38 protein-coding genes, 1 pseudogene, 1 CRISPR repeat array and 1 other annotated feature are annotated in these 57,244 nt (G+C 47.9%); of the genes and pseudogenes, 29 read left to right on the top strand and 10 right to left on the bottom strand.

Features of this window, described 5'->3' with window-relative positions; all coding sequences use genetic code 11:
• Positions 1–250 precede the first annotated feature (250 nt).
• The 9 genes from Q6A92_RS12395 (at position 251) to Q6A92_RS12355 (ending at position 13,457) form a co-directional block, all read left to right on the top strand.
• A complete protein-coding gene (locus tag Q6A92_RS12395; RefSeq protein WP_332238310.1) occupies positions 251–2,248 on the top strand; it encodes a beta-galactosidase in 1,998 nt (665 codons plus the stop codon).
• Positions 2,249–3,028: 780 nt separating this feature from the next.
• Positions 3,029–4,405, top strand: coding sequence for a sugar phosphate nucleotidyltransferase (locus Q6A92_RS12390; RefSeq protein WP_332238309.1), 1,377 nt, complete (start codon positions 3,029–3,031; stop codon positions 4,403–4,405).
• A 770-nt stretch (positions 4,406–5,175) separates the two neighbouring features.
• On the top strand, positions 5,176–6,588 hold the full coding sequence (gene pepV, locus Q6A92_RS12385) for a dipeptidase PepV (protein WP_332238308.1): 1,413 nt from the start codon (positions 5,176–5,178) through the stop codon (positions 6,586–6,588).
• Positions 6,589–6,711: 123 nt separating this feature from the next.
• Positions 6,712–7,452 (top strand): gamma-glutamyl-gamma-aminobutyrate hydrolase family protein, encoded by a 741-nt coding sequence (locus tag Q6A92_RS12380; RefSeq protein ID WP_274398387.1) that lies wholly within the window; start codon positions 6,712–6,714, stop codon positions 7,450–7,452.
• Positions 7,453–7,912: 460 nt separating this feature from the next.
• Entirely contained in the window at positions 7,913–8,587 is a 675-nt protein-coding gene (locus Q6A92_RS12375; RefSeq protein ID WP_274398389.1) for a YczE/YyaS/YitT family protein, read from the top strand.
• 115 nt (positions 8,588–8,702) lie between these two features.
• Positions 8,703–8,979: a binding site (T-box leader), on the top strand.
• Between the two features lie 120 nt (positions 8,980–9,099).
• Complete coding sequence (locus tag Q6A92_RS12370; RefSeq protein ID WP_274398391.1) at positions 9,100–9,951, top strand: SAM hydrolase/SAM-dependent halogenase family protein; 852 nt, start codon at positions 9,100–9,102, stop codon at positions 9,949–9,951.
• 355 nt (positions 9,952–10,306) lie between these two features.
• Positions 10,307–10,879 carry an ECF-type riboflavin transporter substrate-binding protein gene (locus Q6A92_RS12365; protein WP_274398393.1) on the top strand — a complete coding sequence of 191 codons (573 nt, stop codon included), beginning with the start codon at positions 10,307–10,309 and terminating at the stop codon, positions 10,877–10,879.
• Positions 10,880–10,921: 42 nt separating this feature from the next.
• Positions 10,922–12,655, top strand: a complete 1,734-nt coding sequence (locus Q6A92_RS12360) for an ABC transporter ATP-binding protein (RefSeq protein ID WP_332238307.1) — start codon at positions 10,922–10,924, stop codon at positions 12,653–12,655.
• Positions 12,627–13,457 (top strand): energy-coupling factor transporter transmembrane component T family protein, encoded by an 831-nt coding sequence (locus tag Q6A92_RS12355; RefSeq protein WP_332238306.1) that lies wholly within the window; start codon positions 12,627–12,629, stop codon positions 13,455–13,457. Before Q6A92_RS12360 ends, Q6A92_RS12355 begins: the two co-directional genes overlap by 29 nt.
• 140 nt (positions 13,458–13,597) lie before the next feature.
• Here the strand turns inward: Q6A92_RS12355 and Q6A92_RS12350 are convergent, their stop codons facing one another.
• Positions 13,598–14,335, bottom strand: coding sequence for a YdcF family protein (locus Q6A92_RS12350; RefSeq protein ID WP_332238305.1), 738 nt, complete (start codon positions 14,333–14,335; stop codon positions 13,598–13,600).
• A gap of 113 nt (positions 14,336–14,448) precedes the next feature.
• A complete protein-coding gene (locus tag Q6A92_RS12345) occupies positions 14,449–15,336 on the bottom strand; it encodes an aldo/keto reductase (protein WP_332238304.1) in 888 nt (295 codons plus the stop codon).
• Positions 15,337–15,623: 287 nt separating this feature from the next.
• On the opposite strand from Q6A92_RS12345, the gene Q6A92_RS12340 reads away from it, so the two are divergent.
• From Q6A92_RS12340 to Q6A92_RS12315, 6 genes are all read left to right on the top strand, one after another.
• Positions 15,624–17,978: a YfhO family protein gene (locus Q6A92_RS12340; protein ID WP_332238303.1), complete on the top strand. Its 2,355-nt coding sequence runs from the start codon at positions 15,624–15,626 to the stop codon at positions 17,976–17,978.
• Between the two features lie 361 nt (positions 17,979–18,339).
• Positions 18,340–18,909, top strand: a complete 570-nt coding sequence (locus Q6A92_RS12335) for a competence protein ComK (protein ID WP_332238302.1) — start codon at positions 18,340–18,342, stop codon at positions 18,907–18,909.
• Between the two features lie 1,100 nt (positions 18,910–20,009).
• Positions 20,010–20,681 (top strand): MtnX-like HAD-IB family phosphatase, encoded by a 672-nt coding sequence (locus Q6A92_RS12330; RefSeq protein ID WP_274398406.1) that lies wholly within the window; start codon positions 20,010–20,012, stop codon positions 20,679–20,681.
• Positions 20,668–21,729 carry an iron-containing alcohol dehydrogenase family protein gene (locus Q6A92_RS12325; RefSeq protein ID WP_274398408.1) on the top strand — a complete coding sequence of 354 codons (1,062 nt, stop codon included), beginning with the start codon at positions 20,668–20,670 and terminating at the stop codon, positions 21,727–21,729. Before Q6A92_RS12330 ends, Q6A92_RS12325 begins: the two co-directional genes overlap by 14 nt.
• A 381-nt stretch (positions 21,730–22,110) precedes the next feature.
• Positions 22,111–23,400, top strand: coding sequence for an MDR family MFS transporter (locus Q6A92_RS12320; RefSeq protein WP_274398410.1), 1,290 nt, complete (start codon positions 22,111–22,113; stop codon positions 23,398–23,400).
• Positions 23,401–23,636: 236 nt separating this feature from the next.
• A complete protein-coding gene (locus Q6A92_RS12315) occupies positions 23,637–24,530 on the top strand; it encodes an ROK family protein (RefSeq protein WP_332238301.1) in 894 nt (297 codons plus the stop codon).
• A gap of 561 nt (positions 24,531–25,091) precedes the next feature.
• Here the strand turns inward: Q6A92_RS12315 and Q6A92_RS12310 are convergent.
• Positions 25,092–26,267 (bottom strand): M20 peptidase aminoacylase family protein, encoded by a 1,176-nt coding sequence (locus Q6A92_RS12310; protein WP_443029729.1) that lies wholly within the window; start codon positions 26,265–26,267, stop codon positions 25,092–25,094.
• A gap of 285 nt (positions 26,268–26,552) precedes the next feature.
• On the opposite strand from Q6A92_RS12310, the gene manA reads away from it, so the two are divergent.
• The 3 genes from manA (at position 26,553) to Q6A92_RS12295 (ending at position 28,547) form a co-directional block, all read left to right on the top strand.
• Positions 26,553–27,509, top strand: coding sequence for a mannose-6-phosphate isomerase, class I (gene manA, locus Q6A92_RS12305; protein ID WP_332238299.1), 957 nt, complete (start codon positions 26,553–26,555; stop codon positions 27,507–27,509).
• 2 nt (positions 27,510–27,511) lie between these two features.
• Positions 27,512–27,991 carry a hypothetical protein gene (locus Q6A92_RS12300; RefSeq protein WP_332238298.1) on the top strand — a complete coding sequence of 160 codons (480 nt, stop codon included), beginning with the start codon at positions 27,512–27,514 and terminating at the stop codon, positions 27,989–27,991.
• A 310-nt stretch (positions 27,992–28,301) separates the two neighbouring features.
• Positions 28,302–28,547, top strand: coding sequence for a hypothetical protein (locus Q6A92_RS12295; protein ID WP_332238297.1), 246 nt, complete (start codon positions 28,302–28,304; stop codon positions 28,545–28,547).
• 233 nt (positions 28,548–28,780) lie between these two features.
• Here the strand turns inward: Q6A92_RS12295 and Q6A92_RS12290 are convergent, their stop codons facing one another.
• The 5 genes from Q6A92_RS12290 to Q6A92_RS12270 all read right to left on the bottom strand — a co-directional run bounded on the left by Q6A92_RS12290 (position 28,781) and on the right by Q6A92_RS12270 (position 35,808).
• Positions 28,781–30,118 (bottom strand): GntT/GntP/DsdX family permease, encoded by a 1,338-nt coding sequence (locus Q6A92_RS12290; protein ID WP_332238296.1) that lies wholly within the window; start codon positions 30,116–30,118, stop codon positions 28,781–28,783.
• 143 nt (positions 30,119–30,261) lie between these two features.
• Complete coding sequence (locus tag Q6A92_RS12285; protein WP_332238295.1) at positions 30,262–30,900, bottom strand: bifunctional 2-keto-4-hydroxyglutarate aldolase/2-keto-3-deoxy-6-phosphogluconate aldolase; 639 nt, start codon at positions 30,898–30,900, stop codon at positions 30,262–30,264.
• Positions 30,901–30,917: 17 nt separating this feature from the next.
• On the bottom strand, positions 30,918–32,555 hold the full coding sequence (gene ilvD / locus Q6A92_RS12280; protein WP_274398423.1) for a dihydroxy-acid dehydratase: 1,638 nt from the start codon (positions 32,553–32,555) through the stop codon (positions 30,918–30,920).
• Positions 32,556–32,625: 70 nt separating this feature from the next.
• Complete coding sequence (gntK, locus tag Q6A92_RS12275; protein ID WP_332238294.1) at positions 32,626–34,170, bottom strand: gluconokinase; 1,545 nt, start codon at positions 34,168–34,170, stop codon at positions 32,626–32,628.
• A gap of 765 nt (positions 34,171–34,935) precedes the next feature.
• Complete coding sequence (locus tag Q6A92_RS12270; RefSeq protein WP_332238293.1) at positions 34,936–35,808, bottom strand: NAD(P)-dependent oxidoreductase; 873 nt, start codon at positions 35,806–35,808, stop codon at positions 34,936–34,938.
• Positions 35,809–35,982: 174 nt separating this feature from the next.
• On the opposite strand from Q6A92_RS12270, the gene Q6A92_RS12265 reads away from it, so the two are divergent.
• The 11 genes and pseudogenes from Q6A92_RS12265 to cas2 all read left to right on the top strand — a co-directional run bounded on the left by Q6A92_RS12265 (position 35,983) and on the right by cas2 (position 48,561).
• Positions 35,983–36,891 (top strand): peptidase U32 family protein, encoded by a 909-nt coding sequence (locus Q6A92_RS12265; protein ID WP_332238311.1) that lies wholly within the window; start codon positions 35,983–35,985, stop codon positions 36,889–36,891.
• 86 nt (positions 36,892–36,977) lie between these two features.
• A complete protein-coding gene (locus tag Q6A92_RS12260; protein WP_332238292.1) occupies positions 36,978–38,201 on the top strand; it encodes a peptidase U32 family protein in 1,224 nt (407 codons plus the stop codon).
• Between the two features lie 333 nt (positions 38,202–38,534).
• Positions 38,535–39,737, top strand: coding sequence for a glycosyltransferase family 4 protein (locus Q6A92_RS12255; RefSeq protein WP_274398428.1), 1,203 nt, complete (start codon positions 38,535–38,537; stop codon positions 39,735–39,737).
• Positions 39,718–40,854, top strand: coding sequence for a glycosyltransferase (locus tag Q6A92_RS12250; protein ID WP_332238291.1), 1,137 nt, complete (start codon positions 39,718–39,720; stop codon positions 40,852–40,854). The genes Q6A92_RS12255 and Q6A92_RS12250 overlap by 20 nt, the downstream gene beginning before the upstream one ends.
• Before the next feature lie 1,239 nt (positions 40,855–42,093).
• Positions 42,094–42,939: a DUF1672 family protein gene (locus Q6A92_RS12245; RefSeq protein ID WP_332238290.1), complete on the top strand. Its 846-nt coding sequence runs from the start codon at positions 42,094–42,096 to the stop codon at positions 42,937–42,939.
• Between the two features lie 9 nt (positions 42,940–42,948).
• A complete protein-coding gene (locus Q6A92_RS12240; protein ID WP_332238289.1) occupies positions 42,949–44,400 on the top strand; it encodes an SA1320 family protein in 1,452 nt (483 codons plus the stop codon).
• Positions 44,401–44,432: 32 nt separating this feature from the next.
• The gene (locus Q6A92_RS12235) at positions 44,433–45,020 is read left to right on the top strand and encodes a hypothetical protein (RefSeq protein ID WP_332238288.1); all 588 of its coding nucleotides are present in this window, start codon (positions 44,433–44,435) and stop codon (positions 45,018–45,020) included.
• Positions 45,021–45,585: 565 nt separating this feature from the next.
• Positions 45,586–46,289: pseudogene (locus Q6A92_RS20320) on the top strand (aldo/keto reductase).
• 487 nt (positions 46,290–46,776) lie between these two features.
• Complete coding sequence (gene cas4 / locus Q6A92_RS12220) at positions 46,777–47,271, top strand: CRISPR-associated protein Cas4 (protein ID WP_332238285.1); 495 nt, start codon at positions 46,777–46,779, stop codon at positions 47,269–47,271.
• 3 nt (positions 47,272–47,274) lie between these two features.
• Complete coding sequence (gene cas1b, locus Q6A92_RS12215; RefSeq protein ID WP_332238284.1) at positions 47,275–48,261, top strand: type I-B CRISPR-associated endonuclease Cas1b; 987 nt, start codon at positions 47,275–47,277, stop codon at positions 48,259–48,261.
• Positions 48,262–48,297: 36 nt separating this feature from the next.
• On the top strand, positions 48,298–48,561 hold the full coding sequence (gene cas2, locus Q6A92_RS12210) for a CRISPR-associated endonuclease Cas2 (RefSeq protein ID WP_332238283.1): 264 nt from the start codon (positions 48,298–48,300) through the stop codon (positions 48,559–48,561).
• A 201-nt stretch (positions 48,562–48,762) separates the two neighbouring features.
• Positions 48,763–55,736: a CRISPR direct-repeat array (repeat unit 29 nt; unit sequence CTTTTATCTGAACGAAGTGGGATATAAAG).
• A 238-nt stretch (positions 55,737–55,974) separates the two neighbouring features.
• On the opposite strand, the gene Q6A92_RS12205 is transcribed toward cas2, so the two are convergent.
• The gene (locus tag Q6A92_RS12205; protein ID WP_332238282.1) at positions 55,975–56,292 is read right to left on the bottom strand and encodes a hypothetical protein; all 318 of its coding nucleotides are present in this window, start codon (positions 56,290–56,292) and stop codon (positions 55,975–55,977) included.
• Positions 56,293–56,325: 33 nt separating this feature from the next.
• Complete coding sequence (gene istB / locus Q6A92_RS12200) at positions 56,326–57,099, bottom strand: IS21-like element helper ATPase IstB (protein ID WP_332238281.1); 774 nt, start codon at positions 57,097–57,099, stop codon at positions 56,326–56,328.
• Between the last annotated feature and the right edge of the window lie 145 nt (positions 57,100–57,244).

Raw genomic sequence — 57,244 nt, 5'->3', positions numbered from 1 at the left:
TTCATGCTTTTATTTTTTGTGTTACCCCCTTATCGGATAAGGCTTAAACACTGTTTTTGGTGTTTCAAGTTTTAGTTGTAAAATGATTCGGGACCATGTACATGAATGACAATAACATCTTCCGTATCCTAGAAGCCAAATTGAGATTGCGGCCTATTTTAATGCTGTTTATGAAAAAATCTGCCGGTCGGAAGTTTCATTGCATTGATCAATATAATGTTCGACGATTTGTATCGGGGAGGGGAGTCGTATGAAAAAACAGCTCAACTTTTATTACGGCGGGGATTATAATCCGGAGCAGTGGGATGAATCGGTATGGCGGGAAGATATGCGCCTGATGAAGAAAGCCGGTGTCAATTACGTCAGCGTGAATATTTTCAGCTGGGCGCTTTTGCAGCCGGATGAGGACATCTATGACTTCAGCACGCTGGATAAAATCATGGATATGCTGGCAGACAATCATATCGCCGCCGATCTGGCTACCGCTACAGCAGCGCCGCCGGCATGGCTGGCCCGGAAATATCCGCAGTCGCTTCCGGTTGACATCAACGGTGTGCATCTGCTGCCGGGGTCGCGCCAGCATTATTGCCCGAACAGCCGCGATTACAGGCGGCTGGCCCGGGCACTCGTCGATCAGATTGCGCGTCGCTACCGCGACCATCCCGCACTTGCGATGTGGCACGTTAATAATGAGTTCGGCTGCCATGTTTTTGAATGCTACTGCGGCACATGCCGTGCGGCCTTTCGGACCTGGCTGCGGGAAAAGTATCGGTCGATTGCTGCCTTAAACAGAAGCTGGTCGACCGATTTCTGGAGCCAGCGCTATTATGACTGGGAAGAGATTAACCTTCCCGGGAAAATGCCGACGCATCATAATCCCAACCAGCAGCTGGATTACAGACGTTTTATGAATGATTCTATCTTAAGTCTCTTCAAGGCAGAGCGCGATGTCATCAGACAATATACACCGCAAATTCCGGTGATGACGAATCTGATGGGGCTGCACAAACCGATTAACGGATTTAAATGGGCGAAGGAAATGGATCTGGTGACGTGGGATGCTTATCCCGATCCTTATGAAGAGACTCCCTACCTGCATTTCATGGCCCACGACCTGACAAGAAGCTTGAAAAAGCAGCCCTTCCTGCTGATGGAGCAGGCACCGGGCGCGGTCAACTGGCGCGGGCAGAACGCGGTCAAGACGCCGGGACAGATGCGTCTCTGGAGCTATGAAGCGGTTGCTCACGGAGCGGACGGGATCATGTTCTTTCAATGGCGCGCTTCTCAGGGCGGCGCGGAAAAGTTTCACAGCGGCATGGTGCCGCACTCCAATGATCAGAACAGCCGTGTTTTCCGGGAAATTGCTGAACTGGGCCAGGAATTGAAAAAATGCAGAGAACTTGTGGGAACGAAATTCCGCGCCGAAGCGGCCATTGTTTTTGACTGGGAAAACTGGTGGGCACTTGAACTGGATTCTAAACCTTCTAATCTGGTAAAATACCCCGATCAGCTGATCGATTACTACCACGTGCTGCATCAGCTGAATATCGCCGTTGACTTTATTTCTCCGGATGAAGACCTGAAACACTATAAAATTGTCTTCGCACCGGCAAGTTATCAGGTCTCCCGGACTTTTGGCGATCGTGTCAGGGATTTTGTGCAGAGCGGCGGGACCTTTGTGACTAATTTCTTCAGCGGTATCGTCGATAAAGAGGACCGGATTTATCTCGGCGGCTATCCGGGTGCCTATAAAGATGCACTGGGTATCTACGTGGAGGAGTTTGCTCCGATGAAGAAAGGGCAGAGCCATCGGATCGCGACACCGTGGGGCGACGCGGCGATTCGGATCTGGGAAGAAGTGATTCATTTAAAAGGGGCCCAGGTGCTTGCCCGTTTTAAAGAAGGCTATCTGGCGGGGATGCCGGCCGTGACGGAACATGTCTACGGCAACGGACGTGCTTTTTATGTCGGCACCGATCCCGAAGAAGCCTATTTAAAAAAGCTGATCCGCGGCATTGTTGCAGATGTCCGGCTGGCGCCGCCGATGGCTGTTCCCGAAGGCGTGGAAGTAACAGTCAGGGAAAGTAAAACAGCAGGATATTATTTTATTCTTAACCATACGGATCAGGAAAAGCGGTTTGTGCTTGAAGGAGAATATGAAGATCTGCTGACAGGAACTCGCGAAAAACAGCTGATAACGCTGGCCGCGAGAGACGTAAAAGTTTTAAAAGAAACGTTCAATCCGTAATCTGCGGGACCGGCGTATCCCGCCGTTTATGCGGATCTGAAACAAACGAGTCATGAATCCGCTGAAATAGCTGTTATAAAGTTTGCCTAAATAGTGGACACGTCAAAATGGGATATGGGATTTCGTATGATTAATCGATCTAAACAAGGGCGTGTTCAAACATAGCATACAATCGGGAGTATGCCGAAAAACCGGTGGCGGAAGACGGGTCCCAATGTTCTTCTGTAAAACGGGTATGAATACGACAAAAATGCGGCATTTTATAAGGCCGACTGAATGTGTGCGCGCAGGCTCTAATGCCTGCACACACCCTGTACAGTGTTCCCGCTCCCTGCCTGATTTTTGACTGGGCCAATCCAAAAGCAGCCCTTTTCAGGCCGGATTCCCGAAAAATTATAACAAGGTGACCCGCATCAACAAGGTCTCCGAGCTAAACTCCTCCTGCTTTGTTGGTACAGTACAGTTGCTATTGCTTAAAAAATGCCTCAACATCAGGATTTTTCATGACTTTGGTATAAAAACACAGAAATGCAGGTTTCAGGCCTTTTAAGACGTAAAAAATGATCGCGCAGCCATGTGAAAACATTTTCCGATGATCATTAAAAAAATCCTGTATCATTTTTACATAATTTTTCCAGGGGCTTCTGACACTGAATCTCTTCGGGGCGTTGTCACGGGATACCATATTGATTATCCTCCGGCCTCCATGTCATAATAGGACTAATAGGGTACTGCCTGTATAATGGTATAGGTATTGGATAGGGAGAGGAAGAGGTCAATATGCGTTTGGTACTTTTATCCGGCGGATCGGGAAAACGGCTGTGGCCATTGTCCAACGATGCGCGTTCTAAACAATTTCTAAGGGTACTTGAAAATCATCAGGAGCGTTTGTCGTCCATGGTTCAGCGGGTCTACGGACAGCTTTGCGAAGTCGGACTTGCCGGTTCAACCGTGATTGCAACGGGCCGGAGCCAGGTGGAGATGCTTCAGAATCAGCTTGGCCGGGATGTACCGCTGATTGTCGAGCCTGAGAGGCGGGATACGTTCCCGGCCATCGCCCTCGCTGCTTCATATCTGTATACACGTACGGGAGCAAGCCTTGACGATGTGGTGGCGGTACTGCCGGTCGATCCTTATGTGGATACGGCGTTTTTCAGACGGATTCAGGATCTGGAAAAGCTGCTTGACCGTACAAATGCCGATTTGGCGCTGATGGGGGTTAAACCGACCTACCCATCGGAAAAGTACGGATACATCGTGCCTGTAAAGAAGGAAAATCACGACTATATACAGGTTGATCATTTTACGGAAAAGCCGGAAGAAGAACAGGCCCGAAAGCTGATCGCCGAGTCTGCTCTGTGGAACTGCGGTGTATTTGCCTTCAAACTCGATTATATGATCTCAAAATTTGCAGCCCTGAACCTGCCCGTTCACTATGATGAGCTGCTGAAACAATTTAACAGGCTGCCGAAAATCAGCTTCGATTATGCCGTCGTGGAAAAAGCGAAGAATATTGTTGCCCTGCCGTATGACGGATTCTGGAAAGACCTGGGTACCTGGAGTACGCTGACCGAAGAGATGGCGACGAATCAGATCGGCAAGGGGATTATCAGCCAAGATTCGGAGAACACGCACCTGATCAATGAACTGGATCTTCCGGTCACGGTACTCGGCATTTCCAATGCGGTTGTCGCCGTCAGCCCGGACGGGATTCTTGTTTCGGACAAAGAGCAGAGCCCGAGGATCAAAGAGGTTATGAAAGGATTCGACCAGCGGCCGATGTATGAGGAACGGCACTGGGGTTCATACAGGGTGCTGGATTATACAAGCTATGAAAAAGACGAAGAGGAAGTACTGACGAAAAAAATCAAGATCAAGCCAGGGGAAAACATCAGTTATCACTGCCATCACATGCGCCAGGAAGTCTGGACGGTTGTGAAAGGGTGCGGGCAGTATGCGGCGAACGGCGTTATTCGTCCGATCAAGCCGGGGGATGTTGTGATCGTCCCCGCTGAAACGATGCACGCGATCAAAGCGGATGATCCGATGGAGCTGATCGAGGTTCAGATAGGCAGTCAGCTGATCGAAGAAGATATCAAGCGAAAATATATGAAATGGGAAGAAATTGTGGAAAACTGTTCCTTCATCAGAAGCTGAGCCGGCGGACGATTGGAAGGAACAATGATCGAGAAGAGAGAAAGCGCTGCATGATCCGGTTGCAGCGTTTTTTGTTTTACGCGCCCGGGATTGACGGCCGCTTTGTCTGACGGCGAAAATTTGCTGCGGGCCGTGCAGCAGAGACTGTAAGCCGTGCTGCCCAGGGTAACTGCCGGCGGGTCTAAAACGGCGGGTTGCGCGGATCAATTGCCGCTCAGCGGGAAAAGTCCATCTGCCGGGGCGATAGCACTTTTGGGAGGATGATCGGCCGCCGGCAGAGAGTAAAGGAGAACTTTTACTTTAAAAAAGCGCTTTCGCTTGGAGCGATGCGGTCACGGCGGGCGATCGTTCGGTAAAACAACGCCCCCCGGTCGAATCTACTGCTGAACGACATTTCTCGCGGCTTTATCGGCCGTTGCCGGAATTCAAAGTTAGGGCTTCTACCGGCGGGATTCGCGGGTCTACCGGCCGAATATGGGCTTTTACCGGCGGGATTCGCGGGTCTATCGGCCAAGTTCGCTTTAACGGTCGTCGGGCCAAGTTTATCGGTCGTCGCCGCGCTTTATCGGCTGTTAAGCTGTTGATCGTTGCCGTGGGTCCTGGATAAATCGGCACGGTTTCATTCACTTTTGCCCAGGGGTGTCGGCTGACGCTTCACATATCTTTCACAGGCTTTACCGGGATCGGCGCTTTCCTCTGATAAAATTTTTGTGCTAGAATGTTTCTATATCAGGAAATATCGTAAATTTTTGCTAAAGGATGCGTTAATCATGAGCGGTACTGTCAAAGCTACATTTGATAAAAAAGATTTTCTCGATGATCTTGGGTCGCTGCTGGCGATTAAAAGTACAAAGGATGCCGCGGCAGCCAAGGAAGGTGCACCATTCGGGCCCGGGCCGCTTGAAGCTCTGGAAAAAATGCTGGAGCTTGGAAAGCGCGACGGTTTCAGAACAAAGAACCTGCAGGGCTACGCGGGGTTCATTGAATACGGTCCTGAAGACGCGGAGGATTATATTGCCGTCCTCGGGCATGTCGATGTGGTTCCGGCGACCGGCAAATGGGCGCATGATCCTTTTTCGGGCTACGTGGAAAACGGCACGCTTTACGCCCGCGGCGCGATTGATGATAAAGGACCGACAATGGCGGCGTATTACGCGCTAAAATCCTTGAGAGATTCGGGGCTGCCGATTAAAAACAGGATCCGCCTGGTGATTGGTACCGATGAAGAGAGCGGCTGTGCATGCATGGTTAAATACAATGAACTTGAACCGATGTCTCTGTTCGGTTTTGCGCCGGATGCCGAGTTTCCGCTGATTTTTGCCGAGAAGGGCCGGATCCACATACGCATTGATCTGGCGGCGAAGGAAGAGGCGGCGCCGGTGCATCTGTCCGCTTTTTATTCCGGCGAGCGGGTCAACATGGTTCCGGATTACGCCTATGCCGTGCTGACCGGGGCGGAAGCCGAAAAATGGCTGGCTGCCGCTCAAAATTATTTGAAAGAAAAACAAATTGCTTTTTCAGTCGAAACACAGGCGAACGGCCTGAAGCTGACGGTCAAGGGGAAATCGGCGCACGGATCGGAGCCGGCGAACGGTGTGAACGCGGCTTTTCTGCTTGCCGGAGCGCTTGCTGATCTTCCGTTTTCCCATTCTGAAAGAGCGTTTATCGCTTTTCTTGCCGAAACGCTGAGCGGCGATTTTGCCGGCAAACGGCTGGGCATTGCCTTCCGAGACGATATTTCCGGTGAGCTGACGGTCAATGCAGGTCTTGTGCGGTACAATCAGGCAGGCGGCGGCACCGTCTCACTGGATATCCGCTGCCCGATCAAGGCTCCGCTTGATCAGATTGCCGGGACACTGACGGCGTCCGTTGAGAAACTGGGCCTGTCTGTCGGCGAACTTGGGACAGAAAAACCGCTGTATGTGGATCCGAAGCATCGCGGCGTGCAGATCCTGAAGCAAGTATATGAAGATCATACCGGGGAAAAGAATGTTAAACTGCTGACTTCGGGAGGCGGGACCTACGCCCAGTATCTTGACGCGGGAGTGGCTTTCGGCGCCTGCATGCCGAATTATCCGTATACCGGCCATCAGGTTGATGAACATGTGAGAGTAGACGATCTGCTGCTGGCTGCAGCCATCTATGCAGATGCGATGTATGAGCTTGGCAATCTCGATAAATGATTTTGAATGAATCCCGAAAAGCTCAGTATTCTAATGGGATAAATATGTTTCCTAATTGACGCTGCATAAAAAGTCCACTATATTGTTGCTAAAAGCTTTTTATGGAAGTGGGAGAGATGGACTATGAGTGACCGGCCGATCGTCGGTGTTACCTGTGGATTTATGAAGAAAAATGATTTTGTTCAGGGCCCCTATACTCATGAGGATTATGTAAAGTCGCTGATTTCGGCAGGAGCTGTTCCGATCATTCTGCCGATTGCTCCGGATAACGTGACTGAGAACTATGAGGGCCTGTGCGACGGATTCCTTTTCAGCGGCGGCAGCGACGTCGATCCGAGATTTTATGGGGAGTCGCCGTCTCCGCAGATCTATGCATTTGATACGGAACGGGATGCATCCGAACTGCTTCTTATGAGAAGGGTGATCGCAGCAGGCAAACCGGTATTCGGGATTTGCCGCGGCCTCCAGGTCATGAATGTCGCATTCGGCGGGACACTGATTCAGGATCTCCCTTCCGAAATGAAACAGGCTTTGCAGCATACTCAGAAAGTGCCGCGGACGAAAACGAGCCACAGCGTGCGGGTGCTGGAAGACAGCCGCCTTTTTACTCTGCTGAACGGCAGGAAGACGCTGTATGTCAACAGTCTGCATCACCAGGCGATCAAAACGCTGGCTGCCGAGCTTCGGGCAGTTGCTTTCGCCCCCGACGGGATCATTGAGGCGGCCGAACATGTAAATAATGACCGGATTCTGGGCATTCAATGGCATCCGGAATCGATGGCGGCAGGCGGAGATGCGTTAATGAATCACTTATTCCGCTGCTTTGTTGAAAAATGTGCCCGGATTAAAGAAAAAACGGTCTGAGATGGGCGTCCGGCAGACATCGGGGCCAGTCGGGATCCCCTGCCTAGAATTTTGATCTTTTTTCAATTTTACGGCGGTGCACTTTTTTTCACGATTGCAGGAATACTCGGCGTTTTCCCCCGAAGAGAGCATAGACGGGCGGTAATCCGCAGGGATGGGCGGCCAAGTGCAGGCTGCTGAAAAAAATTTATAAAAAAGTCGTGACTTTTTCCGGCAGGCTGATAGAATGATTGTTGCATGAAAAGAAAATGATTTTCCTTGCCAATTGGTCAGATCCGTGCTCTTTGAGGAATCGAATCAGAGCAGAAATTGTGCAATCCGGGTGCGGGTGATGTATAACGAATGGAGGAAAACCGCCGTACGCAGCCTTCCTGCTGAGGGGGCAGATACCGGTAACCGTCTCTTTGTCCGCTCATACAATGGAAAAAAGTTTAATAAATTTTGGGGGCTTATCGATTAGATGGCAAAAGGAATTGTTCTGCTGTGCCTGTCGGTGTTGCTGAATGCTTTTGGGAATGCCCTGACCGTCAAGGCCGCCCTGGGTTCCGCACCCTGGACAGCCGCGGGGCTTAATCTGTCCGACATGCTTGGAATAACGGTCGGCAATGCACTGATTATTATCGGTTTTATCGCTCTGATTGCGGACGATTTGCTGCGCCGGCGCTGGAATCGGATGAAGGACGTATATAATTTTCTTTATGTCCTTTCGTTCGGCTATGTGATCGACGGCTGGCTGTTTGTTATGCAGTCTATCGCTATCAACGGCCTTTTTCTCCGGATCGCCGTTTGCGTCATCGGCGTGATGTGCATCGCTGCCGCGCTGTCGATCTATTTTCGGGTTAATCTTGTCCTCCATCCGTTTGATGACCTGCTGAAGATTTTGCGTGATAAATATCTTCACGGAAATGTCGTGCTCGCGCAGCGGATCTCGCTTGGCGTCCCGCTTTTATTCGGGCTGGCAGCAGGCATCATCCGCCATCGTCTGATCGGAATCAGTCTCGGAACAGCCATCAGTTTTCTTTGCATGGGCTACTTCATTCTTTTATTTGATAAGACGATCCGTTTCAATCTGGATCGGAAAAGGACATTCAGCTTCCACAGATTGGGCCGAGTGCACAGTGTACGACATCCGTGATCTCATTGAGGCCATGTTCCGCGCTCGGTGGGGAACGTCATTTTTAGAGCGATTTTATATCTTGATTTTTGGGAAGAATAGGATTATAACTGAAATAAGTTTTAAGAACGCATAAATAAAAGCGATGAAGAGAAGAAGTAGAGAGTCCGGCTTTTCTGCAGAGAGCTCCGTTCGGTGCAAGGGAGCAAAAGACGGCTTTCGAACATGGCCTCCGAGCTGCGCTGCCGAACAGTGTATTTCCAGACGAAGTAAGCCGCGACAAGTTAAGGTTCTTGTTATCAAAACCGGAGTATACGAATGCGCCTCGGGCTGCTTCCGTACTCGCTGAGGCCGGCGATGTGAATAGCCGGTGAATAAAGGTGGTACCACGTGAATAAAACCTCGTCCTTTCATAATAAGTTAAGGACGGGGTTTTTTGTGCGGGCAGAAACGGAGCGGAAGGATCGCACGGCATGCTGCAGAACATTCCGGCGGTCGTTCGGCACGAAAACTCATAAAGAAAGGTGAACGGAATGAGCAAAGCACTGGTTTTTCAAACGGATTTCGGATTAGTCGACGGGGCTGTCTGTGCGATGTACGGGGTAGCGAATACGGTGGATCCGACGCTGAAGATTTTTGATCTGACACATGATATCCCTCAGTACAACGTGTGGGAAGCGTCGTACCGGCTGCGGCAGGCGGTGGACTATTGGCCTGGAGGAACGGTGTTTGTTTCGGTCGTCGACCCGGGCGTCGGATCAACGCGGCGGAGCGTTATTGCCAGAACGCGGCGCGGCCAGTATATCATCACGCCGGACAACGGGACTCTGACACACATCAAAAAAATGGACGGGATCGAAAGCGCGCGTGTCTTTGATGAAAAGGCTAACAAACTGCCGAATACCGGAGAATCCTATACATTTTTCGGCCGCGACATTTACGCCTATACGGGGGCGCGTCTGGCGTCCGGTCTCATTGACTTCGATCATTTCGGAAAACGTGTTCCGGCCGATTCGGTTGTCGAACTGCCAATCGTTCCGCCTTTCAAAAAAGAAAACCGTGTCGCCGGAATGATTGATGTGCTGGACGTGCGTTTCGGCAATCTCTGGACCAACATCGGCCACGGCCTGTTTCATCAGCTCAACGTGCGTCAAGGCGAGCGGCTTGAAGTCAGCATCAGAAACGATACCCGGAATATTTATGAAAATACGATGGCGTTCGCCCGTTCATTTGCCGCCGTCGCGATCGGCGAGCCGCTGATCTACGTCAATTCTCTTCAAAACATGGGAATCGCCATCAATCAGGGATCATTTGCCAAAGCTTACAGCATCGGAACGGGATCGAACTGGCACATTTCATTCAGGAAAATACAAGGGCAGTTTTAGGCCCCCAATTTCCGTTGATCCGTTTATTTGAAAAACAGCCTTTAAGGAGGTGATGCTGCGGAAACGGGATAAACAGCTTTTTTAACAGTTTTCCGGAATAACTTTTAGGAGGTGGTACTGCAACAATAAAGAAAATCGCGATCGCCTGCCGTTCCCAGGCCCGCTGCTGAGTAAAGTTATCGGGGGAACACATGATTCGGAATAATCAAATGACCGGCAGGAACGGATGATTTAGGAATGGCCGGTTTTCCCCGGCTGAAAGAGTCCCCGTGCTCCGCATTAAAACAGCTGTATCCCGCAAATGGCCTTTTTAGAACTTATTCATTCATTTTAAGAGAAGGAAGTGCTGACAAAAATGGTAAAAGCTAAAAGCAGTAAGGAACTGTTATCCATCCGAACGATTGTCGCGATCGGCATCGGGGCTGCAATTTTTATTATCCTGCGCTATATTTCAATTCCTGCCGGTATTGTGCCGAACACAACCATTCAGCTTTCATACATTTTTCTTGCATTAATAGCGGTCATTTACGGACCTGTAGCCGGCGGACTGATTGGCCTGATCGGTCATTCGCTGGGTGATGCCCTTCAATATGGATCAGTCTGGTGGAGCTGGGTCATTGTTTCGACGTTAGTCGGCGTAGGGTTCGGTTTAATTAGCAGCCGTTTGAAAATAACCGAAGGCATTTTTGATTGGAAATCGGTTGTGATCTTCAATGCCACTCAGGTAATGACTCAGGCCGTCGGATGGTTTCTGATCGCGCCGGTTCTTGATATCGTTATTTATAGTGAACCGGCAAATAAAGTCTTCCTTCAAGGATTTGTTGCCGGGATCCTTGATATCGTGACTGTCGGAATTTTCGGGACATTGCTTATCTGGATTTATGCAAAAACACAAACGAAAAAGGGGAGCCTTAAGAAAGAAGCGTGATTTCCAACCTGTGAAATCTATGAAAAAACGTCAGGAATTCTTATGAAAAAAGCCATTGTTTCATTTAAAAACTTCAGTTACAAGTACGTCAGTCAGGAAAGTCCTACATTGCATGATCTGAATCTTGACATTTTTGAAGGGGAGATCGCACTGATTGCCGGTCCGTCCGGATGTGGGAAAAGTACGCTTGGAAACTGCATGAATGGACTGATTCCGAATTCTTACAAGGGAGAAATGCAAGGATCGGTTAAAGTAATGGGGCATGAGACAAGAGACCGGAGCCTGTTTGATCTCTCAAAAACAGTGGGGACCGTCCTCCAGGATACGGATGCCCAATTTATCGGGCTGACGGTCGGAGAAGATATTGCATTTGCGCTGGAAAACGATGCCGTCGCTCAAGAAGAGATGAAGGAAAGGGTTCGCACGGCTGCGGTTCGGGTAGGAATGAACGCTTTTCTTGACCGGTCGCCGCATGATCTGTCAGGCGGGCAGAAGCAGAGGGTGTCGCTTGCCGGAGTTTTGGTTGACCCTGTCCGCCTTCTTCTTTTTGATGAACCGCTTGCCAATCTGGATCCCGCGGCCGGAAAACAGACGATGCAGCTGATCGACCGCATTCATCGGGTAAGCGGCATCACGGTTGTTATCATTGAGCATCGTCTCGAAGATGTGCTGGAAATCGATGTTGATCGCGTAATCGTCCTATCGGAAGGAAGAATTGTGGCAGATGCCCCGCCCAATAAACTGCTTGCCTCGGAAGTTCTGAGAAAAAACGGGGTCCGGGAGCCGCTTTATCTTTCCGCTCTGAAAAAGGCAGGCATCGCGGTAACGCCGGATCTGCATCCGGAGCACATTGAGACGCTGGATCTTTCCGTTATCCGGAAACCGCTTGTTTCATGGGCGCAGGCGAAAGGTCGCGATGAAGATAAAGCGGCTGCTGCTTCTGCTTTAAATCTCAGTCAGGTGTCCTTTCAGTATAAAACCGGTCTACCGGTTTTACGTGATGTTTCCTTTTCAATCGGGAAGGGAGAAAGAATCGGTATCGTGGGAAAGAACGGAGCGGGGAAATCGACGCTGACGAAATTGATTTGTGGTTTGGAAAAACCTATGTCCGGCAGTCTTTTCTTTCAGGGCAGCGATATGAAAGACTGGACGATTAAAGAACGGTCCGAACATATCGGTCTTGTCATGCAGAGCCCGAATCAGATGATTTCGCAGCAGATGATCTTCGATGAAGTGGCGTTCGGCCTTAGGATTCGCGGGACGGACCCGCGGAAAATCGAAGAGCGGGTCTATGAGACGTTGAAAATCTGCGGCCTGTATCCATTCAGACACTGGCCGGTCTCCGCACTCAGCTTTGGGCAGAAAAAGCGGGTAACCATTGCTTCTATTCTTGTCCTCCGGCCGGATATCCTGATTCTTGATGAACCGACAGCAGGGCAGGATTACAGACATTACACAGAGATCATGCGATTTCTGGATCAGCTGAACAATCAGGGCATGACCATCGTTATGATTACTCACGACATGCATCTCCTGCTTGAATATACAGATCGGGCCATTGTCATGACGGACGGTGTAAAAATTGCCGACAGATCCCCGGCACAGCTGCTATCCGATCCTGAAACGGCCGCACGGGCCGGCTTAAAGACAACCTCGCTTTTCCGTCTTGCGGAGCGGATAGGTTTCCCTGATCCGCCTGATTTTGTGGAACGGTTCATTGTTGAAGAAAGAGAGGAGCGCTCGCATTATGGACATGCGAATGCTGAGTTTTATTGACCGGCCGTCTCCGATTCACCGGCTGACAGGCGCCGCAAAGCTTGTCTGTTTTATAATTTTGTCCGTCGTCGGAATGAGCACTTATGATACGAGAATTTTGCTCGCTATGCTGATCACAGGTCTCGCGGTTTTTAAACTGTCCGGAATCCGATTTCGCGAAGTTTCGTTTATTCTGACATTTATTCTTCTTTTTCTGTTGCTCAATGATCTGGCTATTTTTGCTTTTGCGCCTCAGCAGGGAGTCGGAATTTACAGTACGAAACATGTGATTTTGCAGCTGCCCGGACACTATTCGCTCACTATGGAACAGCTTTTTTACGAATTCAATATTACGCTGAAGTATTTCAGTGTCATCCCGTTCGCCCTGCTTTTTATTGTGACGACGAATCCAAGCGAATTTGCTGCGTCGGTGAATAAGATCGGCATCAGTTACCGGATCGCCTACGCTATCGCAATCACGCTCCGTTACATTCCCGATATTCAGCGCGACTATCGCGAAATTGCTCTGGCGCAACAGGCAAGGGGGATTGATCTTTCAAAAAAAACGAAGTTCCGGAAAAGAATGAAAAATGGAGCGGCCATTGTTATTCCGTTAATCTTCTCAAGCCTTGACCGTATCGAAGTGATCAGCAACGGCATGATGCTGCGCGGCTTCGGCAAGAAGAAAAAGAGAACCTGGTACAGAGCACAGTCGTTTACTGCACGCGATTATGCGGCCATCGGATTTTGTGCGATGCTGTTTATTCTTTCGCTGATGCTTGCTTTTCAGCAGGGCGGCCGTTTTTATAACCCGTTTAAATAAATGGCACAAAAGAACGTCTTCGAAAGTTTTTCGGAGGCGTCTTTTGCTTCCGCTGAGTGATGAGGCCGGTGCCATAGAATAGCCGTTGACGGGCTTTTTTGTCTGTCAATTTTTACGGATCGCATACAGGCAGACGGACGTCAGAAATACAGGGCCAGGATCCCTATATATTCCTTCACGGCCGTAGAAGTTGCGGAGCCCTCCGAAGGGACAAATTGCATCGGATAGACGGACAGTCTGCGGCTGGTCAGATAGTCCGTCGGATAAGGCTGGACCTGCACGCCTGTTTTATTAAAATTCATCACGGCCCGGCGCATATGAAATGCGGAAGTGACGAGGATAGGGCGATTAAGCCGATGGGCACGCATGACCGCTTTCGTATTTCGGGCATTTTGCGTGGTCGTGATACTTTTGTTTTCCGTCATGATTTTATTTCCGGGGACGCCTAAAACGATCAGCTGCCGTTTGGCGATATCTGCCTCAATGCCGCTGTCCGGGAAGACTTTTCCTCCTGATAAGATAATCGGCAGGCCGGTTAATTTATATAATCGGAAAGTCGTTAAAAGACGATTTGCCGCGTCGCCGGATAATTGTCCCTTTCCGTTGATATCGGGGGTGTCCGGGGTCGCCCCGCCGCCGAGCATGACGATGACGTCTCCACTTGGGTGAGAAGGCGGCTGATAAGCGTTTTCGAGCGGATGAAGGAGCAGATCGCCCGTAATCGGTATGTAGGAGAGATAAAGGAGAACAGCCAGGCTCCCTGTGATAATGGCAACAGGGCGATGCCGCCGGATCCGTATGCTCAAAATAACGAGCAGAGTCACAAACAGCCCGGGCGGCAGAATGAATCCATAAACGAATTTAATGATATATTCCATAAAAGGCTCCTCTTTTCGGGCATGCGGAAAGACTGCGGTAAGTCTCCGATCGCCTTGCCATAATCATGCATCTTGCTGTTTCATTTAAGAGCTGAGCTCAGGGGATATGCCTATTATACAATGTCCAGCGGGACTTTGCGCGATGGGCGGGGGAAGGCCCGATCCAGCGCGGCCTGCTCGGCATCGGAAAGGATGACGGCTGCGGCCCGGGCATTTTCCAGGACATGTTCCGGCTGTCCGGCTTTCGGAATAGCAATGACGCGTTCTGATCCGGCACGGCGGCGGATGCACCAGGCGAGCAGCAGCTGCAGCGGCGTGATCCCGTGAGCAGCCGCGATGCCGGACACTGCCGGATCTGTTAAAAGCCGTTTCTTGAGCGAGCCTGCTTCAGCGAGCGGGCAGTAAGCCATGACCGGCATGTGCTGTTCTTTTTGCCACTGGAGCAGATCCACTTCGATGCCGCGTGATCCCAGATGGTACAGGACCTGATTGGCTGCGCAGTTGGATCCGTTCGTTCTGCTCCACATGTTTTCCATGTCTGCCCTGTCGAAGTTCGACACGCCCCAGCGCAAAATTTTTCCGTTTTTCTTTAATGTTTCCATTCCTTCAATGGTTTCTTCAATCGGGACGGTGCCTTTCCAGTGAAGCAGGTAGAGATCCAGATGGTCGGTCCCGAGCCTGCGGAGGCTGTTCTCGCACGCAGCGGCCAGGCTTTTCGGATCGCCATGGCTGGGCAGAGCTTTACTGACAAGAAAAACCTGATCGCGAAGTCCGCTGATTGCCTCGCCGACGACCCGCTCGGATTTTCCATAGCCGTAAAGCTCGGCAGTATCGATCAGCGTCATTCCGAGCCGGATCCCCAGTCTGAGTGCTTCAATTTCAGTATTCCTTTTGGACGGGACATCGCCCATATGCCATGTTCCCTGGCCAATTGCCGGAACCGTTGTCCCGTCTGTCAGCGTGACGGTGCAGCTCCTTACCTGCTGCCTGACGGTTTCCATTTCCCTGTCGCTTATTTTAATCAGGATGAATCATCTCCGCTAAACTTTATTTCAGAACTTTCCCGTTTATTATCGCATGATATTTTCCCGAAGCCAAAGATTTTGCGGTATTTTGAGATTCATATTCGCTGTGCGCCGTTCGAATGATATGTAACAGACATAGATAACGGGCGCGGATTTTTTGATTCGGGCTGAAATTTGTTTCAAAAAACAGCCCGGTCATGCATAATAAGAATAGAACTTATTTTGAATATTTGCCGCACGGATGAAGGAGGAGCCTGTCGGCCATGGCTGTTTCCGTACTGAAAAAGACCTTTCAATCTGATTACACCAAAGTGTTTTTGCTTTGTCTGCTGACTTCCGGACTGATGTTTCTTCCTTCCATTATCATCAATAAGGGCCTGTTTACGCTTGTGGGCGATTTTAATTATCAGCAGATCCCGTTTAACATGCTCAGCAACAGCTCGATTAAGCACGGAGATATATTTTGGAGCTGGGCAACGGATCTTGGAAGTAATTTTATCGGTTCTTACAGCTTTTATACGCTGGGCAGCCCTTTTTTCTGGCTCAGCCTGCTTTTTCCCGCTTCTTTTTTTCCGTACATTATCGGTCCGATGCTGATGCTGAAATACTGCGTTGCGGGAATGACCGCGTTCGGATATATGAAACGTTATGTATCCGATAAGCATTATGCGGCAATGGGCGCCTTGCTCTACGCCTTTTCCGGCTTTTCCGTCGTCAATCTGATGTTCAATCACTTTCAGGATGTAATTGCGTTTTTTCCTCTGCTGCTGGCAGGCATGGATAAATTAGTAGAGGACCGAAAGCACGGCTGGTTTGCGGCAGCGGTCGCGCTGAACGCCACATTGAATTTTTTCTTTTTCATGGGCGAGCTTGTCTTTCTGATTCTCTATTTCTGTATACGGTTTTTGGCTGAAGATATTCGAAAATACATACGGGCGCTTCCTAAATGTCTGCTCGAGGGGGCTGTCGGTTTAGGCATGGCCTGCTTTCTTTTTCTTCCTGCCGTTCTTTTTACTGTCCAGAACCCGCGCCTGAATGCTTTCCTTTACGGACCAAGCGCTTTAACGTTTGACGGAGCCCGCTATCTGGAAATTATTAAGGCGTTCCTGATGCCGGCCGATCTGATGCCGTACCAGTCCGCCATTTATGATTCGGATTTTACTTCCAGCGGTGCGTACCTGCCGCTGTTCGGGCCGGTTCTGGTGATCACGATGATGATCGGAGAACGGAAAAACTGGATGTCGCGGATTACGCTCCTGTCTTTGATCATGGCCTGCATACCGCTCCTGAACAGCCTGTTCTACGTACTGAACGCCTCCTACTATGCCCGCTGGTTCTATATGCCGGTTCTGATTATGGCACTGATGTCGGCTGTCGTCCTTGAAAAAAGAAACGAGATCAGCATCAGAAGTATCAGAAAGGGGTGGCTGATCACAGCCGGTGCCACGGCTTTGCTTGCCGTTTTTCTGTTCTTTTATCCATGGAGCCCGAGTGAAAAAAGCGCTGTCTTTCGTCCGGATCTTTTCCTTTTCTATCTGAGTGTCACTCTGGCCGGCCTGGCGGGCACCTACTATCTGATCGGGCGCTTTAAAAGCACAAAATACTGGACGCTCGTGACGACGGCGGTGCTCGTTCTATTTTCGGGCGGACTGGGATTATTCAATATTGAAGTCACGAACAGTGTTTACAGCTATCAGTCGGGAAGCGATATCTATAATACGCTGATAAAAACGGCCCGGTTTCTGAACGCGGTTCTGCCGAAAAGCGAGGATTATCGGGTGGGAATCAGCGATGACGGATCGAATCTGCCGATGGTTTCCAATACGCCGACCGTAAATTCATTTACGAGCATGGTCAACGGCTCGATTTTTAATTTTTACAGATCTCTCGACGACCCGCGTGAAGTCAAGACGATTATTCCCGACAGCTATTTCGGCCTTCAGCCGCTGCTCTCCGAACGATTTTACATCGATACGGTCCAGGATAAAAACGGCTATCTCTACGCGCAATTTAATAATGGAACAAATACCGTCTATGTTTATGAAAATAAAAACGTGCTGCCGATCGGATTTACGTACGACTATTACATGACAACCAAACAGTTCAACATGATCCCGGCGGAAGACCGGCATCTGGCACTGCTTAAAGCCGTGGTTCTGTCTCCTTCGGAAGTCAGCCGGGTGAAGAACTTTTTGCTGCCGATTCCCATTTCTCAGCTGAACTCGATTGAAAGCGGAAATTATCTTCAGGATGTGCGGGCACGGGCAAGCGAGGCGTCCACTTATTTTCACCGCGACCAGCACGGCTTCACTTCAAAAATTCGTACCGATTCCGAAAAGTACGCCTTCTTCAGTGTTCCATATGATCAAGGCTGGAGTGCGACCGTCAACGGGCAGCCCGTGAAAATTCTCAACACGGATGGATTTATGATCGTTCCGGTAAATGAAGGGAACAATACGATCCGCTTTACTTATCAGACGCCCGGTCTGACCGCCGGAATTTTCATTTCTCTTCTATCGCTTGTCCTGTGGGCAGGGTGGATTTACGGAGGAAAAAAATTCAGCGAGCGGCTGTCGAATCCGTTTGGTAAGACCCCTCCGGGACGAACATTGAGTTAAAAGGGAAGATTCGTTCATATTTGAATTTTTTTTGAACGGCTGGATTTTTCGGTGATCAACGATTGAAAAGAATTGAAAATTATGGTATTTTCTTTACAATAAAGAGTAAAAACTCTTTGCCCACTCTGAAAGCTTTATTTTTTATCTTCACGACAATCGCCGAATCCAAGCTTTTCCCTCCTGCGGCGGTTCCTTTTTCCAAGCAATTTCTCTGAATGCTCGTCCAAAAATCGACACGTGCGGATCCATGCGGATGAATGCCGCCTGAAACGGGCATGAAGCACGGCAGGCCTCAGGCGTTTACTTCCAGATCCGGTCGAAAGAGCGGATTGACCAACCAAAAATGAAAAGGATGGGTAGAATGGATCAGTATATTATCAGTCAGAAAACGATGGCTTTACTGCCGTACGATAGCCCGGACGGCAGCCTGCAGACATGGGTTATTGAAGAGGAGCGAATCCTTTCGCTTCCGCAGACGCCTTATCAGGTGCTCCATTATTCATGCGGTTATTTCGGCTCTACCTTCAGCGGAAGAAAAAAGGGGGCGGTTTCCATGGGTTACAAAAGCATGCCGCCGATCTGCATCTGCAGCGAGCTCGGCCTCTACTTCTTCTCGTTAATGTCAGAAGCAAGACGGGAATGTGTCTGGCTTTCGCACACACATATCAGGGATTGGAGAAAGTGCGGTGAGAGGCATGTCATGGTCCATCTGATGAACGGCCGCAAGATCCCGGTTCCGGTCCAGCTGAATGTTTTTCAAAGCAAACTGATGAGAGCGGCGCAGTTCCGCTATCAGCTCTGTGAACGGATGGCACCCCGGCGGTCCGCAAATGAGTATCCTGAAATGTTGGAGGTAAGTTCTGCCGAGCATCTGATCATCAATGAACGGGGGACTTATTCGATTTGCGAAAAAGCTCCGGCCGTTGAATAAAGTACTTTTCAAATGGTGACGGGCTCCGAACAGGCCGAATAAACGCATTTGCTGCCGCCGATGGATTCTTCCTTCAAATGGCGCCAAGCTCGAACAGCTCAGAAGAATTCTGCAGCGCCCGGGTTGTTCACCCTTCCGCACGCACAAAATAATGGTCCCGGTATGGGACGTGGCCGTTATCTTAAGGGAGTATTGAGAAGAATTTTTTCAGGTAAAGAAAACCCGCAGGACGGCTTAGTGCCGCCTCATCCAGGCCGGTTCTCGGCGGGAGGGAAAGCGGGCAGCAAAGATCCGTTTGGAGGACCGGGCCGGTATGGGAGCAGATACAAGTATCTTCAATTGCCTGAGGGCATTCGATGTAGCCGATGCTGATTATGAAGGTTGAACATCCGGTTAGGCGACCATGAGGACTGCTTGGAACAGCGGAGCGGAAACAGCCGGGAAGCAGGCGGATTTTCCGTTCGCCCGGCGTGTAAAAAAGTTTTTTAAATTCATACTAAGGATGTCATAACGGCCACGGCCGATCTTTCAAAGATAAGGTTTTCTTTCATTCATCTGGAACACAATTTCTAAAAATGATAAGCCGAGGAAGCGCCCGTGTCTGAACGGTATGGCTTGAACCGCTTCTCCAGGAGCGCCGGATTTGGCCGGAAGGGAGCAGGAAACGGCCGATAGAATGCCGGATTTGGCCGGAAGGGAGCAGGAAACGGCCGATAGAGTGCCGGATTTGGCCGGAAGGGAGTAGAATTTGGCCGATAGAATGCCGGATTCGGCCGGAAGGGAGCAGGAAACGGCCGATAGAATGCCGGAATCGGCCGGAAGGGAGCAGGAAACGGCCGATAGAGTGCCGGATTTGGCCGGAAGGAAATCTGAAATCGGCCGATTTGGGTGTTTCTCCCGCATATTAGCATAATCTTTGAATGCCGCTCCGTTTGGCGATAAAATGCGGCGGCCGAAGAGGGGACCCGGCCTAAAAAAGCGGATCTCATTTGTTTCAGAACTTTGACATATTGGTTGCGTTTGCAGCAGCCGTCGGACACGGAGCATTCTGTTATACTGAATCTGTGATACAACAGAAATGATAAAGGGAGAATTATTGTATGACAAAAGCTTTCCTTTTTCTTTCGGACTTTGACGGGACCCTCACGGGCAAAGATTTTTTTCATGTCATTATTGATCAATATTTTCAAAAGGACAGCGAGCAACTTTACGCGGATTGGGACAGTAAAGTGACGACAGATCTTAATTTTCTGACCCGTTTATTCGGAGCGATCAATCGGGATCAGGCCGGAATCGAGGAAGACATCCTGAAAATTCCGTTCGATCCGGACGCAAAGAAGGTCATTGAACACGTTCAAAGGGCGGGCGGCGACTTTGTCGTAATCAGTGCGGGAACGGATTATTATATAAAGCGGATTTTCAGTCATTATGGCGTCCACGGCGTCAAGATTTATTCTAATCCGGGGATCTACGCAAACCGGGGCATTCAGCTGAAGGTTGACCCGAACGGACGTTACTACTCGGAGATGTACGGTATCGATAAAGCGAAGCTGGCCCGTGATTTAATCAGGGATTACGATACTGTTTATTTTGCGGGAGACAGCAGACCGGATCTGCAGGCGGCCGAACTGGCCGATACGGCGTTTGCTAAAGGAAAACTGCAGGGTCTGCTCGATGCCGGGCATCATCCGTATGTGCCGATCCGCAGCTTTAAGGATGTTGAGGACTATTTACTGGATCATGAGGAGGTTCTGAACAATGGAAGCCGCTAATCATCAGATCGTCGTACCGACCCTTCTGGATGTGAAAAAAGGAAACATGGCCCGCATCGGCGGGCTGCTGAAGCGGCACCGTTTTAAAAAGGCCGTGATTTTTTTCGGGCAGGGTCTGACTGATCTTCTCGGGGATAAAGTGTTCGCCTCTCTTGAAAAAAACGGCATCGAGGTTTTGATGACGACAGAGATCACGGATATTGATATCGACGGCGTCGTTGATCGGGCCTTTCAGCTCCCGTTTCAGACGGAAGCGGTGATCGGCATCGGCGGCGGGAAGGCGCTTGATGCCGCGAAATATACGGCTTTGCTGCGCAAATGGCCGTTCATCAGTGTTCCGACTTCGACGTCGAACGACGGTTTTTCGAGTTCGAACACATCGCTGACCATTCACGGACGGCGCATTTCTGTGCACGCGAAGATGCCCTACGGCATTATTATTGATATCGATGTGATCAAAAGTGCACCGGAGTGTTTCATCTATTCAGGCGTCGGCGATCTCGTTTCAAAGATCACCGCGGCCGAAGACTGGATCTTTGAGGAGAAGAGCGGAAAGACGAGAGTGGACGATTGTGCGCTGATGCTGTCAAAGAAGGCAGTCAACAGTTTTGTCCGGACAGATTTCGGTACGATCAGGGACGATCTGTTTCTGAAGGAACTGGTCGATTCACTGACGATGGCCGGCATTTCGATGGAGATTGCCGGAAACAGCGCGCCGACAAGCGGGAGCGAACACCTGATTTCGCATGCGCTCGACATCTGTTCCGCCCGCCCGCAGCTGCACGGCGTGCAGGTCGGCGTCGCTTCCTACCTCATGAGCAAAGTCCAGAATCATCGTTATGAACGAATAACGAAAGTGCTGAAGGGTACCGGATTTTTCAATTATGCAAAGACACTCGGGATGACTCTGTCCGATTTTGACAGGGCGATCGACAAGGCGCCTGAGATCAAACCGATGCGCTATACGTATCTGCACGTGCCGGAGTACCGGAAACTAGCGCATCAAATCCTGCATGACGATCCGATTCTGCAGGAAGTGCTCAGGTAGGAACAGGGCGGAGAGCAGGGGAAAGCAGGGCCGCTCAAAACGTGGAGCCCTCCCCTCTCGCAAGGCTCATTGCCAAATGTTGAAAAGCGGGATATAATGGAAACCGGAAAAGTGATTTTCATTTAACCGAAGAAAATGAGGTTTTATAAAATGGTCGTAGCTGCTTATGATGGGGTTTTTTACGAATAACGAAATAAACGCATGAAGGGTGCGCTTTTTCGTTTCGACAGCCAATCATCATGGGGCAGTTGCGGCTATGCAATTACGGACTGTAAGCAAAATCTGTAGTGGGCATGCTGTTGCCGTGTTCACTGCAGATTTTTTTTGTGCTCTCGGATGTGCCCGATGATGATTCACGGAAAAAAGGGCGGGTGAATTTTTATGAAATGGAAAGACTGGGACATTAATCTGAAAGTCCGTCTGATTGGAGAAGGCATTTTCAATATCTTATACTGGATGTATTTTCCTTTTATGGCGATCTATTTTTCGGCCACTTTCGGACAGGGAACGGCGGGGCTGCTGCTCGTTCTTTCGCAGGTTTTCGGTACGGTTATCGGCTTGTTCGGCGGTTACTGCGCCGATCATTTCGGGAGAAAGAAGATGATGGTTTTCTCGGCGGTCGGGCAGGCGGTCTGTTTTGCTTTTTTTGCGGCGGCGAACTCGCCCTGGATCGTTTCGCCGCTGATCACGTTTATCAGTTTTTCTCTGCTCGGTCTGTTCGGCCAGCTTTACTGGCCGGCCAGTCATGCGATGATTGCCGATGTTGTGCCCGAGAAATATCGTGCCCATGTATTTGCGATTTTTTATACATCGATCAATGTGGCGGTCGTCATCGGTCCGTTACTGGGCGGTATTTTCTTTTTTAACGACCGGTTCGCCTTTCTTTCGGTTTGTACCGCTGTCAGTGCGGCTCTCGTCTATGTACTTAAACGGTGGATTCATGAGACGGCGCCTGTTTCCGGAGGAAGCACGGCTCAGCTGCAGCATTCCGGGCACTGGACAGAGTATCTCAAGAATCAGTTGGGCGATTATCGAGTGATTTTCAAGGACCGCGTGTTCCTGCTTTACATACTGGCCGGCATTCTGGTTGCCCAGACCTTTATGCAGCTGGATCTGGTCATCGCCGTCTACACAACCGGCAATGTTCCGAAGCAGACATTGATCACGATCGGGGACTGGGTGCTCAGCGTCGACGGGAAAGGCCTTTTCAGCCTGATGGTATCGACGAACGGGCTGTGTGTGGCACTTTTTACCGTCATCGTCACGAAATGGATGACGAAATTCAGGGAAAGCAGCGTGTTCATGGGTTCCTCTTTCTGCTATGGGGCGGCGATCATCCTGATCGGTTCGACAGTAAACGCCTGGCTGCTGCTGCTTGCGATCGTACTGTTTTCATGGGCTGAGCTGATGACAGTCGGCGTACAGGACAGTTTTGTTGCCAGACTTGCTCCTGAGGAACTGCGCGCCCAGTATTTTGCGGCTTCGGCCCTGCGGTTTTCGCTGGGCCGGACCATTGCTCCGCTGGCGATTCCGATGACGGTCTGGCTCGGCTATTCCTGGACTTTTCTCATCCTTGCCGCACTCGCTTTTTCAGGCATGGGCATTTACGGGCTTGTTTTTTCATTGTTTCATCAAAAAAGCGATCAAAACCGGATTGTGGTCGGAAAATAGAAAGAACACGGACGTCGGCGGCCGGGCCGATTTTGGCCGATCAGGAATCCTATGAAACTGTTTTTGCTTTAAATTGTTAAATTATGAAAAGTATGAAAATAAATGTTTTGACTCATGATTTCCATACGAAAAATAACATAAATTATCAAAATTGTCGTTACCCTGTTTCCAATATTTTGTTATAATGAAAGTTAGACAGCGCTTACAAAGATTCTATTAGATTGGATGCGATGATCATGTATTTTGGGGGAATTGAGGCCGGCGGCACAAAATTTGTTTGTGCGATTGGCGATGAGGACGGAAAAATTTATGCGCGGGAAAGGGTCGCGACGGAAGATCCGGATGCGACGATACCTAAAGTGATTCAGTTTTTCCGGAATTTTAAAATCGAATCTTTGGGGATCGGATCTTTCGGGCCGATTGACCTGAATAAAGAAAGCGCGACCTACGGCTGCATTATGTCGACGCCGAAGCTGGCATGGACCGATTACCCGCTTGTCCGAACCGTGAAAGAGGCGCTGCATGTTCCGGTCGGTTTCAGTACCGATGTAAACGGAGCGGCACTCGGTGAATTATATCGGGGAGCGGCCAAGGGGCTGGACGGCTGCCTTTACATCACGGTGGGCACCGGTATCGGAGCCGGACTGGTCACCAATCATCAATTGCTGCAGGGCCTGTCCCATCCGGAAATGGGCCACGTGCTGCTGCGCAGGTCTCCGGAAGATAAGTTTGAAGGCATCTGTCCTTATCACGGCGACTGCCTGGAAGGGCTCGCTTCCGGCCCCGCTCTCGAAGCGAGATGGGGGAAACCTGCGTCCGAATTGAAAAATGATCTGAGAGTCTGGAAATTAGAAGCGGAATACCTGGCACAGGCACTGATGCAGTACATTCTGATTCTTTCACCGGAACGGATTGTCATGGGCGGCGGAGTGATGAAACAGAAACTGCTGTTCCCGATGATCCGCATCAGGCTTCAGGAACTTCTCGGCGGTTATCTTGATCTTCCTGAATTGAAAGAACATCTGGACGAATATGTGGTACCGCCGGCTCTGGGGGATAACGCGGGCATTACGGGTGCGCTCATTCTGGCAAGACAGGCGTTCACGGAGAGCCGGGTTGCCCGGGCGTGAATAAATGCATTGAGAAATCCGGCTGCCCTTCAATCTCAGGCGGCCGGATTTTTGGTTTCATGGGACGATGTAAGCTGGGCGGACGCCTCGTCGGCCGGACATCGATTTTTCACCGCAGTGGCCCGGCTGTTTTAGTTCATAGGCCATGGTTAATCATCGGCTCGGGAATTTTGGATCGGTCTTTTTGCAAGTACATTGCTGGTGAGTTTAGCAGTAAACTGAAACAATACCCATTAACATACAGTTTTTAACCTTTTTAATGGCTGATCAATTAAATAGTGAACTGAATACCTTACACGAACGGCGAGCTGCTGAAAAAATAGAAGCAGGTCCCTGCCCGGATACGGACCGGACCATTTGCCTTTTGATGATTATTCATCCCACCCATCTAAGCCGGTAAAGCGCGCTGTTAACCATTGCCTTCCGATGGACGGCGGATCCAAGCTCTTGGATATGAGGGGACACTCGATGTGTTCTTCAGTATATATTTGCTGGAAAAATCTATGAATCTTAAAACGCTCAATAGTTGCAGCCGGCTCCGTCTCTTGACTTTCGGCATTTTTAATCCGCCGGAAAGCAGTGATCGATGTTTCCGTTCTTTTCTAAAGTGCGCAGCGCGGCCGCCGTGAGAATAGAGCTCCCGGAGAACATCGCCTCCCGGTTGAACGTCATCTGCGGATGGTGAAGGCCGGGTTTCAGTCCGCATCCGAGACCCAGCATCGTCGTTTTCAGATTCGGAAGGTTGAACGCATACTGATGGAAATCATCTCCGCCGCTTGAACGGTGCGGCTGTTCAAGCCGGCCTTTGCCCAGAATATCCGTGATCGCGCCGGACATAATGCCGATAGCTTCCGGATGATAGAGCGCGCTGATGCATCCGGGCGAGGTACTGATTTTAATCCGGACTAAAAAGGCATCGGCAACGGAGCGGATGACACGCCGCACCTGTTCGGTCAGTCCGGCCATTGCTTCGTTTGTCTGCGCTCGCACATCCAGCGTAAATTCCGCGTGGCCGGGGATAATATTCGACGCTGTTCCGGAGTGGAGCGTTGTCATTTTAACTGTACTCGGGATCATGGGATTCATATGGATGTGCCCCAGCCCCTCGATGATTGCCGAGGCGGCCTCGATCGCGTTTTTGCCAAGATGCGGCCGCGCGGCATGGGCGTCCTCGCCTTCAATCACTGCGCTGATCGTTTTGCAGGCACCGTGAAGAATTGCCGGTTCCGCCCGCCCGTCGGCAATCTCTTCGTTCGGGCGGAGATGGACCCCGAATAGATAATCGGCGTCGCTCATGACACCGCGGGCAATCATGGCCCGGGCGCCTTCGCCGGTCTCCTCGCCGGGCTGAAAAACGAAACGGATCGTTCCGCCCGATGTCGGCCGGTATTTTTTCAGAAGCATGACGACTCCTAATACGATGCTCATGTGGGCGTCATGGCCGCAGGAATGGTTTGCCCGGAACGTTCCGCCGACTTCCTGCCAGAGGGCATCCATGTCTGCCCGGATCGCAACAACAGGTTTTCCGGAGCCGATTTCACCGATCACGCCCGGGCAGTCGGAAAAGGTCTGAGTACGGCATCCGAGCGCGTCGAGCCGTTTCTTAATCCATTCCGTTGTTTTCGTTTCTTTCATGCTGATTTCGGCATGTGTATGCAAATAATCGAAAAATTCGCTTATTTTTCCTTGAACAGCCGCATCGCAAACCGGTTTATCGGGAAGCGTCATCGTCGTCATCCTTTCAAAGAGTGAATTTGTCTTTTAGCCTCTCGGACATTGATATGAGCAATTGATATTAGTGTATTTTAACAGGCCGTTTTTAGCAAATCGATCGAACTTTTATAAATTGAATTCGGGGGATTTTTAGAGAGCTGTTATATGCATAAACCGTAAACCGCTATTTTTAGCAGCTTTACCGGACTTTCTTACTTTTTCCTGTCACAAACACGGCCGCCTGCTCACATGCAAGAATGTTATAATAGAAAAAGAAATTTTTGAGATACAACGGGAGAAGGAAATGTTATGGACAAAACACCGCTTTTTCTGCAGCCGGCGCTTCATGAGAAAATCTGGGGCGGTACCCGGCTGCGGGATCAGTTCGGATATCAGATTCCAAGCGAGACGACAGGAGAATGCTGGGGCATATCGGCACATCCGAACGGCCCTGCAGTGATTAAAAACGGTAAGCTGGCAGGAAAAACTCTGGCTGAAGCCTGGGCCGCCCACAGGGAACTTTTTGATAATTACCAGGGAGATGCTTTTCCGCTGCTGACGAAGATTCTTGACGCCAAAGCCGACCTGTCCGTACAGGTCCATCCGAACGACGCCTATGCCCGGGCGAAGGAGCATGTCCCGTTCGGCAAGACGGAATGCTGGTACATTATCGACTGCGATGAGAATTCGGAAATCGTATACGGACACACAGCCCCGTCGCGCGAGGCGTTCAGGAAAGCCGTAGACGAGAAAAAATGGAACAGTCTGCTGCGCCGCGTAAAAGTCAAACCGGGCGACTTCTTCTATGTACCGAGCGGAACGATTCATGCGATCTGCAGCGGCTGCCTGATTCTCGAAACCCAGCAGAGTTCGGATACGACGTACCGCGTCTATGATTACGATCGGCCGGGAAAAGACGGCAAGCGGCGCGAGCTGCATATTGAGCAGTCGATTGAAGTGGCCAATTGTCCGCATGTCGATCCGGAACTGACTTACCGCGTGCGCCAGGAGGCAGAGGCCAAATTCACGGAACTGCTGCGAGAAAATTATTTTACCGTATCCCACTGGGAAATACGCGGCCATGCCGGCCCAATTCGGAAGAACTGGCCGTTTCTCCTGATGAGCGTGCTGAACGGGGAAGGTTCGCTCCTGATCGGAGACGAACATTATTCGTTGAAAAAAGGCGATCATCTGATTGTGCCATCATCGGCGGAAACATTGTCACTGACCGGAACACTGGATCTGATCGTCTCGAATCCTGTCTGACAATGAGAGGACGAGCACGGAAAAAGAAACCGGCAATCGCCGTCATCGGCTGCCTGGATCGGGTTCCGGATGCCATCGTTCAGAGCGGACATAGGTCGGAAGTTGCCGGAAATGTCCTCCTTTCCGGGCCAGATCCCCTGCCTGCTCATGCACTGGCGACCAGTCTGCTGACCGGGCAGGGAATTCGGATTGTCCAAGTACACGGGACAAACGGAAAAGTGGAGGTAAAAGACATCGATGCTGCAGAAAAGCGGATCGCCCGCTGCGACATGATGTTGCTGCTGCTGAATGTCGAGATCGGCGCAATCATCCATGCGGCAGGACTGGCGAAAAAACATCACATCCAGGTTATACTGGATCCGGTGCCAATGATGAGCTTTCCGGAAAAAATCAGGAGGACGGCGGAACTGATCGGGTCCGTTTCACATCGGTTCCTGAAAAACCGTTCCAAGGTAATTCCTTATAGAAGAAAGAACGGATGAACAAAAACGCGGCAAAAAGAATAAATAAAATGATTCTGATAAGAATGATTCTGCCAATCCGGGGGAATCATTTTTTTAAATGGCTGATAATTTTTACGGACCTGTAAAATATCCATCCCGATTCGGAGGCGGAGTTCGTTGCATGCATCGTATTCCTCTATCACTTCTGACAGGCCGACTGATCGTGATGGTTTATAGATGCGGCTCTGTGCGCTGCTGATAAATCCTGCCGAGCGCCGATCTCTGCAACGGGTTCATAAATTCTGTTCGGTGTCGGTAGATTGCCGCGCCGGTCGAAAAACCAGCGCCGATGACCGATAAAACCTCAGCACCGACCGATAAACTAGCGATAATGACTGATAAAACTTCAGCACTGACCGATAAACGAGCAATAGTGATCGATAAAACTGCAATGATGACCGATAAAGCTCCGCTGCCGACCGATAAATCCGCGCTGAGAGTTGCGCATAGGGCAGTTTTTTTGAACGGGATTATTTTACAAAAAAATGGTGCAAGGTTTTTGCGGCGATTTCCGAAAAACCTTGCACATGGCTAACTCTTAAAACATTTGCACACAGTTCGAAGAAGCAGCTCTTGCAGGCCATCATGACCGGCTCATTTGTCAATGGGTCCGGGCAGCAGGCTGTCTTGCGTGCACTAAAAACCTTGCATCACGGTCGATAAAATCAATCGGTATGGGAATGGTTTATCTTTAAAGTATCTTTTTTACAGTGAATTCGAATGAACCGGCGGACGGAGCAGCTTTTCTATTAGGCTCTTAAAAGCCGGTCAGACAAAAGCGCTGACGACCATGACGATAGCAAAGGCGGCAAAGGACAGCAGTGTTTCAAGTACGGTCCATGTCTTGAATGTCTGTTTGATTGACAGTCCTAAGTACTCTTTGACGAGCCAGAAACCGGCGTCATTCACATGAGAGAACATCAGCGAGCCGGCTCCTGTAGCGATTACCAGGAGCGGAAGGTTGACGCCCGTCATGTGCTGGACGATCGGATCGACGATACCGGCCGCCGTCGTCAGCGCCACGGTAGCAGAGCCTGTGGCTATTCGAATCAGACCGGCGACGACGAATGCCATGACAAGCGGGGATAATTGCCAGCTGGTCGCCAATTGGGCAATGGCATTCCCGACCCCGGAAGAAATTAAAATCTGTTTGAACGCTCCGCCGGCACCGATGATCATCATAATCGAGGCTAACGGCCCCAGCGAATCGCCGGTTAACGTGCTGATCAATTTTCTGCTCATCCCTTGCCTGATCCCTAATAGATAATAAGCGACAAATACAGAGATCAACAGAGCAATCAGCGGGTTGCCGAGGAAGTTCAGCAGATTTGCCAGCCATGCAGGCATTGAGATGAAAGGAACAATAACTGTTCCGATCATTAAGATGATCGGCAGGAGGATCGTAAAGAAGGAGACGCCTGTTGATGGGTAAGTTTCGGCCGAAACATTGGCCGCTACAACCTTCGGCTCCGATTCGGGCTGTACGCGCTTACTTATGTAGTAAGCGAACAGAGGACCGCCGATGATGCCAGCCGGCAGAGCGACAAGCAATGAGTAGACCAGGACCTGGCCGACATCGGCGTGGAAGATACCGATTGCTGCCATTGCCCCGGGATGCGGAGGAACGATGCCGTGTGAAATTGAGAGAGCGGCAACCATCGGAATTGCAATGAGCAGCAGATTCTTCTTCGTCGTTTTCTGAATCGCAATAACCAAGGGAAGCAGTATGACCAATCCAACTTCAAAGAACACAGGAATACTGATAATTAGGCCGGCAAAGAAGGTCGCCCACGGCAGATTGCGTTCACCGAATGCATGGGTAAAAAATTGAGAAATCTGAACGCCTGCTCCTGATTCCGACATCATTTTGCCAAGGATCGTTCCCAGGGCGAGAATGCCGAGGAGGGAGCCGAGAATCCCGCCTACGCCCGTTTCATAATCCGCAGCGATTTTAGTTATCGGCAATCCGGCGGCTATGCCTAATAACAGACTTGCCACCGACAGACTGATAAAAGCATGCCATTTGAACCAGGTAACGCCGACAATGACCAGAGCAATTGCCAATATAGTGATTGAAATTAAGTATACGCTGTTCACGGCAACCATCACTTTCCCATTTATTATTTTTTTCGAAAAGATAAACCGTTGCGGGTTTTCGCTTATTCGTGTGCAGCCTGCTTGAATGTTTCAGCTTGCAAAACTCCCGATCTGCGCGGCTGCCGAATAAAGCCGGCTTTGAAAATACTTCCTCAGCTGAGGTATGCGTTTACTTTTGAAACGAACCGCTGCGCATTTTCCTTAACCCGGCGATAGTCGCCCTTTCTAGATCCTTTTGTCAGCACGCTGCCTACGCCGACCGCAAAGCTGCCTTGATCCAGCCAATCATTGATATTTTCCAGATTAATGCCGCCTGTCGGCATAAGGTTGAGATTGGGCAGAGGGCCCCGGATACTTTTAATAAATCCTGATCCGGCTGTACTCCCGGGAAAGACTTTGACGACATCGGCACCTGACTTCAGCGCTTCAGTCATTTCCGTCACAGTGAAACAGCCCGGAAGATAGGGGACTGAATAAAGATTGCAGATTTCACTGATATCTTTTGAAAAATTAGGGCTGACTACGAATGATGCACCGTATAAAATGGATAATCTTGCAGTCTCAGCATCTAAAACCGTGCCGGCGCCGATCAGTGCGCCGCTTTTTCCTTCGGCTAATGTCTGAAATGCCTGCAGACAATTCGGCGTTGTAAAAGCGACCTCGATGCTGTTTATCCCGCCTTCGATACATGCCCCGGATATACCGACAGCATCGTCTGCGCCGCTGCCCCTGACGACAGCGACGATCCGGCCCTGATGTAATTTTTTCAGCACTTCATATTTTTTAAGCATGTTTCCACCCTCTCCGATCAGATCGTCCGTACGGCACCGCGAGCAGCCGATGCGGTACTGGAAGCGTAAAGTTTAAGAAATTTGCTTGCCTTTTTTGTCAATTGAGCCAGTTTTTCTTTTCTGTGCGATAATTCGTCTGCGGTCACTTTTAGTGAAATGGAACGTTTGGACACATCGATATCAATCCGGTCTCCGTCCTGGACCAGCGCCAGCGTCCCTCCTTCGGCTGCTTCGGGGCTCATATAGCCAATCGACAGTCCGGCCGAAGCACCCGAAAAGCGTCCGTCTGTAATGAGTGCAATCTTTTTATATCTGGCAAGAATTTCCGTACAGCGGTGCAATTCGCGCATGCCGGGCCCTCCTTTGGGCCCCTCATAACGGATCACAACGACTTGATTCTCGGCAATTTTTCCGGCTGTATACGCTTCCTGAAACTGCTCTTCCGAATTAAATACTAAAGCCCGCCCTGAAAAAGTCATCAGTTCATCGGGGATAGCGGATTGTTTGACCAAAGCCCCTTGTTCGGCGAGGTTGCCTTTTAAAACCGCGATGCCTCCTTCCGATTCGAGCGGATGATCGAGCGGATGGATGATTTCACGGTCCAGCACTCTGGTTCCGGCAATATTCTCCGCTGCCGGCCGGCCGGTGACTGTCAGGCTGTCCAACTGAAGGAGGGGAGCCAGTTCTTTCATCAATGCCGGGATTCCGCCGGCACGCTGCAGATCATTGGTCGTAAAGTTATTATTGTTCGGCGTCACTGCAGCGATAAAGGGGACTTTCCGGCTGATTCTGTCGAATGTATCCAGAGGCAGGTCCAGTCCTTCCTCGCCGGCGATTGCCGGGAGATGAAGACATGCATTCAAAGATCCGCCCATGGCCAGCAAAACGGAGATGGCATTTTCAAAAGCTTTTCTCGTCATAATGTCTCTTGCCCGGATGTTTTTCTTCACAAGATCGACAATCTGGCGCCCCGCCGTCTCGGCGGCGGCCAGCTGTTCGTCGGAGAGCGCTCTCATCCATGATGTACCAGGAAGAGCCATTCCCAGCGCTTCCGACAGTCCCTGCATCGTGTTGGCGGTTCCAAGAAACGGGCAGACACCGGCGCACGGGTAATACTTGCGGGTAACGGAAACCAGTCCTTTTTCGTCCAGCTTTCCGGCAAGGAACTCCTGCCGGGCTGCCTTTGACTCCTTGGGTTTAATAGAATTGGGCATGACCCCGCCGAGGACAACAAGACTCGGAAGATTCAGGCGGGCCGCACTCATGAGCATGCCGGGAACAATCTTGTCACAGGAACTGAGCATGACCATTCCGTCAAAAATCTCGTGCGCACGGATCATCGTTTCAACGCTGTCGGCAATCACATCGCGACTGGGAAGAGAATATTTCATGCCGTCATGTCCCTGGGCAATGCCGTCGCAAACCGCAATGGTATTAAATTCAAGCGGATAGCCGCCTGCCTCAATGACGCCTTTTTTAACATGTTCCGCCAGCTGCCTCAGATGAACATGTCCCGGCACAATTTCATTCCAGGAGTTCGCAACGGCAATAATCGGGCGGTCCATCATTTCGTACGGCACACCGCTCGAACAGAGATGCCCTTTTAATATAGCCCGCGTATAAGGCTTGATTTTCGACAGCCGATTTTGGATCATAATGGAGTCCTCCTGTTTAAAAATTTTTTTTATAAATAAAGCCGATATGTTTCCATGTTCCAAAAACCTTTTAATCGCTGAATTGAGAGCGCTGGAATGCGGCGATATCGTTCCATTCATCATCCAGCTTTCTGGAGAGCCGCAGAAAAATGGGAAACAGTCTTTCATAGACTTCAACATTTTCCGTTATCGGCCGATGGCTGTGAACGGACCCGACCATCCCGGAAACAACATTGAGATCGCGGACCTCCCCGGTTGCATAGAGACCGAGAACGGCCGCGCCGAGACATGAACTTTCGAAGCTTTCCGGTACGTTCACCGGCTGTGCGAAGATGTCGGCCATCATCTGCCGCCACAGTTGTGAACGGGCGAAACCGCCCGTTGCCTGGATCTGCTTCGGCTCTCCCGTCCTTTCTCTCATCGCCAGCATGACACTATAGAGATTAAAGATAATTCCTTCGAGCACGGCGCGTATCATATGCTGTTTCTGATGGTGCAGGGTCAGTCCGAAGAAGGCGCCGCGGGCGTTAGGATTCCAGAGCGGAGCCCGTTCGCCGCTGAAATAAGGCTGAAAAATCAGGCCGTCCGATCCCGGCTTGACCCGGGCGGCCATGCGTGTCAGCACGTCGTAGGGGCTGATCCCGAGCCGTTTGGCTGTTTCCACTTCCGATGCCGCAAATTCATCCCTGGCCCATCGCAGGACGCCGCCTCCGTTATTGACGGGCCCGCCGACGACCCATTTGTCCTCCGTCAGTTCATAGCAGAAGAGGCGTTCTTTAGGATCTGCGGACGGTTTGTCCACAACGGTCCGGATCGCGCCGCTTGTTCCGATCGTGACGGCGACAATACCCGGATCAATAGCGTCCACGCCTAGATTGGACAGTACACCGTCACTGGCGCCGATCACAAACGGGGTTTCCCGATTAAGCCCCATTTGTTCGGCGTACACCGGGTCGATACCGGTCAGGATCCGTGTCGTCGGAACCGGTTCAGACAGCCGTTCCTCTGTGATGCCGATCAACTTCAATACTCCCTGATCCCAATTCAGACGATGCATATCAAGCAGTCCGGTACAGGAAGCGATTGAGTAATCGACGACATATTTGTGGAACAATTTATGAAAAATATATTCTTTAATCGAAATGAATTTTTCAGCCTGATTAAAAAGATCCGCACGTTCATGTTTCATCCAAAGCAATTTCGGCAACGGCGACATCGGATGAATCGGGGTTCCGGTTCTCATATAGATCTCATGCCCGCCCAGATCTGTTTTTAAGCGGCCGCACCAATCGATGCTGCGATTATCCGCCCAGGTCATGCAGCGCATTAAGGGCTTTCCGTCCCTATCGACGGGAATAACGCTGTGCATAGCACAGCTGAACGAGACAAAGCGAATCATGCCCGGAGCCGCTTTGCTTTTTTCAACGGCATCGTGAATGACTGAGATCGTTGCTGCAAACAATTCCTCCGGATCCTGTTCTGCAGTGAAAGCGTCCGGTGTGTAGAGCGGATAACTGCTGTCCGCGTGCGCAACGATGGTGCCGTTCAATTCATAGAGAACGGCTTTCGTACTGGTCGTGCCGATGTCGACACCCATCATGTATGATTTTCCCATAATTTATCCTCTTCTTTAGTAAAGTAAGATCATGAAACCGGTACCTAATTAAACGTTTTCATTTTGCTGTCTACCTGTCGACAACATAGCCGTACAGAAGGACAAACCTAAAGCTTTGCCATGATAAAAGGTAAGCCGATTTATACGAATACGGCCATGGCATTTATTGCCCAGTGCTGCGGCGGCTTTCCGGTAAATACGTTTTTGTCCGGTATCGGTTTCTCCCGATCATAAGCAATGACCGGCATAAATCTTTAAGAGATGAATAGCGGCCTTACAGCAGCAGTCCTGCCGCCCGGAGTAAGTGCCGTTTTTTTAATCCGCTCCTCTTCATCATGTAATTGTTTCAGTATACTTGTCGACAAGTTAGGCTTCAAAAAAAGGAGAAATGGCAGCTTTCCACTTCCCGACTGCGTCTTTCTGAAAACCCTTTCTTTTTACAGCTATATCGTAATCAATTCATCGGGTGCTGTCAAGACCGTCTGCCGAACCGATCATACGCTGCCGATCAGCAGCAATTCTGCCATAACAAGATCCGGTGCTATTTTTGAAAAAAAAGCGAAGAAAAATTCATAAAATAGCCAAGAATTCTACGCGCTTTCTTTAATCGAATGCTTCAGTTACAAAAGGATCCTCCCAAGACCAACGGATGATTTCATCCGTAGATGATTTCGGGAGGATCTGACCCTCTTTTCGTGCTCTTCATTTTTAAAAGGATTTTCCGCCGGTGCCTTTGCTGTAGCTGATTTTTGCGCTTTTTCCATCTTAGCGGTTCGAATCGTTTTTCAAAAATTTATAGAGAGAAGCGAAGTCGTACTCGCCCATGCCCTTTTGCTTCAGAAGGCCGTAAAGCGATTTGACCGTATTAGAAATCGGCAGCGCAAAATTGTGCGTGTAAGCTTCCTCGGCAGCCAGTTCCATGTCTTTGTAAATGCTGACTACTTTAAAATCCGCCTTTTCGAAGTCTCCATCCAGAACTTTGTGCTGTTTGAAATGGAGGATCGGGGCGGCGGTCGGCCCTTCAAGCAAAGAATGAATCAGTCCCTTTTTATCGAGTCCGAGGCTTTCGCCGAATGCCACGGCTTCCGAGAAGGCGGCGACCGTCTGGCCGAGCATCAGGTTATTGACAAGTTTCATCGCGGTGCCCTGACCGTTCGCTCCTTTATGCTGAATGTCTTTACCCATAATGCTGAGCAGCGGCCGCGCTTCTTCAACGTCTTTGGCCGAACCGCCGACAAAGAAAATCAGTTCACCTTTTTCAGCGGGGCCGGTCGATCCGGCAACCGGCGCGTCGAGAAAACGCACGTTTTTTTCCGCAGCGTCCTTTGCAAGCCGAACGGAATGGGCCGGGTTGATCGTACTGCTGTCAATCCACAGGCTGCCCGGGTTCAGCCCGTTCAGCAGTCCGTTTTCACCGTAAGCGACGGCGTCGACGGCTTCAGGATCTGCGAGCATTGTAAAAACAATGTCTGCCTGTTCTCCGACTGCACGCGGCGAGTCCGCCCACTTTGCCCCTTTCCCGATCAGCGGATCTGCCTTTTCTTTCGTCCGGTTGTGAACAACAAGCGGCTTTCCTGCGGCCAGAAGACGGCCTGCCATTCGGCTGCCCATGATTCCGATACCAATAAAACCAATCATCTGATTCTCCTCTTTTCGCGGATTTCTGCATTCAAAGAAATTTTACTTCAACTTCAAGGATAGCGCAAAGCAGCGGCCCGCAAAAAGAATAGCCGTTCGGGAAGAGTCTTCAAATTGCGGCACGGCATGTTATAATTTAGGATGAAATAAGGAACATACGGAGGTTATTTCGTGATCAATATCATTGCAACGGCAGAATCGCCGGAACAGGCAGCGGCTCTTCTCGATGCCGGCGTCGATACGCTGCACGTCGGCGGGCACCCTTTCGGTCTCTGCCTGCCCAAACCGCTTGGTCCGGATGAAATTGAAAAAATTGCCCGGATGGCTCACAGCTGCGGCAAAAAAATAACCGTGGCCTGCAACAGCCTGATGCATAACGAACAGATGGATCGGCTGCCGACCTATCTTTCCAGGCTGGCGGAAATGCCTGTGGATGCGATCACGGCCGGCGATCCGGGCGCTATTTTTATTCTTGAAGAGCTCGGTCTGCCGCTCCCGTATATTTATGATGCGGGCACCCTCGTCACTTCGGCGGAGCAGATTGCCTTCTGGCTGAACCGCGGCGCCGCTGGATCGGTTGCCGCGCGCGAACTGACGCTCACCGAACTTAAAGAAATACAAAGTAGACTGGATAAACCCGTTGAGGTTCTCGTTTATGGGCCGACCTGCATCCATCAGTCCGGGCGTCCGCTTCTGACAAACTACTACAGATATGCGGGGCTTGCCGAACGTGCGGACAAGGATCGCGGCCTTTACTTGCGCGATCCGAAAAATCCGGACAGCCAGTACCCGATTTATGAAGATGAAAACGGCACGCACATTTTTTCAACGGAAGATCTGTCATTGATGTCCTGCCTGCAGGAACTGTATGACAATGGGCTGCATACGTGGAAACTGGACGGTGTCCTGCTGCACGGGCCGGCTTTTGTTAAAATCGCCGAGCTGTTTGTTGAGGCAAAAAAAGCGCTTGAGTCCGACAGTTACATGGCAGCCGGATTCTGCAACCGGCTCAGAGCGCTCCAACCGGAGACGCGGCCGCTCGGCACCGGTTTTTATCTGAAAAATCCTCAAGATGTAAACTGACTGAGCGGCCTGCTGTTTCCCGAATACCGTCAATCTATCCATAAACTGATAATAAAAAGTGAAAGAATCTATGAGAGGAAAGAACGATGAGAACAATCTTGAATAAGCCGGAATTGCTTGCTCCGGCGGGCAATCCGGAAAAATTGAAAATGGCGATTCGCTACGGCGCCGACGCGGTTTATATCGGCGGGCAGGCATACGGCCTGCGCTCGAGGGCGGGTAATTTTTCTTATGATGAAATGGAGGAGGGCGTTGATTTTGCCCACAGCCGCGGCGCAAAAGTGTATGTTGCCGCCAATATGGTGACCCATGAAGGCGATGCGGAAGGAGCCGGCGATTTTTTCAGGACACTGAAAAACATGGGCGTCGATGCGGTGATCGCTTCCGATCCGGCGCTGATTACCGTTTGTTTTGCTTCAGCGCCGGGCCTGCCGATTCATCTGTCGACTCAGGCGTCGGCCACCAACTATAAAGCACTGGAATTCTGGAAAAAGGTCGGGCTGGAACGTGTTGTGCTCGCACGCGAAGTCGGCATTGAGGAGATCCGCGAAATGCGCCGCCGCACGGACATCGAAATTGAGGCATTCATTCACGGGGCGATGTGTATTGCCTATTCCGGCCGCTGTACGCTGTCGAACCATATGGTCAACCGCGATGCCAATCGCGGCGGCTGCGCCCAGTCGTGCCGCTGGAAATATGACCTGTTCGAGATAGACGGCGGCGCGGCAAAGAGCCTCATTCCGGGCGGCGCCGAACCGTTCTCGATGAGTGCCGTCGATCTGTCGATGCTGCACCATATCCCCGACATGATTGAAGCAGGGGTCGACAGCTTGAAAATCGAAGGGCGGATGAAGTCGATCCATTATGTTTCAACCGTCTCCAATGTATACCGTAAAGTGATCGACACATATTGCGCCGATCCGGATCATTTCGCCTTCGATCCGGCCTGGGAGGAGGAGATCCGGAAGGTCGCCCAGCGCGATCTTTCCACTGGTTTCTACTACCACGTGCCGACTGAGAAGGAGCAGCTGTTCGGCAAACCGCGCCGGATGCCGCAATATACCTTTGCGGCTCAGGTGCTCGGTTATGATCCGAGAACGAAAATCGCCACGCTTCAGCAGCGCAACAATTTCGGCGTCGGCGAAGAGGTTGAATTTTACGGCCCCGGCTTCGTTCATTTCAGGCAGGTTGTCCATGATTTGCGCAATGAGGACGGCGAAGCGATCGACCGGGCTCCCAATCCGATGATGACGGTGACCATGACCGTCGACAAGCCGGTTGAACCTTTCTTTTTGATGCGGAAAAAATAAAAGAAGGATTTCTTCAGTTCATCTGTATACTGAATGGACCGGACGGCAGAAACCGTCCGGGCGCTTCAGACGGATGAATAGCTTGGCAAACCGCCGCCATTTTGGGGCGGCAATAGAAAAAGTAAGAGAGTCCCGGATCGCAGTCGGCGCGTGCGTTCGGGGCTTATTCTCGTTTGGAATCAGAGGCCCGGACGATCGCCTGTCAAGGCGGGAACTTGAATTTTTTGAAAAAAAAGCCTATTATAATATTAGCAGTCGTTAATGATGAGTGCTAACAAATAATTCCTGAATAAACTTAGTGAGATTAAGTAATTAGAAGGAGTGCGACTAATCATGAGTTATCAGGTTGCTTACGTTAGTACATATCCACCGAAAAAATGCGGCATTGCCACGTACACCTACCATCTGAGGCAGAGCGTTCAAAAGGCAAAACGCGATTCATTGGCCGACCCGGTTGTCGTGATTAAGGAAAAGGGCGAAGAGAATCCCAGCGACAGTTTTTTAAAATGGACAATTGATAAGAATCGCAGAGAAGATTATAAAAAAATGGCGGAAAAGCTGAACAAAAGTTCAGTATCGGTTGTTTCGCTCCAGCATGAGTTCGGGATCTTCGGAGGAAATGCGGGAGAATACATTCTTGAGCTGGTCCGGCATCTGAAAAAACCGCTGATTACGACTTTCCATACCGTATTCAGGTCGCCGGTCGAGCCGTACGCTTCGATTCAGCGGGAAATCGCTAAGCGCAGCGCCCGGCTGATTGTTATGAATCACAAAGCGATCAACGATCTGGCGTTAAGTTTTCAGATACCGAAAAATAAAATTACCTTTATTCCGCACGGAACGCCGCTTCCCGATTTAAACGGCCGGACGTCCTTCAGGGCATCCCTCGGCTGGACAGATCGGAAAGTTGTCATGACATTCGGTTTCCTGAGCCGGAGCAAGGGCATCGAGACGATTCTGCGGGCACTGCCGCATATTGCGGAAAAGGTTCCGGAAGTACTGTACGTGATTATCGGCCAGACACATCCGAATGTTAAAAAGCAGGAAGGAGAGTCTTACCGGAAGTATTTGAAATCGATTATCAGCGAGAACGGTCTGCAGGATCATGTATTAATGATCGACAAGTTTATCAGTGAACGTGACCTTGTAAAATATATCACGGCCTGTGATTTGTACGTCACGCCGTACCCCGGACTGCAGCAGATCACGAGCGGAACGCTGGCCTATGCGATCGGGCTCGGCAGGCCGGTCCTGACCACGCCGTACCGCTATGCGCAGGATCTGCTGAAGGGCAGCGAGGAATTGTTCGTCCCGTACGGAGATCTTGCCGCATGGGCGCTGAAAATCGAAACGATGCTTGAGGATCCATCGTTATTGGCCGGCTATCAGAAAAAAATGGAACGGATCGGCATGATGATGAGCTGGCCGCAGACCGGTAAAAATTATGACCGCATTTTTTCCCGGCTGGCCCGGAAGGCGACGGCAGAACCCGCACAGTCATCGGAGGCGGATGTCATTGCAGCCGATCCCAGTTAAGTTTACCCACCTGGAACGGATGACGGATGACACCGGATTGCTGGAACACGCCATCGGCAGCGTTCCGCGCCGCGGCGAAGGCTACACGACGGACGATAATGCACGCGCGCTTTGGGCGGCGTCAGACTGGTTCCATTTTTTCGACAGCCGTAAGAATGCGAATCGCGCGCAGGACAAGGAAAAATTATTGCGGCTCAGCCATATCTACCTCGCGTTTCTCTCCTGGACACAGCAGCCGGACGGCCATTTCTACAACAATTACAGTTATGATCGGGACAAAGAACAGGAGATGCCGTCCGATGACTGCCTGGGCCGGACGCTGTGGGGACTTGCCGTTGCTGCGATTCACCTGCCGCACCCCGACAGCCGTTTTGCGGCCAAAGAAATCTTCCGGAAGGGCATGGATGCCCTCCCGCAGCTCACTCATTCACGCGGCCAGGCCTATACATTATCGGCATTAAGCACATTGCTGCGCCATGCACAGCAGGAACATGAGCCGGATTCCTTTGACACCTTTATTAAATCCGAGGCGCCCGGGGAAATCTGGCTTCTGGAAAAAAAGCTGATCAATCTTTATGTACAAAATAAAAAAGACGGCTGGTACTGGTTCGAGGCGGCCATGACTTACGGAAACGGCGTGTTGCCCTGGGCGCTCTTGCAGTCGCAGCGCGTCACCGGAAACCAGGAGGCATTGCGGATCGCACATGAGTCGCTGGACTTCCTGATCGAGAAAATGGCAGCGGCCGATGGGACGGTCCATCCGATCGGCAACAAAGGCTGGTGCACACCCGAGGCGCAGAGCCGGTGGGATCAGCAGCCGCTCGAAGTGCTGGCGCTGGCGCTTGCATCGGAGGCTGCGGCCAAAAGCCTGCATCCGGAAAAACAGTATCTCGACATCATTCGAAAATGCCATGCCTGGTTTTACGGAGCAAACGATCTGCACGTGCCCGCCGCCAACCTCGACGAAGGCGGCGGTTACGACGGCCTGCGTCCGGACGGCCTCAACAGGAACCAGGGTGCGGAGTCGACACTCTCTTACCTGCTGACAGAACTGATCTACACACGGACCATTCTGACGAATAACGGAGAGGGCCGGAAAAGCATGCAGACAGTATGAAGTATGCAAGGTTGATTTCCGATCATTGCTGAGACTATAAGAAATCATAAGTGATCGTGTTGTGAAAAGAGGCTCTTCCATGCATCCCGTTCAGTCGGGGAAAATCGAGCCGAAAATGAGCACCAAAGATCAAGTGTCAGCGTCATCAGATGATTATCCCGTTCAGTCGGGATGCGGATCCGACTGTCTCCATTGCTGCACAACCAAACAGTCCGCCTTTTTCGGTAGAAAGAAGAGTTATTGAGAATCGAACGCTTTTGTATGTGCCCCGCACTTAGCCGACAAGCCGAGCCATCCAGACAGATGATCATTAAGGAGTGAAACGCTTTCGATACCTCGCACGGGTCTTTTAGTCGGTGACGTGCCGCTCTGACTGAACGTAGAAAAAGTCGCCTTAAGTTTCGGAGTGATCGCTCAAAATATCATAGGGTAAACCATCGATCCAGTCGGCCGAACATCACGTTCGGCAAACGAGTCCACAAGTAATGTATTAAATGGATCACTTGGAAACCTGTCTCAGATCACTATTTTTATATGAAGAAACTGAGATGGAGTGGAAAAATATTCGTGTATTTTCGATGCAATCTGTTAATCTATTGGACCGTAGGATCAATTGGAAGAATCGCCCCCGATATTATCATAGTGAAACGTACGTCCGGTTTATCCTATCCGGATGAGTTAAGGGAGTTTGTTAAAGTAAAAGGGACATTAATAAGATACGGATCCGATTCCTTTACGGGAATTCGGCCGTATCTTTTTTTGCAGCTGATTGGAATAAAAGAAGGAAAAAGAGATCACTGACAAACAAAAGGCAGCAGAAGGACTCAAAAATAATGTCTGTATGGAGCCGATTCGGATATTATCATTTCTGGGGGATGGGAGTGGGAAAGATATGAAATGCAATGTTCACTGGCAAAGTGCTGGTTGCCTCCTGTATGGATACAGATTCTGTGTGGAGAACGCATAGGTGAATAGTAAAAAGGGCCTAATGCATGTTTAGGCGGGTGAAAAAAGATACTTTTAAATTTTTTGTAAGTGCATACATAATAATTGGGCCTTTATTCCAATTTAAAGATCACGCGCATTGACTTAACATAAATGGGAAGGAATTTGTGAAGAAAAATCGAATTTTCATATTGGAAAATAAACAAGGAGCGTGGACCCATGCACCGGAAACGATTCAGGCTGTTATGCATGGCCTGTGCTTTAGGCATCAGTTTAACGCTGGAGGGCTGCGGATTGACAGCGAATGATCCGAAACAGGCACAAAACGAAAACACTTCTCCATACATACCCGTTCAGGATTACGCCGGTCAGGGCTATTCTTTGCCGAACGGTGAGAAGACAGGAGCGTTTGTGAAGACCCATAAGAAAGAGATCGTCGATCAAGTTAATAAATTTTTCAAAGAGAAATATCATCTGGAAGTCACGACGCACAATTTAGTCGGTGCGACCAATGCAGTTGTTGCTTATGTTGAATCAAAAGGAGAGCCACATTTTCATACATCAGTGATTGTCGGTGTGGATACCGTTAACCAGAAAGTAACGGGAAATGTGGGAGCTTATGAAGGCAAAGTTGAAGACAGCATCATGAGCGGCCTTTATGCTATGGCTTATGAAAAAGAATTTAAAAATCTGGATCGTTTTGCGGAATCTGTCGTGAAAAAGTATCCGGTCATCGGTACACCTCAACAAATGATTAACAATACGGTGGATGTGGGCTATACTACACCTTATTTCAGCATTAGTACTTCAAATATAAGCTTTCCTGAGGCTTATAAGGAGTTTATGCATAACCATAATGTTTCAAAGATGGAACTTAGAAAATTGATTGAGAAACGCCCGTTTAATAAAGAGAATGTTGATGTCGGAATTATATTTTACATGGTTGAAAAACACGCCATACCGGATAAAAAAATCGCAGAGAAAATAATCGCCCAATTTAAAGGCTTAGATGAAGTGGCTCCCGGAAGTTACGGGATTTTTATTGAAAGCAATGATATCTTAAAACGTACGGGCGCAGCGAAAAGTGATACAGGAACAACATCAGGTAAGGATGAGATTATTAAGAAATTAGGGAAATGAGGTGATTGAATGACAGCTAACAATAATAAGATCTCACAGACACCCGACCAGGACTTGGTTCAATTAAGTGGATATTCCATTTATCAATATCCGTTAAAAGTAAGATTTTCAAGATTACATGTTAACAATCACATCTATAAAATACGTGATACAAATTATGGCGCAACGCCATCCGGCCTTGATGCCATGACTGTTAAAGATCTCCAGACCGGCAACATCTCCATCATCTACGCAGGCACCGATCCGAACCAACCGGCCGACATCGGCACCGACGCAGGCCTCGTGCTCAGCAGCGGGACACCCCAACAATTCAAAGACGCAGAAGCCTATTATAATAACATGAAAGCCACATACGGGCATGTTGATTTCGTTGCCGGCAATTCTTTGGGCGGCGGACTGGCCAATTATGTCGCTGTCCGAAACAATGTCCATTCGGTCACGCTTGATCCGTCGATTCTTCCGGCGAATGTTGTCGAACCGTCTGTGAATTCGGCCGCAGCGAAGCGTATGACGAATTATTTCGGAGGCTACGATCCGCTGACTCTCGGCGAGGTGGCCGGCGGTTACGGCGGCCGGATTCCCGGGGCGAAAATCAACGTGGCTTTCGGCATCAGCTGGCTGACTTTTTTAACAAACAATCATACAGGCTACGTGGGCGGTACGGATCCATCCACACCGCAGGAAAACATTCCTGTCGGTGTTCAGGGCACCCCGTCTGCCGGCCGGATTGAGTTCATGGCCGATCATCAGATTGTCACCGATATATGGACGGGGGAACCGCTGACTGCGGAGACGGTGGGCAAAGGTCAGCGGATCAAAATCGATACGGGAAGTATGGAAAAATTATCTTCGGGTCTGAGCAATCCAATACTTTCGGGTATCCGCCAGGCCGACGGTTATCTCAACCATTCTGTCCAGACTGTTGAGAGCGAAGGAGCCCGCCTGGATGACCGGCAGGTTTCTCTGCAAAATCAGTTTAATCAGCTGCTTTATTCGACCCAGGGCATTGGTCCGTTTCTTTTGGCCTTCGATGAACTAAAAAAAATCAATCCGCGGCTGTCCGCTATTCTTGAGGATATTTACTGGATCAGCAGCCTTCCTTTGGCAGAGAAAATTCTCGAAACGATCTCTGCCGGGCTGGAGAAAATCACCATGCCGTTGATCGGAATTCCAGCCTCGATTGCCGATCTTGACTTAAAAATGGAGGATCTGACGGTGCGTTTGATCAACCTCAGGGTGAAGGCCATTTCCTTGCTTTTCCATGGATTGAGTCAGCATTTTTTTGATGGGATTGTCGACGAATTAAAGGCCCATGACCGCATTGTCGGTAAAAATATGGATCTGCTTACCAATCAATTGTCTCGTTTCCGCGATCAGACGGATCAAGTCAGAAAAATCATGAACCAGGCAGACCGTGCGGTTGCCCGGCATTCGAAAACGGAAGTGGCGTTCAGCAGATAACCGCGAACGTTGACTCATCTTTTCAGGGGAAAATGGAACCGTCAAACTATTTGAGAAACGGAATGACCCTTCGTAAACAGCAGCTCGAGCAAAATTTTCAAGCTTTCTCGAGAAGGGCGGATGAAGAAATCCGACCGATTCTGAACATTTGCTTCGGGCTGGCCGGTGAGGTGATTGACTCACTGCAGACGGCGCGCACCTGCTTGACTGCTTTTTCCTGGGAAGTGGATCTTATCCGAATTCCTTTTCTGTCCTGGGATAATCAGCTGAGAGAATTTCTTTCCCAGACGAAACAAATCCTCAGCAGATCGGTGGACACCGTCGAGAATTTTAGTGAAACACTGAATCATGTGCAGCGCCATTTCTCCGATCTGATGCTCGCGTTCAAGCCTTACATCGAAACCGCCTTGTTCAACGGAACGCAATACCAGGCGGTGATCGCTTATCATCACGCGACATTGGGTATTCTTCAGGATATTCGGCTTCAGTTCAGAGATATCATTTATCAGCTGTCGGAAAACGAATCGGCGGCCATCCTGCAACTGGAGAATCATTCGAAAGCGATCCGTAACAATCTCTCCATTCTGATTGAGCAGGATAAGCGGGGGACGGTTGTCTGAAGCAGATCGATATAGTTCTAAAGGAAGAAAAGCCATGCAGAAATCCTGAAAACTCCAGTTTTACATGATGATCACTTGTGAATTTTTAACTCCGCCGGGGATCATCGTGTTTCCTCTTTGAAAAATTACCGGCGTTCAGGTTATTCGTTGCTTCGATTGAAAAAGTCCAAAAAAGTTTCGAACTAAAATTCTATCAATAAAAATTTCTTCGATCGATTAATCATTTTTTCATCAATCCTGGATTACCGGAAAAATATATCAAAACAACAGAAAAATTATTTCAGTGAAAGCTTTTTTACATATCAGATTTCTGCCAATGGGATCATAATACAAATTGTCATTGTCAAAAAATCCTTTAACATCAGTAATTTTTAAAACCTTGATATATGAATACGGGAATGCAGGATTAATGTGTAAGCGCATCACTACTATTCTACAAACAATCTATTATAATAAAAATTAGTTTGGATTAGTCCCGTGGCAGGGATTGCTGAGGAGGCAGAAAAATGGATTATGTTGACGTTGCAAAAGACTTGAAATTTTCAAAAGTAATTGCAGGAAAACAATGCGAGCCAGTCAGGAAGGCCTGAGCGGCAAGAAGATGGCCGATTTTGTCGAGCGGTGCCTGAACGCCGGTGTGACAACATTCGATCACGCCGATATCTATGGCTATTTTGAAAGCAGCCGGCTGTTCGGCGAGGCGGCACTCAGGGACAACAGCTCATTGAGGGACAGAATCCAGATTGTCACCAAATTCAATATTGTACTGCCCAGAGAAGACAACGGCTATGCTCACTACTATGATTCTTCAGTTAAGCACTTAAATGATTCGCTGAACAGATCACTGGAAGTGCTGCATACCGATTATGTCGATGTCCTGCTAGTCCACCGCCTCGATCCGCTGCTCAATCCGACAGAAGTGGCTGAGGCCCTGGACAGCCTGATTAAGCAAGGCAAAGTCAGACATATGGCATCTCGAACGCCAGTTACACTTACTTCGAGATGATCAGCAAATACACTACAACGCCGCTCGTCACCAATCAGGTTGAAATCAACCCACTTTATACCGACACCTTCTTCAATGGAGTAATGGACAGTGCCCTGATTCACAACATTCCGGTCATGGCTTGGTCGCCGCTCGCCGGCAGCCGTCTAACAGGCTGCGAATTCTGTGTCCGCGAGATACTTGAACAGATGGCCCGGAAATATGGCACCGATTCGATAGATAAAATCGCCTATGCCTTCATCAATAATATAAACTGCCGGTGACCATCTGCTCGATTATCGGTTCCACCGAATTTGAAAGGGTACAGTCCGCAATCGACATGCAAAGCAATGAGCTGACGAATAAAGACTGGTTTAAGATTCTTGAGGTGGGTCGAGGGGAGGGAGGACACTTTCGATTACACATTGTGGTATATTTTAAATATCGACAGAAATAGAGGATCTATACTGAGGCTCTTCAGAATAACCCATTAGAAGACCAAAAGTAATTAATGAAAAGAGAATAAGAATCATAGATAAGATATGCTCATTTACCGTTGGTATACTTATATGCTTATGTATCGATTTAAAAAAACTAATAAGATTAGTCGATTAGCTGGCAATGTACGCTTAGGCAATCTTATGACATCTTGATTGTGGATTACTCATACAATTTCGAAAAGAGAATGCAAATTCCGACCGAAATGGACATAGCTCGATCTGATGAACAGCTTTTGTGAGATATTTAATCCATTGCGAGGTGATCGTATTGTTGAGTGGCCTTCATGTTCAATACTATATAGTCTGTAAACGAAAGCTGTGGCTTTATGCAAAAAATATAAATTTGGCACCTGAAAACGATAAGGTCATGGAAGGTGCCATTCTTCACGAGCGTGCCTACCGTCAAATCAAAGAGCGTGATATTCACATTGATAATCAAATTCAGATTGATGCAATGGACAAGTATTATGTCCGTGAGGTGAAGAATTCGAGCAAAATGAATGAAGCAGATCGTTGGCAACTTTTATTTTATTTGTATGAACTTAAAAAGAGAGGGGTCGAGAAAAAAGGACTAATCCAATATACAAAAGAGAAAAAAACTCAAGAGGTCGAACTAACTCATGAGGACATTGCGCGGCTTGATAAAATGATGAATGAGATTGAGCAAATCATCGATTGTGTACAACCTCCTAAATTTGTAAAAAAACGATATTGCCCGAACTGTGCGTACCATGACTTTTGTTTTGCGGGTGAGGAGAGCGAATAAATCATGGAGCAAAACTATTACATTTTTTCAAAAGGTCGACTAAAAAGAGAAGATAATACGCTTTATTTTATTAATGGAGAAACAGGCAAGAAAAAGTATCTACCAATCGAACAAGTAGATAATATCTATTTATTTGGTGAAGCAGATCTGAATACAACATTTCTTCAGCTTCTTCAAGAGTATGATGTTCGTGTTCATTTTTTTAATTATTATGGATTTTACATGGGGACTTTCTATCCCCGATCCAAAAAAGTTTCAGGTTTTACCGTCGTCAATCAATGTGCCCATTATTTGGATAAGAAAAAGCGACAATTTATTGCCAGAGCTTTTATACATTCCGCAGTTTTTCACATGGTTCGTAATCTCAGACATTATAATCCGAAAACAGATACATATATTGATGGATTGATCGAACTTTCAAATAAAATTGATCAAACAGAATCCATACACCCCTTAATGGGGATTGAAGGCAATATTCATCAAATTTACTATCAATCTTTTAATGAATTTTTACCAAATGAGTTTGCTTTTGATACACGGACAAAACGGCCGCCTCAGGATCCATTAAACGCGCTGATCTCTTTTGGCAATAGTCTGTGTTATACTACGGTGCTGAGTGAAATATATAAAACACATCTTGATCCGACTGTTAGTTTTCTTCATGAACCCTCAACGAAAAGATTTTCGCTCAGTCTGGACATTGCTGAAATTTTTAAACCTCTTCTGGTTGATCCCTTGATTTTTAAACTTTTGAATAAGAAGATGCTAAAACAATCCGATTTTCGAAAAATTGATAATATGATTTTACTTGACGATTCCGGAAGAAAAAAATTTATTCAAGCATGGGAAGACAGATTGACCACTACCGTAAAGCATAGAAAATTAAATCGTCAGGTGTCTTATCGATATTTTATGCGTCTTGAGTGCTACAAATTGATCAAGCATTTTCTCGGTGACGAAGAATATAAGCCATTAAAGGCCTGGTGGTAGAGAATTGAATTAGAATTGGGGAGGCTGCAAAACCATATGTATGTAATTTTAACGTATGATGTTGAAGTCAAGAGAATTAATAAGGTCAGAAAAAAACTGAAGGAGTATTTAATATGGACACAGAATTCCGTCTTTGAGGGAGAAATAACGAAAGGAAAATTAAGTCGATGTTTAAATGAACTGACTAGGCTAATGAATGAAAAAGTCGATTCACTTTACATCTATAAAGTGGAAAATCCAAAACATATAACAAAAGATGTATATGGAGTGGAAAAAAGCTTTGACGAAATGTTCTTATAGTGAGGGCACTCAATTTAATATTCAAATTAATATTGCAGCGGATCCATATTTTTACAAATCAACCATAACGACTTATAAAGCAGCGTTTAACAAGATATTTGAAAAAACTTATGAAACACGATTGATGATTGACTGCAGAAAATGAAAATAGTGATACAATATTGCTTGTTACAAAGGGATTTTATTTAGATTTTTGAACGCCTTTTATCTGAACGAAGTGGGATATAAAGAACTAATCAGCGGTTTGGGCGTCTGGTTGCTTTATACTTTTATCTGAACGAAGTGGGATATAAAGGCATTATGCGCAGAACGGCGGCTTTGGCTTGAATCTCTTTTATCTGAACGAAGTGGGATATAAAGTATGAATATTTATTGTCCTATTTGGCGGAGGGCGCCGCTTTTATCTGAACGAAGTGGGATATAAAGAGTGCATTTGTCCTGCTTTATCACGAGCTATGCGCCTTTTATCTGAACGAAGTGGGATATAAAGGTGTCAATCCAGGTATTTGCAGCCGGTTTATAGACCCTTTTATCTGAACGAAGTGGGATATAAAGTTGTCAATTGGGGAAAATATCAAGCCAAAGAAGATGCTTTTATCTGAACGAAGTGGGATATAAAGAATTGAATATCGTATGATCATGGACGGTGGCGACTTCCTTTTATCTGAACGAAGTGGGATATAAAGCGGTTTTGCATGGCAAAGAATGACTAGAAAGCTGGTGCTTTTATCTGAACGAAGTGGGATATAAAGGGATCAGACGGCATTCCGCGGGAAAGGACGTTTTGACTTTTATCTGAACGAAGTGGGATATAAAGGATGCTGCCGCTGTTGATTAATGCTGCGCTGACGCTCTTTTATCTGAACGAAGTGGGATATAAAGATCTTTTACGTCTGGATGCTTCTTAGCAATCAATTCACTTTTATCTGAACGAAGTGGGATATAAAGATGTCAATGAAACTCGATTCAAACCCAGACGTATCGACTTTTATCTGAACGAAGTGGGATATAAAGTCTGCAATAACAACCTCATTAGGAGTTTCATATGAAGTCTTTTATCTGAACGAAGTGGGATATAAAGTCAGGTACTTGCGTGACAATGTTGCAGGATAGCGTTCCTTTTATCTGAACGAAGTGGGATATAAAGTCCTGCGTAACAGCGGGCAGGTTTACCGGGACATTCTCTTTTATCTGAACGAAGTGGGATATAAAGGGTGTCGGTACGGCCATTGGTGCCGGCGTGGGTGCAGCTTTTATCTGAACGAAGTGGGATATAAAGGCCGCCAGGATCGTCTTCATGATCTTCATGCGGCCTTCCTTTTATCTGAACGAAGTGGGATATAAAGTTTTTAATCAACTTCTTCCCACTTAGACTTATCATCCTTTTATCTGAACGAAGTGGGATATAAAGCTATCTACCCTTCACACTCATGTCTATCACTTATCACTTTTATCTGAACGAAGTGGGATATAAAGAAATTTTACTACGAAAAGACGGTCAACACAGAGCGCGCTTTTATCTGAACGAAGTGGGATATAAAGGAAAAATTATCAATTGTTGATCGATCGGGTGGACCCTTTTATCTGAACGAAGTGGGATATAAAGGAAAATGGAACGGCAATAATGTTTTGTCTATATTCATCTTTTATCTGAACGAAGTGGGATATAAAGTTGCATAGGTGTTGTTTGTTGATATAGCATGATGCTACTTTTATCTGAACGAAGTGGGATATAAAGTTTCCGGATAATAACCATATTCACCTTTTGCGATTCGCTTTTATCTGAACGAAGTGGGATATAAAGATGATTAAATTCACTCACTGCTACCTTGATACCTTTCTTTTATCTGAACGAAGTGGGATATAAAGCAATGTAACTATCGAACGTGGATTAATGGGCAACGCTCTTTTATCTGAACGAAGTGGGATATAAAGAAGACTGGTTTATTAATCCTCGTCTGCAAGTTTCATTCTTTTATCTGAACGAAGTGGGATATAAAGATTAAACAGGCAATTGCTGTGTTTTTGTCGCTTGTACTTTTATCTGAACGAAGTGGGATATAAAGATTTTATCAGCCCCCGATACTAAATCTGAGAAGCAACTTTTATCTGAACGAAGTGGGATATAAAGGTATAAAAATTTAAACTCTGCTGCGGATGACTGATTCTTTTATCTGAACGAAGTAGGATATAAAGTCGTCCGTCATCAAATCAATTGAATAAACAGCAACAGCTTTTATCTGAACGAAGTGGGATATAAAGTCGGCAGTGATAAATACTAGATTGAGTCCCGTTCCCTCCTTTTATCTGAACGAAGTGGGATATAAAGGATATTATACGGACTCAGGGGGGTTGTCGCTAGGCTCTTTTATCTGAACGAAGTGGGATATAAAGTCGGAGGATTGACCAATAAAAAACGCCGCTCTGCCTTTTATCTGAACGAAGTGGGATATAAAGGGCGTATTCGCGATATTGACGGATCCCGTCGAGACGCTTTTATCTGAACGAAGTGGGATATAAAGACTATGGCGTCGCAAAACCCGACATCGCGGGCTTCCGCTTTTATCTGAACGAAGTGGGATATAAAGCCACTCGCCCGAAAGATCGCGGAAGACCTGGGTATCTTTTATCTGAACGAAGTGGGATATAAAGACGGTCAACCTCGCGAGCGGCACGAGTGTAAACGTCAACCTTTTATCTGAACGAAGTGGGATATAAAGACATCACGGTTGACGAAGCGGAACGTCAACAATCCCCTTTTATCTGAACGAAGTGGGATATAAAGTTTTATGGCGGGCGATGGCTGCCGAAAAGAAGCGGCACTTTTATCTGAACGAAGTGGGATATAAAGATGGACGCTGTCTGCCGGTGGACTTGTCTGGTGATGACTTTTATCTGAACGAAGTGGGATATAAAGATACCAATATTGCACAGAATTTTGCGGCAGGCAATATTCTTTTATCTGAACGAAGTGGGATATAAAGTCTTGAGTCCCCCTATGTAGTAGGTTTTATCCAAATCTTTTATCTGAACGAAGTGGGATATAAAGGCGATCCGCCGCCCCCGGAACCGTCATAGACGTTTCTTTTATCTGAACGAAGTGGGATATAAAGGAAATTGGAAGAATGCCATTGACAGAGAGCGGGTGCAGCCTTTTATCTGAACGAAGTGGGATATAAAGTGGTGCTGCGCTTACAGGCGTAAACAGGGCTATTCACTTTTATCTGAACGAAGTGGGATATAAAGTCCTTCGCAGGTGAGCACGGTATGAACCCTTATCAGCTTTTATCTGAACGAAGTGGGATATAAAGAGGTGTTGACGTTGACAAACGCATCCGGATCCGTCGACTTTTATCTGAACGAAGTGGGATATAAAGGAATCTGACCGGACTATCCACGGTACAGGTGATCCGCCTTTTATCTGAACGAAGTGGGATATAAAGAAAACCGTTTGTTGTCGAAAAATGAAACCGAATATCCTTTTATCTGAACGAAGTGGGATATAAAGGTGTGAGCATCAGGCATGATACGAATTTTGCTATCTCTTTTATCTGAACGAAGTGGGATATAAAGAGATGTTGACGTTGACAAACGCATCCGGATCCGTCGACTTTTATCTGAACGAAGTGGGATATAAAGTCCTCATTGAGCCACTGATCCGGCGTCCGATAGTCCTTTTATCTGAACGAAGTGGGATATAAAGTGCCGTTTGTTCGAGCTGTTGTGGCGTTGTGTATTCCTTTTATCTGAACGAAGTGGGATATAAAGGTAACATCACTCGTTGTTGTTAAATTAGAGAGTAGGGCTTTTATCTGAACGAAGTGGGATATAAAGCTACCTGGTGGATAGAGAACTTTATAACACCTTAATCCTTTTATCTGAACGAAGTGGGATATAAAGTTGTGAATCAATGGTTTTTTATTGATAACCGGATCATACTTTTATCTGAACGAAGTGGGATATAAAGTTTACCAATGAACTTACGCTGCTCACTCTCGGCAATAGCTTTTATCTGAACGAAGTGGGATATAAAGTTTGAATTTAGAAGAGGACATGGATTCTTGAAAGGCCTTTTATCTGAACGAAGTGGGATATAAAGTATTTTCTGCACTCTTCTTCTGAAATGTCCGAGTTTGCTTTTATCTGAACGAAGTGGGATATAAAGATATATGGGTACTTACCCTCTCTCACCTACCTAGTCACTTTTATCTGAACGAAGTGGGATATAAAGTCGTACGTTCCGGCGAATCTAGTCCGCCAGGCAACCCCTTTTATCTGAACGAAGTGGGATATAAAGTTGTCTAGCCGAAGCACCTTTAAATGATTTAACAACGCTTTTATCTGAACGAAGTGGGATATAAAGACAGACTTCAAGATGATGATGTGTTATTTGTTCTTCACTTTTATCTGAACGAAGTGGGATATAAAGCTCATAATCATTCATCGCATGTGCAATGTTATCTTTTCTTTTATCTGAACGAAGTGGGATATAAAGTTCTTAAAGTCTTCCTTTTCGGTTATTTGAATATCAACTTTTATCTGAACGAAGTGGGATATAAAGACGTTTAAAAAGACAGACCTCTATAATTGGACGTATCTTTTATCTGAACGAAGTGGGATATAAAGAGGACTCCGCCGTGCTGACATGATAATAGTTTGCTTCTTTTATCTGAACGAAGTGGGATATAAAGTAATTCGAACATTGGAAAGGTGTTTATACAAAACTTCTTTTATCTGAACGAAGTGGGATATAAAGTAATTTGAATCCTGTAAGATACGCTGGACGACCTCATCCTTTTATCTGAACGAAGTGGGATATAAAGATGGCTATATAAAAGACTATACGATTAACCGGGATCCTTTTATCTGAACGAAGTGGGATATAAAGTGCTTCCCTTGGAAAATAATTCATCTTTTTCTTCTTTCCTTTTATCTGAACGAAGTGGGATATAAAGTCAGTTTCGCCTCATGCGTTAGTTTCAGCATATTATCCTTTTATCTGAACGAAGTGGGATATAAAGACATACCAGCGCATGAGCGGATCATTGCCAAAAATCTTTTATCTGAACGAAGTGGGATATAAAGATGCTTACCCAGTACATTATTAATAGCTCCACCAGCTTTTATCTGAACGAAGTGGGATATAAAGGACGCTGATCTTGCTGCTGCTCTTTTTAGTCAACTACTTTTATCTGAACGAAGTGGGATATAAAGGTTTATTTGTTAAGGTAAATGTCGCGTTATTGAGCGCTTTTATCTGAACGAAGTGGGATATAAAGTGCGTGGGTGCTGGCCTGGCTGCAAGAGGCCCGGACTTTTATCTGAACGAAGTGGGATATAAAGGCAGCTTAACGGTATTACAGTTACGGGTGAGGCAGACTTTTATCTGAACGAAGTGGGATATAAAGTTTTCTCAGAACAGCAGTGAGATTGTTCAAGAAGTTCCCTTTTATCTGAACGAAGTGGGATATAAAGATATCCAAAACTACGAAGTGGACCAGGCGGAAAATACGCTTTTATCTGAACGAAGTGGGATATAAAGTGCCAGCAATGTTGAGGTTCTGTCCATCGTTGCAACTTTTATCTGAACGAAGTGGGATATAAAGAGAGCAGATACGGAACATTGTCACGTTCCCGACGGTTCTTTTATCTGAACGAAGTGGGATATAAAGACGAGCGGGATGAGTGTTAATGATCAATGGTTCCGTCTTTTATCTGAACGAAGTGGGATATAAAGTACAGCCGATATGCTAATGCGACATTGGATAATTTCTTTTATCTGAACGAAGTGGGATATAAAGGTTTCAAGTCCGTCGGGTTCATATCCAAATAAAGCCTTTTATCTGAACGAAGTGGGATATAAAGTTTAACCATAAAAGTTAAGTATGATCAAAAATATGACTTTTATCTGAACGAAGTGGGATATAAAGTGTTAATGTTCGTTGATTCATTGCTATCACCAGGCCTTTTATCTGAACGAAGTGGGATATAAAGAAATTTTGCTGCTGCCGGCAACCCGTTTCGTGGATCGCTTTTATCTGAACGAAGTGGGATATAAAGGAAGAATAGGATAATATGCTGCATTTAATTGATTATTCTTTTATCTGAACGAAGTGGGATATAAAGTGTCCAATAGCGGCTAATCAGGGATCGTAGCGTTCCGCTTTTATCTGAACGAAGTGGGATATAAAGAAATTTCTTCAAGTGGCAGATGATAGGTTCGAATTCTTTTATCTGAACGAAGTGGGATATAAAGCGGGATTTCACGGACGATTTTAATTTTATTCGTGCAGCCTTTTATCTGAACGAAGTGGGATATAAAGAGGTTCACCAGCTCTAACAACTCCGCCCACGGGATTTCTTTTATCTGAACGAAGTGGGATATAAAGATTCTTCCGGCGTCGTATACTCGCCGTGTGCGTCCCTTTTATCTGAACGAAGTGGGATATAAAGAAATTCGCATTGATGGCGGAAAGGCTGGTCACATTGAGCTTTTATCTGAACGAAGTGGGATATAAAGTCGAGTAACTCATTGGCTTTCTTGGCAAGATTGTCCTTTTATCTGAACGAAGTGGGATATAAAGGGGCAAAGTCAAGCGAATGGTCAAAGGTGGTGACGACTTTTATCTGAACGAAGTGGGATATAAAGGTTTGATTACCGGCCATCTAAGTATTTTTATCAATGCCTTTTATCTGAACGAAGTGGGATATAAAGATAATCGCGTCAGCAAAGGTATTCATCCGGATCCGCCCTTTTATCTGAACGAAGTGGGATATAAAGGTCAGACAGGGAGTAGCTTCCGCTCGCATCCTTGACGCTTTTATCTGAACGAAGTGGGATATAAAGGATATTACTCGTCGATTATGCGGCGTGGGGTTATCGCTTTTATCTGAACGAAGTGGGATATAAAGGAGCATATGAGACGGATTATTTCTTTTTGTTTGACACTTTTATCTGAACGAAGTGGGATATAAAGAAGAGAGCGCCCACAACGACGCTGACGGCCGGAATGTAGCTTTTATCTGAACGAAGTGGGATATAAAGGTTGTCATGTCGATTATCGGCAACCTCGTCAGTGCGCTTTTATCTGAACGAAGTGGGATATAAAGAAAGTCCGAACAGCCATCGGTGATCCTTTGTCATGCCTTTTATCTGAACGAAGTGGGATATAAAGGTAGCAGAGGCGCGACGAAGGAATTCTGATAACGGCCAGCTAAATGTACCACTTGTGACATCTTTTTTACCACCAATCGCCAGCGATTTTACCACTTGTCGCCAAGACGTTTACCAGGCGTAAAATTTCCTGTAGATAATGCGATATCCATAAGGAATTTTCTTTGTTGTGGACAGAGATCAAGATCAATCGGCTAAAAAAATCCCCCATTTAAGCGGGGGATTGAAAAAGGACCTTTTTATATCGGTTCTATACCACATTGCCTTTCTAGACGAAGATTCTTATCTTTTAGTTTTTTGATCTCTTGTTTAAGGCAGTCAACTTCCTCCAGAAGTCGGTTTATCTTTGTCTGTGTATCAATACCGGGTTCATAGGCTGTGCCCTTAACTTGGCGCCAGTCATTAAACCGATACATCCAACCCTCATCCATGAGTCCTTCTGAATCAGCCTGAACCAGGGGATCCTCTCTGAGCCATTGTTCGACTTCACCCCGATCAACTTTCCAAGCGTAGGAATGGATAAATTGAAAAGCTTCGTCAGCGGAGATCTTGCTCATTGGCTGTCCTCCATTCGTGATCAAGTTTATTCGTCATCTGTACAAATCACCTGGTGTGGGTTCCTTTTCTAATCCATGGCGTTCACGCATAGATACTTCTCCGTCAATAAAAATTTGGTATGAGTCATGAACAATACGATCTAAGATAGCCTCCGCCAGGGTTTCGTTGCCTAGCTTTTGATGCCAGCCCCTGGGATCAATTTGTGAGCAGAAAATCGTAGACGCTGTCTTATGCCGGGATTCAGTAATCTCCAACAGAATGGAAGCTTCCTCCGCAGATAGATCGGTTAATAGCCATTCATCAAGAATGAGCAGATCTGTTTTGGTATATTTTTTAATCAACTTTCGATAACTTCCATCCGCAGCCAACTTGGCGAGCGTCAGTTCATCGATCAATTCTGGTAAGCGTGTATACTTCACCTTGTACAATTGACGACAGGCAGATACGCCAAATGCCGAGGCGAGAAATGATTTCCCAGAGCCCGTAGGGCCCATCAAAATAATATTATGGTGGTTCTGAATATAATTGCCATTGGACAATTTGAGGATCAGTTCCTTGTCCAGTTTTCGGTCTTCATAGTATTCAATTTCTTCGACGGAGGCACTTGAATATAACAAGGCGGCAGCGTTGATCAGTCGATGAAGTTTGTTATTTTGCCGTCTTGAATGTTCAAAGTCTATCAGTAACGAAAGGCGATCGTCGAAACTCATCTTTTGAAAATCTTTATTCATTGATTGTTCCTTGTAGGATTCTGCTAGGCCACTCAGTTTCATTTCATATAATTTGGTGAGCGTTTGTTCATTCATTATCGTCTTTTCCCCCATAGTATGAAGCGCCGCGTGTAAAGCCATAGGCATTCTCGCTGTCTTCTGTTCGACGTTTCATTTCTTGTTCGGCATCATTCTTTTTGTTGTTTTTCAAGATGGTCTGAAGGACCTTGACCGTCGGTCT

The sequence above is a fragment of the Sporolactobacillus sp. KGMB 08714 genome (genome assembly GCF_036598985.1).
Classification (GTDB): domain Bacteria; phylum Bacillota; class Bacilli; order Bacillales; family Sporolactobacillaceae; genus Sporolactobacillus.
Note: the sequence above shows the minus strand (reverse complement) of the source record. Positions and strands in the feature narration are given on the sequence as shown.

What these genes read in the sequence shown, in the direction of transcription:
- Q6A92_RS12395 (WP_332238310.1), top strand. Translation starts at nt 251, where the DNA reads ATGAAAAAACAGCTCAACTTTTATTACGGCGGGGATTATAATCCGGAG.
- Q6A92_RS12390 (WP_332238309.1), top strand. Translation starts at nt 3,029, where the DNA reads ATGCGTTTGGTACTTTTATCCGGCGGATCGGGAAAACGGCTGTGGCCA.
- pepV (WP_332238308.1), top strand. Translation starts at nt 5,176, where the DNA reads ATGAGCGGTACTGTCAAAGCTACATTTGATAAAAAAGATTTTCTCGAT.
- Q6A92_RS12380 (WP_274398387.1), top strand. Translation starts at nt 6,712, where the DNA reads ATGAGTGACCGGCCGATCGTCGGTGTTACCTGTGGATTTATGAAGAAA.
- Q6A92_RS12375 (WP_274398389.1), top strand. Translation starts at nt 7,913, where the DNA reads ATGGCAAAAGGAATTGTTCTGCTGTGCCTGTCGGTGTTGCTGAATGCT.
- Q6A92_RS12370 (WP_274398391.1), top strand. Translation starts at nt 9,100, where the DNA reads ATGAGCAAAGCACTGGTTTTTCAAACGGATTTCGGATTAGTCGACGGG.
- Q6A92_RS12365 (WP_274398393.1), top strand. Translation starts at nt 10,307, where the DNA reads ATGGTAAAAGCTAAAAGCAGTAAGGAACTGTTATCCATCCGAACGATT.
- Q6A92_RS12360 (WP_332238307.1), top strand. Translation starts at nt 10,922, where the DNA reads ATGAAAAAAGCCATTGTTTCATTTAAAAACTTCAGTTACAAGTACGTC.
- Q6A92_RS12355 (WP_332238306.1), top strand. Translation starts at nt 12,627, where the DNA reads ATGGACATGCGAATGCTGAGTTTTATTGACCGGCCGTCTCCGATTCAC.
- Q6A92_RS12350 (WP_332238305.1), bottom strand. Translation starts at nt 14,335, where the DNA reads ATGGAATATATCATTAAATTCGTTTATGGATTCATTCTGCCGCCCGGG.
- Q6A92_RS12345 (WP_332238304.1), bottom strand. Translation starts at nt 15,336, where the DNA reads ATGGAAACCGTCAGGCAGCAGGTAAGGAGCTGCACCGTCACGCTGACA.
- Q6A92_RS12340 (WP_332238303.1), top strand. Translation starts at nt 15,624, where the DNA reads ATGGCTGTTTCCGTACTGAAAAAGACCTTTCAATCTGATTACACCAAA.
- Q6A92_RS12335 (WP_332238302.1), top strand. Translation starts at nt 18,340, where the DNA reads ATGGATCAGTATATTATCAGTCAGAAAACGATGGCTTTACTGCCGTAC.
- Q6A92_RS12330 (WP_274398406.1), top strand. Translation starts at nt 20,010, where the DNA reads ATGACAAAAGCTTTCCTTTTTCTTTCGGACTTTGACGGGACCCTCACG.
- Q6A92_RS12325 (WP_274398408.1), top strand. Translation starts at nt 20,668, where the DNA reads ATGGAAGCCGCTAATCATCAGATCGTCGTACCGACCCTTCTGGATGTG.
- Q6A92_RS12320 (WP_274398410.1), top strand. Translation starts at nt 22,111, where the DNA reads ATGAAATGGAAAGACTGGGACATTAATCTGAAAGTCCGTCTGATTGGA.
- Q6A92_RS12315 (WP_332238301.1), top strand. Translation starts at nt 23,637, where the DNA reads ATGTATTTTGGGGGAATTGAGGCCGGCGGCACAAAATTTGTTTGTGCG.
- Q6A92_RS12310 (WP_443029729.1), bottom strand. Translation starts at nt 26,267, where the DNA reads ATGACGACGATGACGCTTCCCGATAAACCGGTTTGCGATGCGGCTGTT.
- manA (WP_332238299.1), top strand. Translation starts at nt 26,553, where the DNA reads ATGGACAAAACACCGCTTTTTCTGCAGCCGGCGCTTCATGAGAAAATC.
- Q6A92_RS12300 (WP_332238298.1), top strand. Translation starts at nt 27,512, where the DNA reads ATGAGAGGACGAGCACGGAAAAAGAAACCGGCAATCGCCGTCATCGGC.
- Q6A92_RS12295 (WP_332238297.1), top strand. Translation starts at nt 28,302, where the DNA reads ATGACCGATAAAACCTCAGCACCGACCGATAAACTAGCGATAATGACT.
- Q6A92_RS12290 (WP_332238296.1), bottom strand. Translation starts at nt 30,118, where the DNA reads ATGGTTGCCGTGAACAGCGTATACTTAATTTCAATCACTATATTGGCA.
- Q6A92_RS12285 (WP_332238295.1), bottom strand. Translation starts at nt 30,900, where the DNA reads ATGCTTAAAAAATATGAAGTGCTGAAAAAATTACATCAGGGCCGGATC.
- ilvD (WP_274398423.1), bottom strand. Translation starts at nt 32,555, where the DNA reads ATGATCCAAAATCGGCTGTCGAAAATCAAGCCTTATACGCGGGCTATA.
- gntK (WP_332238294.1), bottom strand. Translation starts at nt 34,170, where the DNA reads ATGGGAAAATCATACATGATGGGTGTCGACATCGGCACGACCAGTACG.
- Q6A92_RS12270 (WP_332238293.1), bottom strand. Translation starts at nt 35,808, where the DNA reads ATGATTGGTTTTATTGGTATCGGAATCATGGGCAGCCGAATGGCAGGC.
- Q6A92_RS12260 (WP_332238292.1), top strand. Translation starts at nt 36,978, where the DNA reads ATGAGAACAATCTTGAATAAGCCGGAATTGCTTGCTCCGGCGGGCAAT.
- Q6A92_RS12255 (WP_274398428.1), top strand. Translation starts at nt 38,535, where the DNA reads ATGAGTTATCAGGTTGCTTACGTTAGTACATATCCACCGAAAAAATGC.
- Q6A92_RS12240 (WP_332238289.1), top strand. Translation starts at nt 42,949, where the DNA reads ATGACAGCTAACAATAATAAGATCTCACAGACACCCGACCAGGACTTG.
- Q6A92_RS12235 (WP_332238288.1), top strand. Translation starts at nt 44,433, where the DNA reads ATGGAACCGTCAAACTATTTGAGAAACGGAATGACCCTTCGTAAACAG.
- cas1b (WP_332238284.1), top strand. Translation starts at nt 47,275, where the DNA reads ATGGAGCAAAACTATTACATTTTTTCAAAAGGTCGACTAAAAAGAGAA.
- cas2 (WP_332238283.1), top strand. Translation starts at nt 48,298, where the DNA reads ATGTATGTAATTTTAACGTATGATGTTGAAGTCAAGAGAATTAATAAG.
- Q6A92_RS12205 (WP_332238282.1), bottom strand. Translation starts at nt 56,292, where the DNA reads ATGAGCAAGATCTCCGCTGACGAAGCTTTTCAATTTATCCATTCCTAC.
- istB (WP_332238281.1), bottom strand. Translation starts at nt 57,099, where the DNA reads ATGAATGAACAAACGCTCACCAAATTATATGAAATGAAACTGAGTGGC.